49 protein-coding genes are annotated in these 50648 nt (G+C 70.4%); 29 read left to right on the top strand and 20 right to left on the bottom strand.

Annotated elements, in window-relative coordinates:
• A partial coding sequence (locus tag BW996_RS18545) for a calcium-binding protein (protein ID WP_310732932.1) occupies positions 1–542 on the bottom strand: 542 nt, incomplete at its 3' end.
• A gap of 61 nt (positions 543–603) precedes the next feature.
• Between BW996_RS18545 and BW996_RS18540 the strand changes: the two genes are divergently transcribed.
• From BW996_RS18540 to BW996_RS18530, 3 genes are read left to right on the top strand one after another with little or no spacing between them, the layout of a single operon-like run.
• A complete protein-coding gene (locus BW996_RS18540; protein WP_037478515.1) occupies positions 604–1707 on the top strand; it encodes a patatin-like phospholipase family protein in 1104 nt (367 codons plus the stop codon).
• Positions 1708–1725: 18 nt separating this feature from the next.
• The gene (locus BW996_RS18535) at positions 1726–2673 is read left to right on the top strand and encodes an alpha/beta hydrolase (protein ID WP_037478518.1); all 948 of its coding nucleotides are present in this window, start codon (positions 1726–1728) and stop codon (positions 2671–2673) included.
• A gap of 15 nt (positions 2674–2688) precedes the next feature.
• Entirely contained in the window at positions 2689–3417 is a 729-nt protein-coding gene (locus tag BW996_RS18530) for an acetyltransferase domain-containing protein (protein ID WP_037478526.1), read from the top strand.
• Here BW996_RS18530 and BW996_RS18525 read toward each other — a convergent pair.
• Positions 3389–4258: an AraC family transcriptional regulator gene (locus BW996_RS18525; RefSeq protein WP_051631577.1), complete on the bottom strand. Its 870-nt coding sequence runs from the start codon at positions 4256–4258 to the stop codon at positions 3389–3391. The genes BW996_RS18530 and BW996_RS18525 overlap by 29 nt on opposite strands.
• Positions 4259–4362: 104 nt before the next feature.
• Here BW996_RS18525 and BW996_RS18520 point away from each other — a divergent pair, with 104 nt between their 5' ends.
• Positions 4363–5628, top strand: a complete 1266-nt coding sequence (locus BW996_RS18520; RefSeq protein WP_076459046.1) for an MFS transporter — start codon at positions 4363–4365, stop codon at positions 5626–5628.
• A gap of 104 nt (positions 5629–5732) precedes the next feature.
• On the opposite strand, the gene phaP is transcribed toward BW996_RS18520, so the two are convergent.
• Both phaP and BW996_RS18510 read right to left on the bottom strand, forming a co-directional pair.
• Positions 5733–6251, bottom strand: coding sequence for a TIGR01841 family phasin (gene phaP, locus BW996_RS18515; RefSeq protein ID WP_037478531.1), 519 nt, complete (start codon positions 6249–6251; stop codon positions 5733–5735).
• A 209-nt stretch (positions 6252–6460) separates the two neighbouring features.
• The gene (locus BW996_RS18510; RefSeq protein ID WP_037478534.1) at positions 6461–7033 is read right to left on the bottom strand and encodes a GbsR/MarR family transcriptional regulator; all 573 of its coding nucleotides are present in this window, start codon (positions 7031–7033) and stop codon (positions 6461–6463) included.
• Positions 7034–7186: 153 nt separating this feature from the next.
• Between BW996_RS18510 and BW996_RS18505 the strand changes: the two genes are divergently transcribed.
• Positions 7187–7897, top strand: coding sequence for a Crp/Fnr family transcriptional regulator (locus tag BW996_RS18505; RefSeq protein WP_037478535.1), 711 nt, complete (start codon positions 7187–7189; stop codon positions 7895–7897).
• A gap of 200 nt (positions 7898–8097) precedes the next feature.
• Here BW996_RS18505 and BW996_RS18500 read toward each other — a convergent pair whose 3' ends face one another.
• The gene (locus BW996_RS18500) at positions 8098–8622 is read right to left on the bottom strand and encodes a phasin family protein (protein WP_037478537.1); all 525 of its coding nucleotides are present in this window, start codon (positions 8620–8622) and stop codon (positions 8098–8100) included.
• Positions 8623–8813: 191 nt separating this feature from the next.
• Here BW996_RS18500 and BW996_RS18495 point away from each other — a divergent pair, with 191 nt between their 5' ends.
• From BW996_RS18495 to BW996_RS18480, 4 genes are all read left to right on the top strand, one after another.
• On the top strand, positions 8814–9755 hold the full coding sequence (locus BW996_RS18495; protein ID WP_037478538.1) for a histone deacetylase family protein: 942 nt from the start codon (positions 8814–8816) through the stop codon (positions 9753–9755).
• A 107-nt stretch (positions 9756–9862) separates the two neighbouring features.
• Complete coding sequence (locus BW996_RS18490; RefSeq protein WP_037478540.1) at positions 9863–10561, top strand: nitroreductase; 699 nt, start codon at positions 9863–9865, stop codon at positions 10559–10561.
• Between the two features lie 120 nt (positions 10562–10681).
• Positions 10682–12112, top strand: coding sequence for a sodium:proton antiporter (locus BW996_RS18485; protein WP_051631578.1), 1431 nt, complete (start codon positions 10682–10684; stop codon positions 12110–12112).
• A gap of 41 nt (positions 12113–12153) precedes the next feature.
• Positions 12154–13140, top strand: a complete 987-nt coding sequence (locus tag BW996_RS18480) for a 2-hydroxyacid dehydrogenase (RefSeq protein ID WP_076459045.1) — start codon at positions 12154–12156, stop codon at positions 13138–13140.
• Positions 13141–13153: 13 nt separating this feature from the next.
• Here the strand turns inward: BW996_RS18480 and mdoH are convergent, their stop codons facing one another.
• Together mdoH and BW996_RS18470 are read right to left on the bottom strand one after the other, a co-directional pair.
• Positions 13154–15316 carry a glucans biosynthesis glucosyltransferase MdoH gene (gene mdoH / locus BW996_RS18475; protein ID WP_206539491.1) on the bottom strand — a complete coding sequence of 721 codons (2163 nt, stop codon included), beginning with the start codon at positions 15314–15316 and terminating at the stop codon, positions 13154–13156.
• A 32-nt stretch (positions 15317–15348) separates the two neighbouring features.
• Positions 15349–16905 (bottom strand): glucan biosynthesis protein G, encoded by a 1557-nt coding sequence (locus BW996_RS18470; RefSeq protein WP_241461831.1) that lies wholly within the window; start codon positions 16903–16905, stop codon positions 15349–15351.
• Positions 16906–17129: 224 nt separating this feature from the next.
• On the opposite strand from BW996_RS18470, the gene BW996_RS18465 reads away from it, so the two are divergent.
• Positions 17130–18014: a YbgC/FadM family acyl-CoA thioesterase gene (locus tag BW996_RS18465; protein ID WP_037478545.1), complete on the top strand. Its 885-nt coding sequence runs from the start codon at positions 17130–17132 to the stop codon at positions 18012–18014.
• Here BW996_RS18465 and BW996_RS18460 read toward each other — a convergent pair.
• The 3 genes from BW996_RS18460 to ygfZ are packed head-to-tail and all read right to left on the bottom strand — an operon-like array spanning position 17995 to position 20327.
• The gene (locus BW996_RS18460; RefSeq protein WP_241461832.1) at positions 17995–18987 is read right to left on the bottom strand and encodes an NRDE family protein; all 993 of its coding nucleotides are present in this window, start codon (positions 18985–18987) and stop codon (positions 17995–17997) included. The two genes, BW996_RS18465 and BW996_RS18460, sit on opposite strands and share 20 nt — an antisense overlap.
• 22 nt (positions 18988–19009) lie before the next feature.
• On the bottom strand, positions 19010–19333 hold the full coding sequence (locus BW996_RS18455; RefSeq protein WP_051631581.1) for a DUF4936 family protein: 324 nt from the start codon (positions 19331–19333) through the stop codon (positions 19010–19012).
• Positions 19334–19340: 7 nt separating this feature from the next.
• Positions 19341–20327, bottom strand: coding sequence for a CAF17-like 4Fe-4S cluster assembly/insertion protein YgfZ (gene ygfZ / locus BW996_RS18450; RefSeq protein WP_051631589.1), 987 nt, complete (start codon positions 20325–20327; stop codon positions 19341–19343).
• Between the two features lie 46 nt (positions 20328–20373).
• Between ygfZ and mltG the strand changes: the two genes are divergently transcribed.
• The 6 genes from mltG to BW996_RS18420 all read left to right on the top strand — a co-directional run bounded on the left by mltG (position 20374) and on the right by BW996_RS18420 (position 25342).
• The gene (mltG, locus tag BW996_RS18445) at positions 20374–21405 is read left to right on the top strand and encodes an endolytic transglycosylase MltG (RefSeq protein ID WP_037478549.1); all 1032 of its coding nucleotides are present in this window, start codon (positions 20374–20376) and stop codon (positions 21403–21405) included.
• Positions 21406–21515: 110 nt separating this feature from the next.
• Entirely contained in the window at positions 21516–22130 is a 615-nt protein-coding gene (gene tmk / locus BW996_RS18440; RefSeq protein WP_037478550.1) for a dTMP kinase, read from the top strand.
• Positions 22127–23155, top strand: coding sequence for a DNA polymerase III delta subunit-related protein (locus BW996_RS18435; protein WP_037478605.1), 1029 nt, complete (start codon positions 22127–22129; stop codon positions 23153–23155). The genes tmk and BW996_RS18435 overlap by 4 nt, the downstream gene beginning before the upstream one ends.
• Positions 23156–23226: 71 nt before the next feature.
• Positions 23227–23640 carry a PilZ domain-containing protein gene (locus BW996_RS18430; RefSeq protein WP_375136227.1) on the top strand — a complete coding sequence of 138 codons (414 nt, stop codon included), beginning with the start codon at positions 23227–23229 and terminating at the stop codon, positions 23638–23640.
• 34 nt (positions 23641–23674) lie between these two features.
• Positions 23675–24454 (top strand): TatD family hydrolase, encoded by a 780-nt coding sequence (locus BW996_RS18425; RefSeq protein WP_037478552.1) that lies wholly within the window; start codon positions 23675–23677, stop codon positions 24452–24454.
• 150 nt (positions 24455–24604) lie between these two features.
• A complete protein-coding gene (locus tag BW996_RS18420) occupies positions 24605–25342 on the top strand; it encodes a glycoside hydrolase family 19 protein (protein WP_076459044.1) in 738 nt (245 codons plus the stop codon).
• Here the strand turns inward: BW996_RS18420 and BW996_RS18415 are convergent.
• Positions 25320–25880 (bottom strand): LuxR C-terminal-related transcriptional regulator, encoded by a 561-nt coding sequence (locus BW996_RS18415; protein WP_037478554.1) that lies wholly within the window; start codon positions 25878–25880, stop codon positions 25320–25322. The two genes, BW996_RS18420 and BW996_RS18415, sit on opposite strands and share 23 nt — an antisense overlap.
• Before the next feature lie 78 nt (positions 25881–25958).
• Here BW996_RS18415 and BW996_RS18410 point away from each other — a divergent pair, with 78 nt between their 5' ends.
• Both BW996_RS18410 and BW996_RS18405 read left to right on the top strand, forming a co-directional pair.
• On the top strand, positions 25959–26660 hold the full coding sequence (locus BW996_RS18410) for a CoA transferase subunit A (RefSeq protein ID WP_037478556.1): 702 nt from the start codon (positions 25959–25961) through the stop codon (positions 26658–26660).
• A gap of 28 nt (positions 26661–26688) precedes the next feature.
• Entirely contained in the window at positions 26689–27327 is a 639-nt protein-coding gene (locus BW996_RS18405) for a CoA transferase subunit B (RefSeq protein ID WP_037478559.1), read from the top strand.
• A gap of 7 nt (positions 27328–27334) precedes the next feature.
• Here the strand turns inward: BW996_RS18405 and BW996_RS18400 are convergent, their stop codons facing one another.
• The 3 genes from BW996_RS18400 to BW996_RS18390 are packed head-to-tail and all read right to left on the bottom strand — an operon-like array spanning position 27335 to position 30037.
• Positions 27335–28078: an arginyltransferase gene (locus BW996_RS18400; protein ID WP_037478561.1), complete on the bottom strand. Its 744-nt coding sequence runs from the start codon at positions 28076–28078 to the stop codon at positions 27335–27337.
• Positions 28075–28872 carry a leucyl/phenylalanyl-tRNA--protein transferase gene (gene aat / locus BW996_RS18395; protein ID WP_037478564.1) on the bottom strand — a complete coding sequence of 266 codons (798 nt, stop codon included), beginning with the start codon at positions 28870–28872 and terminating at the stop codon, positions 28075–28077. Before aat ends, BW996_RS18400 begins: the two co-directional genes overlap by 4 nt.
• A 31-nt stretch (positions 28873–28903) precedes the next feature.
• Positions 28904–30037: an AIR synthase-related protein gene (locus BW996_RS18390; RefSeq protein WP_037478566.1), complete on the bottom strand. Its 1134-nt coding sequence runs from the start codon at positions 30035–30037 to the stop codon at positions 28904–28906.
• Between the two features lie 44 nt (positions 30038–30081).
• On the opposite strand from BW996_RS18390, the gene dnaX reads away from it, so the two are divergent.
• From dnaX to recR, 3 genes are read left to right on the top strand one after another with little or no spacing between them, the layout of a single operon-like run.
• On the top strand, positions 30082–31980 hold the full coding sequence (dnaX, locus tag BW996_RS18385) for a DNA polymerase III subunit gamma/tau (RefSeq protein ID WP_037478569.1): 1899 nt from the start codon (positions 30082–30084) through the stop codon (positions 31978–31980).
• 39 nt (positions 31981–32019) lie between these two features.
• Entirely contained in the window at positions 32020–32346 is a 327-nt protein-coding gene (locus BW996_RS18380) for a YbaB/EbfC family nucleoid-associated protein (protein WP_037478571.1), read from the top strand.
• A 25-nt stretch (positions 32347–32371) separates the two neighbouring features.
• Entirely contained in the window at positions 32372–32977 is a 606-nt protein-coding gene (gene recR, locus BW996_RS18375) for a recombination mediator RecR (protein WP_037478573.1), read from the top strand.
• A gap of 19 nt (positions 32978–32996) precedes the next feature.
• Here the strand turns inward: recR and BW996_RS18370 are convergent, their stop codons facing one another.
• A complete protein-coding gene (locus tag BW996_RS18370; RefSeq protein ID WP_037478576.1) occupies positions 32997–34634 on the bottom strand; it encodes a transglycosylase SLT domain-containing protein in 1638 nt (545 codons plus the stop codon).
• Positions 34631–35422 (bottom strand): hydroxyacylglutathione hydrolase, encoded by a 792-nt coding sequence (gene gloB / locus BW996_RS18365; protein WP_037478578.1) that lies wholly within the window; start codon positions 35420–35422, stop codon positions 34631–34633. Before gloB ends, BW996_RS18370 begins: the two co-directional genes overlap by 4 nt.
• A 25-nt stretch (positions 35423–35447) precedes the next feature.
• Here gloB and BW996_RS18360 point away from each other — a divergent pair, with 25 nt between their 5' ends.
• Genes BW996_RS18360 through BW996_RS18350 form a run of 3 tightly spaced genes read left to right on the top strand, consistent with a single transcriptional unit; the run spans position 35448 to position 37500 of the window.
• Positions 35448–36281, top strand: a complete 834-nt coding sequence (locus BW996_RS18360) for a class I SAM-dependent methyltransferase (protein WP_037478580.1) — start codon at positions 35448–35450, stop codon at positions 36279–36281.
• Complete coding sequence (gene rnhA / locus BW996_RS18355) at positions 36278–36787, top strand: ribonuclease HI (RefSeq protein ID WP_051631584.1); 510 nt, start codon at positions 36278–36280, stop codon at positions 36785–36787. The genes BW996_RS18360 and rnhA overlap by 4 nt, the downstream gene beginning before the upstream one ends.
• On the top strand, positions 36784–37500 hold the full coding sequence (locus tag BW996_RS18350; RefSeq protein ID WP_037478582.1) for an alpha/beta fold hydrolase: 717 nt from the start codon (positions 36784–36786) through the stop codon (positions 37498–37500). The genes rnhA and BW996_RS18350 overlap by 4 nt, the downstream gene beginning before the upstream one ends.
• Before the next feature lie 206 nt (positions 37501–37706).
• Here BW996_RS18350 and BW996_RS18345 read toward each other — a convergent pair whose 3' ends face one another.
• Positions 37707–39713, bottom strand: a complete 2007-nt coding sequence (locus BW996_RS18345) for a peptidase U32 family protein (protein ID WP_037478585.1) — start codon at positions 39711–39713, stop codon at positions 37707–37709.
• Positions 39714–39849: 136 nt separating this feature from the next.
• On the opposite strand from BW996_RS18345, the gene BW996_RS18340 reads away from it, so the two are divergent.
• Positions 39850–40851, top strand: coding sequence for an ABC transporter substrate-binding protein (locus BW996_RS18340; RefSeq protein WP_051631585.1), 1002 nt, complete (start codon positions 39850–39852; stop codon positions 40849–40851).
• Entirely contained in the window at positions 40848–43208 is a 2361-nt protein-coding gene (locus BW996_RS18335; protein WP_051631586.1) for a PAS domain-containing protein, read from the top strand. Before BW996_RS18340 ends, BW996_RS18335 begins: the two co-directional genes overlap by 4 nt.
• Here the strand turns inward: BW996_RS18335 and BW996_RS18330 are convergent.
• On the bottom strand, positions 43180–44496 hold the full coding sequence (locus BW996_RS18330) for a sensor histidine kinase family protein (protein WP_175619146.1): 1317 nt from the start codon (positions 44494–44496) through the stop codon (positions 43180–43182). The genes BW996_RS18335 and BW996_RS18330 overlap by 29 nt on opposite strands.
• 235 nt (positions 44497–44731) lie before the next feature.
• Positions 44732–45466 (bottom strand): osmolarity response regulator transcription factor OmpR, encoded by a 735-nt coding sequence (gene ompR / locus BW996_RS18325; RefSeq protein WP_037478588.1) that lies wholly within the window; start codon positions 45464–45466, stop codon positions 44732–44734.
• 218 nt (positions 45467–45684) lie between these two features.
• Between ompR and BW996_RS18320 the strand changes: the two genes are divergently transcribed.
• Positions 45685–46458 (top strand): SIMPL domain-containing protein, encoded by a 774-nt coding sequence (locus tag BW996_RS18320; RefSeq protein ID WP_076459043.1) that lies wholly within the window; start codon positions 45685–45687, stop codon positions 46456–46458.
• A gap of 12 nt (positions 46459–46470) precedes the next feature.
• Here the strand turns inward: BW996_RS18320 and BW996_RS18315 are convergent, their stop codons facing one another.
• A complete protein-coding gene (locus tag BW996_RS18315; protein ID WP_037478591.1) occupies positions 46471–47241 on the bottom strand; it encodes a 3-hydroxybutyrate dehydrogenase in 771 nt (256 codons plus the stop codon).
• Between the two features lie 101 nt (positions 47242–47342).
• Here BW996_RS18315 and BW996_RS18310 point away from each other — a divergent pair, with 101 nt between their 5' ends.
• Both BW996_RS18310 and BW996_RS18305 read left to right on the top strand, forming a co-directional pair.
• Positions 47343–48224: an alpha/beta fold hydrolase gene (locus tag BW996_RS18310; protein ID WP_037478593.1), complete on the top strand. Its 882-nt coding sequence runs from the start codon at positions 47343–47345 to the stop codon at positions 48222–48224.
• A 50-nt stretch (positions 48225–48274) separates the two neighbouring features.
• Positions 48275–50542: a RelA/SpoT family protein gene (locus tag BW996_RS18305; protein WP_076459042.1), complete on the top strand. Its 2268-nt coding sequence runs from the start codon at positions 48275–48277 to the stop codon at positions 50540–50542.
• Positions 50543–50648: the final 106 nt, after the last annotated feature.

Below are 50648 nucleotides of genomic sequence, written 5' to 3'. Positions count from 1 at the left end.
AAGCTGTCCGCACCGGCCGTGCCGCGCAGCGCCTCGGTGACCATCTGGGTGGTGTTCCACACCGTGGTGCTGCCGGTGAAGCTCACCTGCTGGATGGGGTTCCGGTTATTGGCCGGCGTATCAAGGTACTTGAAGTCCTGGATCGTGATCGAGTCGCTGGTGCCCTTGATGGCCAGCACCAAGTTGTTGCCCACGAACGAGGCCTGGATGTCCGTCGGCAGCACGCCGGCCTTGAAGATCAGTTTTTCCGACCGGGTTGCGCGCGTGTCGGTGCTCTGGGCAATGATGTCCTTGCCCTCATCGCGGCCGAAGTAGTACGTGTCGTCGCCCGCGCCGCCCACCAGCGTGTCGTTGCCGCCCAAGCCGTCGAAAATGTCCGCGCCCGTCGTGCCGACCAGCGAATCGTTGCCCGCAGTGCCTGTCTTCGTTGCCATCATCCACCCCTTGCTTCCGGACGTCTCATGAAATCCGGGAAAATTGCCGATGCCGAAATTGACATCTCTGAAATTCTTGAGGTGGCTCCCGCCGAATACATCCGACATGTAAATAGATCACATTTTTCACTTCAAGATTCGTGAACAAGTTGGCATCTGATCCTGTTCCATGCGTGCGCTGAGACTGCTGGCCGGCCCGAGAGCCCGGGCGCATGTCGCGCGTCACGGCCTGCGCGCGGCCGACATCCGCGCCATTCCTGCCGCGGCGGGCGGTCCGAAAGGGCTGATCCTCAGTCCGCTGGACCGTTTCCTGTTCGGCCACTGGCTGAGCGGTCCGGGGCCGAGCGTGCATCTGGCCGGGGCGAGCATCGGTGCATGGCGGCTGGCCTGCGCCTGTCTGCCCGATGCGGATGCGGCGCTGGCGCGGCTGGCCGAGGACTACATCGGCGAGAGCTACGCGCCGCCGACCGGCGAGCGCCAGTCGGCGCGCAACATCAGTGCGCGCTTCGCGGCGCTGCTCGAGGCGCAGCTCCGCGGCCGCCAGGCCGAGCTGCTGGCGCATCCGCGACTGCGGCTGCATGTGCTGACCAGCCGCGGCCGCCATCTGCTGCGGCGCGAGCGCCCCGGGATCACGCATGCGGGCTATCTGGCGGCCTTCGGCTGCAATCTGCTGCACCGGCGCGCGCTCGGGCTGTGGCTGGAGCGGGTGGTGTTCTCGGATCCGCGCGAGGCGCTGCCGCTGACGCTGGCCGACCTGCCCACGCGCCGGGTGGCGCTGACGCCGACCAATCTGCAGCCGAGCATCATCGGTTCGGGCTCGATCCCGTTCTGGCTCGAGGCGGTGCACGACATCGAGGGCGCGCCGCGCGGCGCCTACTGGGACGGCGGCATCACCGACTACCACCTGCACTGGCCCTGGCAGCAGATCGCCGCGCAGCCGGACTCGGCCGGGCTGGTGCTCTATCCGCATTTCCAGTCGCAGCTGGTGCCGGGCTGGCTGGACAAGGCGCTGCGCTGGCGCCACCGGCCGACAGCGGCGCTGGACAATGTCATCGTGCTGGCACCGAACCCCGCCTGGATCGCGACGCTGCCCGGCGCGAAGCTGCCCGACCGGCAGGACTTCAAGGCCTGGGGCCCGGATGTCGCCGGCCGCATGCGTGCCTGGCGCACCGCGGTGGCCGAGAGCCAGCGCCTGGCCGACGAGTTCGCGCAATGGCTCGACGATGGCTGTGCGGCCGATCGGGTCGAGGCGCTGGAATCCGACTCTCCCTGACACGACAAACAACAAGACATGCCCTTTCACCGCCTGACCCCGGCGATGCGCGACCTGCTGCAGCGCATCCGCCGCGCCAACCGCACGCCGATGCATCTGATGGACGCCGCCGACGCGCGTCGTCACTACGACGCCTCGGCCGAGATCCTGGACCTGCCGCGCGCGCCGCTGGCGCGGGTCGAGAACCTGCATGTTCCCGTGGCGCCGGGCGTGGAGCGGCCGGCGCGGCTCTATGCCGCATCGACCGACAACGGCCTGCCGGCGCTGCTCTACCTGCACGGCGGCGGCTTCACGGTGGGCAGCCTGGAGACGCACGACAGCCTGTGCCGCCAGATCGCGCGGCACAGCGGCGCGGCGGTGGTGGCGCTGGACTACCGGCTCGCGCCCGAGCACCGCTTCCCGACCGCGGTCGAGGATGCCTGGGCGGCGCTGCAATGGCTGGCTGGGCCGGGGGCGAGCGCGCTGGGCCTGGACGGCTCGCGGCTGGCGGTCGGCGGCGACAGCGCCGGCGGCACGCTGGCGGCGGTGGCGGCGATCCTGGCGCGCGACGCCGGCCTGAAGCTCGCGCTGCAGGCGCTGATCACGCCGGGCACCACCGCCCACGCCGATACCGACTCGCACGCGGTCTACGCCGAGGGCTTTCTGCTGGAGAAGGCCGGCATCGACTGGTTCTTCGACCACTACATCGACCGCGCGCAGCGCAGCGACTGGCGCTTCGCGCCGCTGCTGGCCGACGATCTGGATGGCGTGGCCCCGGCCTGGATCGGCCTGGCCGAGTGCGATCCGCTGGTCGACGAGGGCGTGGCCTACGGCGACCGGCTGCGGCTGGCGGGCGTGCCGGTCGACCTGGAGATCTGGCGTGGCGTCACGCACGACTTCATCAAGATGGGCCGGGCGATTCCCGAGGCCAAGCAGGCGCAGCAGGCCCTGGGCGCGGCGCTGCGGGCCGCGCTGGCACCCGGCTGAGCACGCACCACGCCGATGAGCACATCGCCCCGATTCCTCCGGCTCGACGCGCTGCGCGGGCTGGCGATGGTCTGGATGACCGTCTTTCATTTCTGCTTCGACCTGAACCAGGCCGGCTGGCTGCAGCCGCGCCAGAGCTTCACCGACGATCCCTTCTGGACCGGGCAGCGGCTGGTGATCGTCAGCACCTTTGTGCTGTGCGTCGGGCTGTCGCAGGCGGTGGCGCGTCAGGCGCAGGTGCCGACGCGGCGCTTCCTGCGCCGCTGGCTGCAGATCGCCGGCTGCGCGGTGCTGGTCAGCCTGGGCTCGATGTGGATGTTCCCGAACAGCTGGATCAGCTTCGGCGTGCTGCATGCGGTGGCGGTGATGCTGCCGCTGCTGCGCTGGCTGCCGCTGGGCGCGGTCGGCTGGGCGCTGCTGGGCACGGTGGCGCTGCTGCTGCCGGCCTTTGTCGCGCATCCCGGGTTCGATGGTCGCTGGACAAACTGGATCGGACTGGTGACGCGGCTGCCGGTGACGCAGGACTATGTGCCGCTGCTGCCCTGGCTGGGCGTGGCGGCCTGGGGGCAGGCGATCGGGTTGGGGCTGCTGGCGCGCTGGCCTGCGCTGCTGCAGGGGCCGCTGCCGGCCGGGCGCCCGGCCGGTGCGCTGGCCTGGATGGGCCAGCACGCGCTGTCCTGGTACATGCTGCACCAGCCGGTCATGATCGGCGCGATCACGGCCGTGGGCTGGCTGCTGCGCTGAGCGCGGCCTCGGCGAGGGCACCGCCCGGCGCGAAGAAGCGGCCCGGCGCCATGCCGACGGTGCGGGTGACCATCGCGCTGAAGGCGCTCGGGCTGGCATAGCCCAGCTCGGCGGCGATCACGCCCATCGGCCGGCCTTCGGTGGCCAGCACCAGCGCGCGCGCCAGCAGCACCTGCTGGCGCCACTGCTGGAAGCTGGTGCCCAGCTCGTCGCGGAACAGCCGCGCCACCGTGCGCGCGCTGGCGCCCGAGCCGGCAGCCCAGTCCGCCAGCCGGGCATGGCGGGTCGGCTCCTCGATCAGCGCCTCGCACAGCGTGCGCAGCCGCTTGTCCTGCGGCAGCGCGATGCCCAGCGGCAGCGAGCGCGCACGCAGCAGCTCGTCGCCGATCAGCTCGGCCATCGCGCGGGCGCGTGCCGGCATCGCGGCCGGCAGCGCAGCCGGTCCCGCCTGGGCCGGATCATCCCGGGCGAGCTGGCGCACCAGCTCGGCCAGCAGCGGCGAGACCTCGACCACCCGGCAGCGCTGCCAGTGCGGCGCCGCATCCGGCGGCTGATGCAGATAGAGCGTGAGCATGTCGGCATCGCGCAGCACCGCCACCGCGTGCTCGACCTGCGGCGGAATCCAGACCGCGCGGGTCGGCGGCACGATGCAGGTCATCTGGCTGGTCAGGATGCGCGACACCCCGGTCAGCGAGAAGGACATCTGCGCCCAGCCATGGCGGTGCGGCTCGACCCGCGAGCTCGCGCGCAGCGGGCGCAGCTTGGCGCGCACCGGCCAGTGCGCACGCGGCGCGAAACGCTGCGGGTCGAGCGGGGGAATGGTCGGAAAGATCGGGCTCATCGGAAGATTCGGGGCCAGCACGCCGGCTGCGGTTTGGCGTGATCTCGACAGAAATTGGCTGGCTGGCGAAAGTATGCCGCGCACAGCCTCCGTACAGTGTGGCGATGAACTCGACGACCACGATTCCCACGCCAGCGGCCACCCGGCCCGACCCGGAGCGCGAGCGGCTGCGCCGCGACGCGACCACGATCGGCCTGATCGGCCTGGCCCACGGCACCTCGCATTTCCACCATCTGCTGCTGCCGCCGCTGTTCCCGGCCTTCATCCGCGACTTCGGGCTGAGCTATTCGGAGCTGGGCCTGCTGGTGACGGTCTTCTTCGTGATCTCCGGCGTGGGTCAGGCGCTGTCAGGCTTCCTGGTCGACCGGATTGGAGCGCGCCCGGTGCTGTTCGGTGCGCTGGTCAGCTTCCTGCTGGCTTCGCTGGCGGGCTCGCTGGCGCAAGGCTATGGCGGCCTGATGCTGGCCGCCGCGCTGGCCGGCCTGGGCAACGCGCCTTTTCATCCGGCCGACTTCACCATCCTGAACCGGCGGGTCTCGCCGCAGCGGCTTGGCCATGCCTTCTCGGTGCACGGCATCAGCGGCAATCTGGGCTGGGCGCTGGCGCCGGTCTTCCTGATCGGCCTGAGCGGCGCCTTCGACAGCTGGCGCGCGGCCTACCTGGGCTCGGCGCTGGTGGCCGTCGCCGTGCTGGCGGTGCTGTGGCTGCGGCGCGCCGATCTGGATGATCGCGCCAGCGCGGCGCCAACCCCGGCCGCGCCCCGTCCGGCCGGTGCGCCCGCCGACGAGCATCCGATGGCCTTCCTGAAGCTGCCCTCGGTCTGGCTGTGCTTCTCGTTCTTCTTCTGGACGACGGCGGCGCTGAGCGCGGTGCAGAGCTTCGCCAGCCCGGCGCTGAACCGGATGTACGGCCTGCCCGAATCGCTGACCGCCTTCGTGGTGACCGGCTACATGCTGTGCGGCGCGGTCGGCATGGTGATCGGCGGCTTCCTGGTGGCGCGCGTCGAGCGGCTCGAGCGCACCATCGCCGCGGCGATGGCGCTGGCCGGACTGCTGCTGATGCTGGCCGGCACCGGCTGGCTGCCCGGGCTGGCGGCGGCAGCCGCCGTCGCGCTGGCGGGCTTCGGCACCGGCCTGGCCGGGCCGTCGCGCGACATGCTGATCAAGCGCGCCGCGCCCCCGGGCGCCACCGGCCGTGTCTATGGCACCGTCTACTCGGGTCTGGACACAGGCTTCGCGCTGGCCGCACCGGTCTTCGGCCTGCTGCTCGACCACCATCTGGACGGCGCGATCTTCTTTGGCGCGGCCGCGGCGATGGTGCTGGGCATCGTGTCGGCTTCGGTTGTCGGTCGCGGCCTGGCGCGACGCTGAAGCGCCAGGATCCTGTCGCCAGAAAGAAAAGACCCGGCTTCTCTGGCGAGAGCCGGGTCAATGGAAAGGTACCCCGCAAGGTACCGAGGAGACAATCCGTGGACTCAGGCGGCCTTGGCAGCCTTGGTGATCGACTGGATGTTGGCTTCGGCGCTGCTGACGGCCTGCTTGGCGGCCTTCTGGGCGCTTTCGACGGCGGCGCTGGTGGCGCTCATTGCCTGCTTCATCATCGCGACGGCGTTCTCGCTGCCAGCCGGCGCGTTCTTCAGAGCGGCTTCGACGAAGCCCTGGAACTTCTCCTGGGCGCCAGCGGCCTGGGCTTCCAGCAGCTTGCTGATGTCAGCCTGGGTGCTGGAGGCGATTTCATAGACCTGACGGCCGTAGGCGGTGGCCTTCTCGGCAGCCGGCTGCAGCGCGCCCGATTGCAGGGCCAGCAGTTCCTGCGGATCCTTGACGGCCAGCAGGGCCTTGGCGTGGGCGGCCGACTCGTCGAGCGCGGCGCGGGTGACTTGCAGGTTCAGCTCGACCAGCTTCTCGATGCCACCGAAGGCCTTCTGGCCGATCTCGACAGCAGCGTCCAGGTTGGCCTTGCCAGCAGCGGTGAATTGTTCGGTGTTGAACATGATGAGCGTTTCCTTGGTCGTGATGGTGAAGCGAGCGGTGACCGGGCGGAATGCACGATCAGGTCGGAACTGGAGTCAGGTCGCCTCTGATCGAGATCCCAGATTTTTGCTGCAGTGCAGCATGGATCACAGTATAGGAGCCACCTCACCGAATTCAAGACCATATGCTGCATTGCAGCATGATTAGGTTGCAAACCCTAATTGAAATTTCATGCACCCGGTCCGGTTTCCGGACTCCGGTTCTGTCCCTGGCCGCGCAGTGCCGAGGTGAGCTCCAGCAGCCGCCCGACCCGCGAGCCCATGCGCATCAGCTGCGACAGCGTGCGTGGATCCAGATGCTGCACATCGTCGAACCAGGTGCTGAGCATGTCGATCAGCTCATGCATGCCGCGCATGCGTTCCTGGGCATGGCGGTCGGCCTCGCAGGTCGGCACTTCCAGCAGGGCGTTGCGCAGCATGGTCAGCGTGGGCTCGACCTCGCGACGGCGGCGCTCCTCGGCCAGGCGCCGGAAGATCTCCCAGGTGTCGGCCGGGGCCTCGAAGTAGTCGCGTCGGTCGCCGGGCTGATGGCGCATCTGCACCAGGCGCCAGGACTGCAGCTCCTTCAGGCTCATGCTGACATTGGAGCGACTGATCTGCAGCGCGTCGGTGATCTCGTCGGCGTTGAGCGGCCGCTGCGAGACATAGATCAGCGCGTAGATCTGGCCGACCGTGCGGTTGATGCCCCAGCGGCTGCCCATCTCGCCGAAGTGGGCGACGAAGCTGCGCACCAGCGGGCTCATCAGTTCGGAAGGCTCAGAGGGTGCGGAAGGGGCGGGCATGACACGAACTGCCTTTGAAGGAGGTGATGTTCGTCAATTGTGTACTTGAATTTCAGAAAATTCTGAATACCAAGAAGATAGAATGCGCCACCTAGGGTATTCCGCTAGTCTACGATGAACCTGATCGACGCTCTGGATCTGGCCCCCGCCTCGTCGGCGGTCGAGGGTGTGCTGCGCGAGACAAACTCGCCCGCGCATGAGCGCCATGCCCGTGGCACGCTGATCTTTCGGCCGGGCCGCTTTGTCACCCCGTTCCTGATCGTCGATGGCGCGATCCGGCTCGACCATCCCACGGCCGACGACAGCACCGTGCTGCTTGCGCTGCCTGGCGATCTGCTCGGTCTTGAGCAGCTGCATGGCCGGCCGCAGTCGACCTTCGGCCGTGCGATCGTCGACACCATCATCGCGCCGCTGGGGCCGATGCCGGACGCGGCCTGGCGCGAGCTGCTGGTCAACCGGCTGATCGTGCGCCAGGAGCATGCGGCCCAGCTGGGTCGGCTGCGCTTCGGCCCGGCGCCGGAGCGCATTCGTGCGCTGCTGCTGCTGCTGGCCGGACGGGCGACCTACGGCCCGCTGCGCTCGACCCAGCAGCCCCCCAGTGCCGAGGATGATCGCATGAGCTGCGAGCTGCCGCGCCTGTCCGACATGGCCGCGCTCACCGACATCGCGCCCGAGACCGTCTCCCGGGTGATCTCGAGCATGCGCCGCACGGGTCTGATCGCCCGCGAGGCCGGCCGACGCGTGCGCCTGAGCACGCAGCTGGTCTATGTGGCCGGCGAGATGCCGCGCGGCATGACCCGCAGCCGCACCCGCGACGAGGTCTGACAAGACCCGCGCCTGCAGAAACCGGCAGCCGGGAGCCGGGAAACGAGCAAAAAAAACCGGTGGAAGCGAACCTCCACCGGGGGAACAAGGTACCGGTCAGCCGACCTGAAAACAGGAAGCCGGGGTACCGAGGAGACAACCAGTCACATGCTCCCGGCTCAGGAGCATGCCCAGGACAGATGCGCCCGGTTGGAAAAAGTTCAAGACCCGACCGACGTGATCGATGCATCGGCCGCTTCGGACCGGTGGGCGGTCTTCAGCGGGGCCGGGGGCTGGACAATCGCGTCGACCTGGGCGCCGGTGCGGTCGACCGCCTGACGCGCGGCCTGCTGCACCCGCTCCATCGCCGCGTTGGCCGCGCTGACGGCGGTGCGGACCATCTCGGTCGAGCCGCCGGCCTCGGGCGCGTTCTTCACCGTGGTGTCGACCATGACCAGAATGGTCTGCTGCGCCGCGGCCAGCTGGGCGTGGACCAGGCGCTGCACTTCCTTCTGGGTGCCGAGCGCGATCTCGCAGAGCTCGCGGCTGTAGGCGCCAGCCGTCTCGGCCATCGCCGGCATGCGACCGGCTGCATTCGGGGCTAGGCTGTTGCCGATCGTGCCGCGCATGGTGCGCAGATTGAGCTCGACCAGCTTCTCGATGCCTTCGAAGCTCTTGCGGGTCAGCTCGACCAGGGCGTCGAGACCGGCCTTGTTGGCGGCGGCCAGCTGTTCGGGGGTCAACATGGCGAGGCACTCCGGCTGAGGATGTTCATGCAGGGCACGACGGGGCGGCGCCATGCTGCCATGCAGCAAATCGCCGGAATGCGGCGCACTGTAGGCCCGGAGTGGCCGGCTGGCAAGTCGGGCCACCGCTCTGGCTGACCTGCATCAGCCTTCATGGGGTGATCATTCGTGACAGAGCTGACAATTCCTGCATGCAAGCCTTCTATGCCGATCATTTCGTGCTGCCCCTGCCGACTGGGCACCGCTTCCCGATGGAGAAGTACCGCATGCTGCGCGACCGCATCGCCGCCGAGCTGCCGCAGGTGCGGCTGGCCGAGGCGCTGCCGGCCAGCCGCGGCGAGCTGGCCCTGGCGCATGCGCCGGCTTACATCGACGGCGTCTTCCACGGCACGCTGCCGGCAGCTGCGCAGCGCGAGATCGGATTTCCCTGGACGCCGATGATGGCCGAGCGCGCCCGGCGCTCGGTCGGCGCGACCATTCAGGCCGCCCGCGCGGCCTTCGCCGAGGGCGTCGCCGCCAACCTCGCCGGCGGCACGCACCACGCCAGCGCGGACGCCGGTGGCGGCTACTGCGTCTTCAACGACCTGGCGGTGAGCGCGCGGCTGATGCAGGCCGAGTGGCTGCGCACGCATCCGCGCCAGCCGCTGCGGGTGGCGATCGTCGATCTGGACGTGCACCAGGGCAACGGCACCGCGGCGATCTTCCGCGGCGATGCCAGCGTCTGGACGCTGTCGATGCACGGCGAGAAGAACTACCCCTTCCGCAAGGTGCCGTCCTGCCTCGATGTCGACCTGCCTGACGGCTGCACCGACGCACCCTATCTGGAGGCGCTCGACCGTGCGCTGGAGGCGATGTGGCTGGCGCATGGCGACACGCCGCCCGGCCTGGTGCTCTATCAGGCCGGCGCCGATCCGTTCGAGGGCGACCGCCTCGGGCGCCTGAAGATCAGCGCCGCCGGTCTGGCCGAGCGCGACCGCCGCGTCTTCCAGGCCTGCCGCGAGCGCGGCATTCCGGTGGTGCTGACGATGGGCGGCGGCTACGGCCATGTGATCGCCGAGACGGTCGAGGTGCAGATGGGCACCTTCCGCGCGGCGATCTCGGCCTGGCAGGCCGGGCCGGTCCGGCGGGATTGAGCGTGCCTCAAACGCATCAAGTGAAACCCCAGTTGCCGAGGATGCTGCAGCGCGGCAATGATCGGCGCCGAAATTTCTGAGTCTTGCTCAAAGAAAGGGGCGCCCTGATGCTCAACGACGACGAACGCCGCACCGCGGTCGACCAGGCCATCACCTCGCGCCGCTCGATCCGCGCCTTCCTGCCCGAGCCGGTGCCGCGCGAGACGATCGAGGCCATCCTGCAGGTGGCCGCCCGCGCCCCGTCGGGCACCAACACCCAGCCGTGGAAGGTGCATGTGCTGACCGGCGCGGCGCGCCAGCGCCTGTGCGACCGGCTGCTGGCTGCGCACGACGACCCCCAGGCCAGCGGGCCGCACACCGAGGAATACGCCTATTACCCCTCGCAGTGGGTCTCGCCCTACATCGACCGCCGCCGCAAGGTTGGCTGGGATCTCTACGGCCTGCTGGACATCGCCAAGACCGACAAGGCGCGCATGCACGCGCAGCACGGCCGCAACTACGCCTTCTTCGACGCACCGGTCGGTCTGATCTTCACCATCGACCGGGTGATGGCGCAGGGCTCGTGGCTGGACTACGGCATGTTCCTCGAGAACATCATGATCGCCGCGCGCGGACGCGGCCTCGACACCTGCGCGCAGGCCGCCTTCACGCCCTATCACCGCCTGATCGCCGAGGAACTCGGCCTGGACGCGGGCGAGATGGTGGTCTGCGGCATGGCGCTGGGCCGCGCCGATCCGGCCGCGATCGAGAACACCCTGGTGACCGAACGCGCGCCGGTGGCCGAATTCACGCGCTTCCACGACTGAACGTGGCCGCTGAGCCTCGGCGGCCACGTCAACAACACGTACGGGACGGAGCCGATCGGCACCAAGGGATCCAGCCGCTACCATCGCGCGCCATTGCCGATCGGAACCGGAATCCCTGCCATGCGTCTCCTGTCCTTCCTGCGCGGTGTGCTGCCGCGCGCACTGCTCCTGCTGGCCGCGCTGTCGCTGCCGACCCTCTCCCATGCGGCCGAGATCGACGGCGCCGCGCTCTCGGCCGCATGGGCGGTGCCCTTCGCCGGGCTGCTGCTGTCGATTGCGCTGTGTCCGCTGATCGTGCCCTCGGTCTGGCATCACCATTACGGCAAGATCGCCGCGGGCTGGGCGCTGGCCTTCCTGCTGCCGTTCGCGGCGGTCTTCGGCGCCGGCATGGCGGGCGTCACGCTGGTGCATGCGCTGGTGGCCGAGTACATCCCCTTCATCATCCTGCTGACCACGCTCTACACCGTGGCCGGCGGCATCCACATCCGGGGCAACTTCCATGGCAGCCCCGGCTTCAATGCGCTGCTGATGGTGATCGGCGCGGTGCTGGCGAGCTTCATGGGCACCACCGGCGCCTCGATGCTGATGATCCGCCCGCTGATCCGCGCCAACGACAACCGCCGTCATAACGCGCATGTCTTCGTCTTCTTCATCTTCATCGTCAGCAATGCCGGCGGCTCGCTGACGCCGCTGGGCGATCCGCCGCTCTTCCTGGGCTTCCTGAAGGGCGTGGACTTCTTCTGGACCGCGCAGCACATCTTCCCGGAAACGCTGTTCCTGGTCGGCGCGCTGCTGGCGATCTTCCTGGCCATCGACACGGTGATCTACCGCCGCGAAGGGGTGACCCGCGCCGATCCGACGCCGGATGATCCGCGCTTCGGCCTGGAGGGCGGCATCAACCTGGCGCTGCTGGGCGGAGTGGTCGCGCTGGTGCTGATGAGCGGCCTGTGGAAGCCGGGTACCGGACTGGAGGTGGCGGGCGCCCGGCTGGGCCTGGAGCAGATCGTTCGCGACCTCGGTCTGGTGGTTCTGACGGTGCTGTCGCTGAAGCTCACCACCCAGGCGGTGCGCGAGGCCAACCAGTTCAACTGGGCGCCGATGGAGGAGGTCGCCAAGCTCTTTGCCGGCATCTTCCTGACGATCGCGCCGGTGCTGGCGATGCTCAAGGCCGGCGAGCAAGGCGCGTTCGCGGCCGTCGTGCGCGCGGTCACCGGGCCGGACGGCCAGCCGCTGCCGCTGATGTACTTCTGGGCCTCGGGCCTGCTGTCGTCCTTCTTGGACAACGCGCCGACCTATCTGGTGTTCTTCAACCTGGCCGGCGGCGACCCGCAGGTGATGATGACCACGCTGGCGCCGGTGCTGGCGGCGATCTCGGCCGGCTCGGTCTTCATGGGCGCCAACAGCTACATCGGCAACGCGCCCAATCTGATGGTCAAGGCGATCGCGGAAGATCGCGGCGTGAAGATGCCCAGCTTCTTCGGCTACATGCTCTGGAGTGTGGGCATTCTGGTGCCTCTGTTCGTGCTGATGTCCTTCATCTGGTTCCGCTGAGCTGGCGGGCCGCCACCTCACCGCCACTTCATCGCCACACCATGAGCCAACGCCCCGCGATCCTGATCTCCCGTCGCATCTTTCCCGAGGTCGTCGCGCGTCTGCGCGCGCATTTCGAGGTGCAGACGAACGAGGCCGACGCCGTCTGGAGCCGCGACGAGCTGATCGCGCGGCTGCAGGGCAAGGCGGGCGTCTTCGTCACCACCGCCGAGCCGATCGACGCCGCGCTGCTGGCCGCCTGCCCGGATCTGCGCGCGGTCTGCTCGATGGCGGTGGGCTACAACAACATCGATGTCGCCGCCTGCCAGGCGCACGGCGTGATGGTGACCCACGCGCCCGACGTGCTGACCGAGACCACCGCCGACTTCGGCTTCGCGCTGCTGCTGGCGGCCGCGCGCCGCGTCGGCGAGGCCGAGCGGCTCTTGCGACGCGGCGAATGGACAAAATGGTCGGTCGACTTCATGGCCGGCGCCGACGTGCATGGCGCGACGCTGGGCATCCTCGGCATGGGCCGCATCGGCCAGGCGATCGCCCGCCGCGGCGCGCTGGGCTTCGGCATGAAGGTGATCTATCACAACCGATCGCGTCTGCCCGAGGCCACCGAGGCCGCGCTGGGCGGCGCCGAGCGGGTCGAGCTGGACGCGCTGCTCCAGCGCAGCGACCACCTGATGATCGTCGTGCCCTACAGCGCGGCGACCCACCATGTGATCGGCGCGGCCGAGCTTGCGCGCATGAAGCGCGGCGCGGTGCTGGTCAACATCGCGCGCGGCGGCGTGGTGGACGACGCGGCGCTGGCGATGGCGCTGCGCTCGGGCCACGTCGGCGCGGCGGGGCTGGATGTGTTCGAGGGCGAGCCTGCGGTGCATCCGGCGCTGCTGGACCTGCCCAACACCGTGCTCACGCCGCACATCGCCAGCGCCAGCGAGCCCACCCGTCGCGCGATGGCCGATCTGGCCGCCGACAACCTGATCGGCCTGCTGGCGACCGGGCAGGGCGCCAAGACGCCGGTGCCTGAAATGCGCGGCTGAAGCGCGGCGGCGCTCAGGCCCTGCTGCGGCTCGAGCGGTTCTTGCGCGTCTTGCCACTCGCCGTCGCCGTCGCAGCCTGTCGCGCCAGAAGGCCATCGAGCTGCCGCACCGCGGTGGCCGCACCGACCGCGGTCGGCAGCAGTTCGACCGGCACGGCGGCTGGCGCCAGGACCGGAGCCGAGGACAGGTCGCTGGTGGCCGGCGTGCCCAGCGCCAGCGCCAGCATCGGCAGACCCAGCGCCAAGGCGGGCAGCCGGTTCAGGCGACGGTGCAGACGGTGGCGGGTGCGCTGCTGCGGTGGCGCGGCCAGACGGAGCGGCTCTGGCGAGACCGGCGCCAGCCGCAGCCCTTGCAGCACGGCCGAGCGGCGCAGCACCTGGGGAGGACGCCGCTCCTGCGGCACCCGCCACAGGCCGAGGCGACCGAGCCAGCGCCCCGGCGCCGCGTGGCTGGTGGCCACCACCAGCGGCACCGCCAGCATCAGCGGCACCGTCAGCAGCGCCAGCCGCAGCGCCATCGCCGGCTCGATCAGCACCAGCGCGGCGGTCAGCGCGGTGGCGCCCAGGGTCCACGGGCCCAGGCGCTGCCAGGCTTCGTGCCAGCCGATGGGGTGGCTGCGGCGCAGCGGCGACTTCCACTCCAGCTTCCAGCCCGCCAGCGCCACCAGCACGAACAGCGAGTGCGCCACCATGCGCACCGGCGCCTGCAAGGTGGCCAGCAGCGCCTCGAGCAGCGCGCCGCCCAGCAGCGCGCGCCGACCGCCAAAGGCGGCCGTCTCGCCGCGCTGCCAGACCGCCAGCACGCCCAGCAGGCGCGGCAGCAGCAGCATGACGCCCGTCATCAGCCACAGGCCGAGCATCGCGGGTTCCTCGCCGGGGCCGGGCAGCGGCTGCGCGTTGCCACCGATCAGGCCGAGCCCTACATAGGCCAGCCACAGCGGCGCGCTCAGGTAGGACATCGCGCCGGTGGCGAAGAGCGCGCGGTGCACCGGGCGCAGGCCTGGCTCGGCGATCAGGCGGGCGTTCTGCAGATTGCCCTGGCACCAGCGGCGGTCGCGCTGCAATTCGTCGAGCAGATCGCCGGGGAGCTGCTCGTAGCTGCCGTCGAGCTCGGGCACCAGCCAGACCTCGAAGCCGGCGCGGCGCATCAGCGCGGCCTCGACGAAGTCGTGTGACAGGATCTCGCCCGAGAGGCCGCCGCGCCCGGGCAGGCGGGCCAGCGCGCAGTGCTTCATGAAGGGCTCGACGCGCAGGATGGCGTTGTGGCCCCAGTAGTGCGAGTCGCCGAGCTGCCAGAACTGCAGGCCGTGCACATAGAGCCGGCCAAGCACCCGGCTGGCGTATTGCTGCGCACGGGCATGCAGGCTCTGCTGGCCGCAGCCCACCGGCGCGGTCTGGGCGATGCCGACCTGCGGGTTCGCCTCCATCAGGTCGACCAGCTGCGTCAGGCAGCGGCCGGTCATGACGCTGTCGGCGTCGAGCACCACCATGTAGCGGAAGGCGCGGCCCCAACGGCGGCAGAAGTCGGCGACGTTGCCCGCCTTGCGGCCGCTGCGGCGCCGGCGCCAGCGGTAGTGCACCGGCGGCAGGCCGTGCTCGCGCGCCAGCGCGGCCAGGCGCTGCCAGGCCTGCTGCTCGTCGGCCAGCAGTCTCGCGTCACGGGTGTCCGACAGCACGAAGAACTCGAAGCCTGCGCCGCGGCCGGTCCGCGCCAGCGACTCGGCGGTGGCGCGCAGGCCGGCGAAGACGGCCTCCACGTCCTCGTTGCAGATCGGCATGATGATGGCGGTGCGAGCGGCCGGGTCCGGCACGCCGTCGGTGCGGACCGACAGCGCCTGTGCATCGCCCGCCAGCAGCCGACGCCAGCCCATCAGCGCGGTCACGAAGCCGGCCGAGACCCAGGCGAACAGCAGCGCCAGCAGCGCCGAGCGCGCCAGCTCGGCCAGACCCATCTCGGCAGGCGAGCGCTGCGACCACTGCAGGCCCAGCGCCAGCAGCGTGACCGCCAGCATGGCCAGGCCGAGCGCACCGCGCCGGCGCCGCGCCGCGGCCTGCCAGGCCGGCGGCGGGCCAGTGTCGCGCGCCGCGCTGGCCAGAGCCTTGCGTCCGCGGCGCCAGCCCTGCCACGGCTGCGGCGTCATGTGGCCGCGCACCAGCGCCGGCATGGGCGACGGCATGGTGGATGTCCTGAAGTTCCTGAAGTGCTTGTTCATCGTTTCTGTTCTCCCTCCGGTGGCAGCGCCAGGCTCCAGGTCTCGGTCAGCACGTCGCGGCCCTGCATCAGGTAGCCGCGCAGCTCGACCGGGCGATCCGCCTGCAGCCGCTCGACCCGCAGCGTCATGCGCCAGCCCGGCGTCTGTCCGCCGGCCTGTGCACCTGCCTGCGGGTGGGGCTGGACCCGGACCTCCCGGATGCGCGCGTTGGCCACGGCCTCGACCTGCGGGCGCACCGGCTCGGCGCCGGCACCGGTGCGCACCGCGTCCAGCGCCGGGCCGGCGAAGTCGACATGGAACTGCAGCTCGTCGCCCTCGGCCCGGTCGTAACCGTGGCCGCGGCGGGTCTGCACCGTCCAGCCGCCCGGGCGCACCGGCGGCTGATCGCCGAACCAGTGCAGCGTGTAGGCCAGGTCGATCGGCTGCAGCGGCGCGCCAGGTGCCGGCAGCGTCTCGGGCACCCAGTAGGCGGCGATGTTGTCGTGCGTCTCGTCAGGCGTCTGGAACTGCAGCAGCTCGACGCGGCCCGGTCCCCAGTCGCCGCGGGGCTCGACCCAGGCGCTCGGGCGGCGCTCGTAGTGCGCCTCCAGGTCCTCGTAGCTGGCGAACTGGCGGTCGCGCTGCAGCAGGCCGAAGCCGCGCAGCGCCTGCGGCCCGTCGAGCCGGAAGGAGGTGACGAAGGCGCCGGCGCGCGGGTTGTTCAGCGGCCGCCAGATCCACTCGCCGCGGCCGGTCAGGATCTGCAGGCCGTCGGAGTCATGCACCTCGGGGCGGAAGTCGCCGGGGCGCGGCTGGTTCTCGCCGGACAGGAACATGCTGGTCAGCGGCGCCAGCCCCAGCGTGGCGACCCGGCCGCGCAGGAAGAGCCGCGCCTGCACCTCCACCCGGGTCGTGCCTTCGGGCCGGCGGCCCGGCGTGATGTCGAAGCGGTAGGCGCCGGTCACCCGCGGCCCGACCAGGCGAGCGTAGAGCGTCATGCGCGTCGCGTCGGGTGCCGGCTTCTCGAGCCAGAAGCGGTCGAAGCGCGGAAATTCCTCGCCCTGGCCGCCGGTGGTGTCGACCGACAGGCCGCGCGCCGACAGGCCGTACTGCTGGCCGGCGCCGAGCGCGCGGAAATAGCTCGCGCCGAGGAAGACGATCAGCTCGTCGCGATAGTCCGGGCGGTTCAGCGCGGTATGCAGCCGAAAGCCGGCGACCTCGGCCGCCGCGCCCGGGCGGGCCAGCGCCGGCAGCTTCGCGGCGTTTCGGCCGTAGTCGAAGGCCGCGGCCGGCACCTGCAGCGGCTGCACCCGGCCCTGCGCGTCGATCTCCTCGATCTGCAGCGGCTGCGAGAAGCCCCGTCCGGCATGGAAGAACATCAGCTCGAAGGGCCGGTCCTGCCACAGCGCCCGATCCGGGCGGAAGCGGATGTCGCGGTAGTCGTCGTAGCTCAGGTCGAGCAGCGCGCGGTGGCGGCTGGGCGGCGCGTCGCGCCAGGGCTGCAGCGCCAGCGCGCGGGCCTCGGCCGCAACCTCGTCGAAGCCGAAGGCCTGGGCGGTGCCGGCCGCGCCCAAGGCCTGGGCGATGACGAACAGGCCGCTCAGGAAGGGCCGGGCCGGCGCCGCTCGGCGATACTCCGGGGTGTTTGGCGAATCTTTCAGAGCCAGCCTCCGTGCATGTCGGTTTCATGGCAGTCTGGAGACCAAAAATTAAGGTTTTCCCGGATCGCCGGCGATCGCCATTCATGCTCAGCATCGGCTTAAGCGCGAACAAATCTGATACAAATGGAAGGCCCGCGATGACCTTGCGACGACACCACCGCTTTACCCACCGCCTGCGCGTGCGCTGGGCCGAGGTCGATGCCCAGCGCATCGTCTTCAACGGCCACTACCTGATGTATTTCGACACCGCGATGGGCGAGTACTGGCGCGCGATGGGTCTGCCCTACGAATCGGCGATGGCGCGGCTCGGTGGCGATCTCTATGTACGCAAGACCACGCTCGACTACCACGCCAGCGCACGCTACGACGAGCTGCTCGACATCCATGTGCGCTGCGAGCACATCGGCAACACCTCGATGCGCATGCACTGCGAGGCCTACCGGGCCGACACGCTGCTGGTCAGCGGCGAGCTGGTCTATGTCTTCGCCGATCCGCAGACCCAGCAGAGCCGGCCGATCCCGATCAGCCTGCGCGATCTGGTGCTCGACTTCGAGGCCGGCGCCGAAATGCTCGACATCCAGGTCGGCCCCTGGCCGCAGCTCGGGCTGTCAGCCCGCGAGGTCCGCGAGGAAGTCTTCGTGCGCGAGCAGGGCATTCCGAAGGATCTGGAGCTCGACGAGGCCGACCAGACCGCCGTGCACGCGCTGGTCATCAACCACCTGGGCATGCCGCTGGCCACCGGCCGGCTGACCCGGCTGGAGCCGGGCGTCTCGCGCATGGGGCGCATGGCGGTGGTGGCGTCGATGCGGGGCAGCTCGGTCGGCAGCCGGGTGGTGCGCGCGCTGCTGCAGGCCGCGCACGATCAGGGCGACCACACCGTGCTACTGCATGCCCAGGCGTCGGCGGTGCCGTTCTACCGCCGCTTCGGCTTCGCCGAGACCGGGCCGCATCACGAGGAGGCGGGCATCGTGCATGTGACGATGGTGCGCCGCCTGGACGATCTCAGCGCCGGGAAGGGTTGACAGGCGCTCTCGGGCGGGCCGGCTTGAGCAGACCGCGCACCCGGGGCATGACCACCCGGGCGGCCGGTGCGGCGGCGGCCTCGGCGCTGTCGCGCTCGTCGAGCGCCTCGTCGCGCACCGGCGAATCGAGGCTGCCGCGATGCGCGCGCATGCGCGTCTCGACCAGCACCGGTTCGGTCTGGTAGCGCGGCGGCCAGTCCTTCAGCGTGGCCCGGCGCATCAGCGCCAGGCCGGGGCCGGCCGGATGGCTGCGCTCGTAGACCTGGGTCAGCAGATGGCGGCCGACCCGCTCGGTGATCAGCACCGTCGAGCAGCGGGTGCCGTAGCGGCCGTCGGCGGTGCGCACGAAGATCGAGGACAGCTCGCGCTCGAGTGCCAGCGGCACGCCGGTCGAGGGCAGCTGCGCATCGGGCGCGATCTGGCGATCGGCCAGGAGCGTCAGCAGCTGCTGGGCCAGCAGGTCGGCGGCCGGCGCGGTCGGGGCGCTGTCGGCCGCCTCGGCGGTGGCGGTGGCCATCGCGGCATCGACCTGGGCACGCAGCCGCGAGACCTTGGGCCACGGTTCGTCGAGTCCGCCATTGGACAGGCCGAACAGGCCGCGCTCCAGACGCACCGGCGAGCGGGCATGGTTGCTCATCCACCAGCAGTCGCCACGCGCGAAGTCGGCGGCGATCAGGTTGAAGCCGTTGTGGCCGCGCAGCGCGCTGCGCACCCAGAAGCGGTCGGGCGGGCTGTCGGTCGTCAGCCATTCCGGCACCAGGCGGCCGCGCGAGGGCGCCGTGTCCTCATGGCGCGACGGGTCGCGCACATTGGTCAGCAGCGCCAGCCGGCCGGCCGAGCTCAGGCCCAGCCAGGTGCCGCCCGAGGACTGGTCGCGCCCCGACAGCACCTCGGTCTCGCTGGCCGGCGGCATCCACCAGCCCATGCGCGTCGCCGGCCGGTCGAAGAACTCGTCGCGGTTCGAGACAAGCACCAGCGGAAAGCGTCGGCTGTGGTCAATCGCAAGAACGGCGATGCACATCGGGGTGGGTGGAGTGGGGCAGTTCGGTGAAGGCTTCGACATGCCGCGGACCGACCCGCGAGGCGGGCCACGACGACAGCAGATCTTCAATATCCCTCACCATCGCCGCTGGGAGGCCGTCCGGATGGTGGTGGATCTCCATGATGGTGAGCATTCCATCACGGGATTCCGGCCTTCTCAACCACCGGCTGCGCAGGCCCGGACAGCGGGCCGTCAGCCGAGGTACCAGCGCGTCCAGCTCGGCGGCAAAGGCCTGGGCATCGCTCTCGGCGATGCGGTAGTAGATGTAGAGCTCCACGCGGGCGTCAAGCCGATGTCGCCGCCGCGCTCTCGTGCGGCAGCGCGTAGGGCAGCGGCAGCAGCGCCAGCGGCGGGCCGTCGGCCGCGCCCAGGTGCAGCGTGCCCGACTGCGTGACCGCGATCTTCATCTCGGCCAGCGCCGCATGGCCGCTGCCGGACAGCTCCGGCGCCGCCGCGGCGATCACGCCGGCGGGCTGGCCGGCATCCTCGCTCCAGAAGATCTCCTGGCCGGGCTGCATCGGCACCGCGGCACCGAGCAGGAAGCCGCGCCGCTTGAGCTTGCCCAGGTACTGGCTGCGCGCCACCACTTCCTGGCCGGGATAGCAGCCCTTGCGGAAGTCGACGCCGCCGACCAGCTCGTAGTTCAGCATCTGCGGCACGAACTGGCCGGAGGTCGCGGCCGTCACCTGTGCCACGCCGGTGGCCAGCTCCAGGCGCGCCCACTGCGCGGGCTGCAGTGCCGGCAGTGCGGCCAGCAGCGCCTCGGCCTGCGCGACCGGGCCGATCCACAGCCAGGCCGGCACTTCGGCCCCGTCCAGCCGGGCTGGCTGCAGCCGGATGACCATCGCGCCGTCGCGATCGGCCTTGTCCCAGGGCGTGGCCGGTGCGCCTTCGCCCAGCCAGGCTGCGGCGCTGGTGCCCGCCAGGCCGACCACTGCCAGCTCGGCGCTGGCGTCCGACAGCCTAGCCTTGGCGCGCAGCACGAACATCGACAGACGCTTGAGCGTGGGCGCCAGCACATCGGCGCTCAGGCTCAGCCACAGCTCCTCGGGGCCGCTGCGGGCAAAGACCAGGCTGGCGAGCATGCGGCCCTGCGGGCTGCAGTAGGCGCCCAGACGCGCCTGGGCGCTGCCGAGCCGGCTGACATCGTTGCTGAGCTGGCCGTGCAGGAAGCTGGCGGCATCGGCGCCGACGGCGCGAATGACGCCACGGTCGCTCAGGCGGCAGGCACCGCCGGACGGCAGGGGAGAGTTCGGGGTCGAGGTGTCCATGCGCGTCATTATGATGAGCGGCTATGCATCGTGCTGTCACTCTGTCATGAAACGGTTTCGTCGCTGGGTGATCGGCGGGGCCACGCTCGCCATCGCCCTGGTTCTGGCGCTGGCCGCCGCCGCCAGCTGGGTGCTGTCGCCAATGCCCCAGGCGTCGCCGCCGGGCCAGTCGGGCGGTGCGGTCGAGCTGGATGTGCAGCCCGGGCGCTCGCCGCGCCAGATCGCCGCCGACGCGGTCGAGGCCGGCCTGCAGGTCTCGCCCTGGCTGCTGTACCAGTGGTTCCGCTGGTCGGGCGATGCCCGGCTGATCCGCGCCGGCAGCTACGAGATCGAGCCCGGCACCAGCCCGCGCGAGCTGCTGCGCAAGCTGGTCGACGGCGACCAGACGCTGGCGCGGGTGCGGCTGATCGAGGGCTGGACGCTGCGCCAGCTGCGCGCCGAGCTGGCACGCGCGCCGGCGCTGCGGCCCGACAGCAGCGCGATGAGCGACGAGCAGCTGATGCGCGCGATCGGCGCTGCGGCCGGCACCGCCGCCGAGGGCCGCTTCTTTCCCGACACCTACGCCTATGCGCCGGGCAGCAGCGATCTGGCGGTGCTGCGCCGCGCGCATGCGGCGATGGAGCGCCGGCTGCAGGCCGTCTGGGCCCAGCGCCCGGCCGACTCGCCGCTGCGCGATCCGGCCGAGCTGCTGACGCTGGCCTCGATCATCGAGAAGGAGACCGGCCGCCACGAGGACCGGCCGCTGGTCGCGTCCGTCTTCATCAACCGGCTGAGAATCGGCATGCCGCTGCAGACCGATCCGACGGTGATCTACAGTCTGGGGCCGTCCTTCGACGGCAATCTGCGCAAGCGCGACCTGCAGGCCGACACCCCGTTCAACACCTACACCCGCAAGGGGCTGCCACCGACGCCGATCGCGATGCCGGGCCAGCAGTCGCTGGAGGCGGCGATCTGGCCCGCAGCCAGCCGCGCGCTCTACTTCGTCGCGCGTGGCGACGGCAGCAGCCAGTTCAGCGAGACGCTGGCCGACCATAATCGCGCCGTCGACCGCTACCAGCGCGGCGCGACCGCCCGCTGAGCCCCGCGCCGAGCCTGGCCGCCTCTCTCTTCTTCCGTCGTTTCCAGTCGACTTCACCGCTCCGACTTCACCGCTTCATGTCCCAGTCCTGTGCCGCTCCTGATCCTGCCTTGCTGGCCGGACGCTTCATCACCATCGAGGGCATCGACGGTGCCGGCAAGTCCACCCAGGTCGAGCGGGTGGCCGCGCGCTGGCGTGCGGCCGGCCTGGAGGTGGTGCGCACCCGCGAGCCCGGCGGCACGCCGCTGGCCGAATCGCTGCGCGAGCTGGTGCTGCACCGCACGATGGACACGCTGACCGAGACGCTGCTGGTCTTCGCCGCGCGGCGCGATCATCTGCGCGAGGTGGTGGAGCCGGCGCTGGCGCGCGGCGCGGTGGTGCTGTGCGACCGCTTCACCGATGCGACCTTCGCCTACCAGGGCGGTGGGCGCGGCTTCGACCTGACGGTGCTGGCGCAGCTCGAGCACTGGGTCCAGCAGGGCCGCCAGCCGGATCTGACCTTCTGGTTCGATCTGGCGCCCGAGATTGCCGCGCGCCGCCGCGCCGCCGCCCGCGCGCCCGACCGCTTCGAGAGCGAGGACATCGCCTTCTTCACCGCGGTGCGCCAGGGCTATGCGCTGCGCTTCGGCGCTGCGCCTCGGCGTGTCGCCCGCATCGACGCGGAATGCACGCCCGAGGCGGTCGCCGCGCAGATCGACGCCGCGCTGGAGGCGCGCGGGTGGTGAGTGCGGCGCTGCATCCCTGGCTGGACGCACCGCTGCGCGAGGCCCTGGCGCGCCAGCAGGCCCATGCGCTGCTGGTGCAGGGCGCGCAGGACCGCGGGCCGCTGGACTTCTCGATCGCGCTGGCCCGGGCCTGGCTGTGCGAGACCCCGGCGAGCCAGCGGCCGGGCGGCCTGGCCTGCGGCCGTTGCGGCGGCTGCCATCTGGTGGACGAGCGCTCGCACCCGGACCTGCGCCTGCTGGTGCCGGAGTCGCTGCGGGCCGCCGCCGGCCTGCCCGCCGACGAGGCCGGCGAGAGCGGCAGCGCCAAGACCCGCAAGCCCAGCCGCGAGATCAAGGTCGACGCGGTGCGCGCGGCGCTCGAGTTCATCGGTCTGACCCCGTCGCGGGCGGGCCTGAAGGTGCTGCTCATCCATCCGGCCGAGGAGCTCAATCTGGTCGCGGCCAATGCGCTGCTGAAGACGCTGGAAGAGCCACCCGGCCCGATGCGCTTCGTGCTGGGCTGCGGCGCGCCCCAGGCGCTGCTGCCGACCCTGCGCAGCCGCTGCCAGAGCGTGGTGCTGCCGCGCCCGGACCGCGAGGCCGCGCTGGCCTGGCTGCAGGCGCAAGGGCTGCAGGATGCGGCCATCGTGCTCGATGCCTGTGGCGGCGAGCCGCTGCGTGCGCTCGAGCAGGCCCGCGAGGGCCGCGATGCCGAGGCCTGGCGGCGCTTCCCCTCGCAGGTGCTGCAGGGCGACGGCGCCGGCCTGGCCGGCTGGCCGCTGCCGGTGCTGGTCGAGGCGCTGCAGCGCCTGTGCGAGGACCGGCTGCGTCAGGCGCTCGGCTTGCCGGCGCGCGCCTTCCCGCAGCTCGAGCCGCCGAAGGGGCCGGTGGCGACCGAGCGCATGATCGCCGCTCTGACCGAGACCGCCGCCTGGCTGCGCACCCGCGCGGCTCAGGCCGATCACCCGTGGAGCGCGCCGCTGGCGATCGAGGCGCTGCTGCAGCGCACCCGCAGCGCGCTGGACGCACGGTCGCGGCCGCTCTGAGCTTCAGGCGGCCCGCCGTTGCGCCGAACGATGCATTACCCTTCTGTGCACTCCCCCGATCAAGCATCCCCATGAGCAGCGAATTCAATTCCCGGTCCGGCTCGATGCCGCTTCAGCCCGCCGCTGGCGCCACTTCGCCACCCGCACCGCGGCCCAGCGTCATCCAGCTGGCCTTCAAGGAAAAGGGCGCGCTCTACGCAGCCTACATCCCGCTGTTTGCCGAGGGCGGCCTCTTCGTGCCGACCCAGCGCGACTACCGGCTGGGCGACGATGTCTACCTGCTGCTGACGCTGCCCGAGGATCCCCAGCGCTATCCGGTGGCCGGCAAGGTCGCCTGGGTCACGCCGCCGAATGCCTCGGGCGGGCGCGTCCAGGGCGTGGGCGTGCGCTTTCCGGTCGACGAGAAGACCCGGGTGCTGCGGGTGCGCATCGAGGAAATTCTCGGCACCGCGATCCACTCGCCCAAGCCGACGCAGACCATCTGACCCCTGATCCGACTTCGCTTCCATTCCTGCCCCCATGTTCATCGATACCCACTGCCACCTGACTTTTCCCGAGCTGCGCGAGCGCTGGGACGACATCCGCGCGGCGATGCGCGCGGCGCAGGTGGAGCGCGCGATCGTCATCTGCACGACGATCGAGGAGTTCGACACCGTGCACGCGCTGGCCGCGCAGCATGACTTTCTCTGGTGCACCGTCGGCGTCCATCCGGACAACGAGGACGTGCACGAGCCCGACGTGGCCGAGCTGGTGCGCCTGGGCCGGCGCGACCGGGTGGTGGCGGTGGGCGAGTGCGGCCTGGACTACTACCGCCTGGGCGAGCGCACGCTGGCCGACATGGAATGGCAGCGCGAGCGTCTGCGCATCCATGTGCGCGCCGCGCGCGAGCTCGGCCGCCCGCTGGTCATCCACACCCGCAGCGCCGCCGAGGACACGCTGCGCATCCTGCGCGAGGAGAACGCGGCCGAGGTCGGCGGCGTCTTCCACTGCTTCACCGAGACGGCCGAGGTCGCCCGCGCCGCGCTGGACCTGAACTTCTCGATCTCCTTCTCGGGCATCCTGACCTTCAAGAATGCGGCCTACCTGCGCGACATCGCCGCGCTGGTGCCGCTGGAGCGCTGCCTGATCGAGACCGACAGCCCCTACCTGGCGCCAGCGCCGCACCGCGGCAAGCTCAACACCCCGGCGCTGGTGCCCTTCGTGGCCCGGCAGCTCGCCGAGATCAAGGGGCTGGATCTGGAGACGGTCGCGCGCGCGACCTGGGACAACGCCTCGCGGATGTTCGCGCTGCCGGGCTGAGACACACTTCTTCAGGAAGTTACCCGCCCGTACACCCGTGCCGCGGCAGGCGTGAATATTGACGCTTGAGGTGTCACCCCCTCCGGGACAGAGTCGCCGTCGTTTCCATGACACGGCCCCAGGCCCGACGACCCAAGGAGGACCACACCCATGCTGACCGATGCCCACCTGAAGGCGATCATGCCGCAGATGCCGGCCGAGCGACGCAGCCGCTTCCTGCCGGCGATCAACCGCACGCTGCAGATCTACAGCATTCACACCCCGCGCCGCGCGGCGGCCTTCCTGGGCCAGCTGGCGCATGAATCAGGCCAGTTCCGCCACATGGAGGAGATCTGGGGGCCGACGGCCCAGCAGAAGCGCTATGAGCCGGTCACCGATCTGTCGGTGCGGCTGGGCAATCTGCGCCCGGGCGACGGCCATCTCTACCGCGGCCGCGGCCCGATCCAGATCACCGGTCGGGCCAACTACAAGCGCTACGGCCAGTTGCTGGGCCTGGACCTGATCGCGCAGCCCGATCGCGCCGCCACCCCCGAGGTCGGCCTGTCGGTGGCGGGCCTGTACTGGCACAGCCAGGGCCTGAACGCGCTGGCCGAGCTGCTCGACGACCGCGAGATCACCCGGCGCATCAACGGTGGCTTCAACGGGCTGGCCGAGCGCATCGCCTTCAGCGAGCGTGCCCGTCTGGTGCTCAAGGATTTCCGCATGGCGACGCTGCCGCGCGCGATGGCGCGCTCGGCGGCAGCGTGCGAGGCCCGGCCAGACCGCGATGCCTACGCGGTGCCGCTGCGCATTCCTCGCCGGCCGCTGCCGCGCGGCCATCTGGCGGATCTGGCAGGTCTGGCGGAGACGAAGGGGGCGCCGGCCGCTACCGGCTCAGCAGCCGATTGACCAGCTCCGGGGTGGTGGCCGCCTCGTACTTGCGCATCAGCCGGGCGCGGTAGACATCGACGGTGCGCGGGCTGATGCCCAGATGCCGGCCGATCAGCTTGCTGGTCAGGCCCTCGACCAGCAGCGCGGCGATCTCGCGCTCGCGCGGGGTCAGGTCGGACTGGATGCGGCGCTTCTGCGACAGGTCCTCGAAGGTCCAGATGCCGGCGGCATGCGGATCCTCCGGGTCGAGCGCGCGGCCGCTGACATGGCACCAGAACAGCTCCTGCTGGCCGGGCGCGGCATGCAGGCGCTTCATCACCCGGTCGTCGGCATAGCGGCCCTCGGCATCGAGGCTGGCGACGATGCGCTGGCCGGTGCGCTCGAACTCGGCGCTGCTCGGGTAGAGCACCTCGAAGCTCTGATGGATCAGCTCGTCGCGGCGCGCGCCGAACATGTCCAGCACCAGGCGGTTGCAGTCCACCATCAGCCGGTGGCGCGACAGCACCAGACCGACGGGGGCGAGATCGAAGGCAATCCGGTAATCCAGCTCAACCATTACTCAATTCTACGTAGCCCCTACGTAAGGCATTACGCATTACAGTCTGCCCGTCCGAATTTTCCGGAGACAGAGCGCATGAACAAGGTTTACCCGAGCGCCGCAGCGGCGCTGGAAGGCATCGTCCGCGATGGCCAGCTGATCGCCGTCGGCGGCTTCGGCCTGTGCGGCATTCCCGAGGCCCTGATCGACGCGCTGCGCGACAGCGGCGTCAAGGACCTGTCGGTCATCTCGAACAACGCCGGTGTCGACGGCTTCGGCCTGGGCAAGCTGCTCGAGACGCGCCAGATCAGGAAGATGATCTCGAGCTATGTCGGCGAGAACAAGGAGTTCGAGCGTCAGTACCTGGCCGGCGAGCTGGAGCTGGAGTTCACGCCGCAGGGCACGCTGGCCGAGAAGCTGCGCGCCGGCGGCGCCGGCATCCCGGCCTTCTTCACGAAGACCGGCGTGGGCACGCTGGTGGCCGAGGGCAAGGAGCTGCGCCAGTTCGACGGCGAGACCTACGTGATGGAGCGTGCGCTCAACCCCGAGGTCGCGCTGGTCAAGGCCGATGTCGCCGACATGTCGGGCAATCTGCGCTTCAACAAGACCGCCCGCAATTTCAATCCGGCCGCGGCGATGGCCGGCAGGATCTGCGTCGTCGAGGTCGAGCGCATCGTGCCGACCGGCGCGATCGAGCCGGACGACGTGCACCTGCCGGGCATCTACGTGCACCGCATCGTGCACAACCCGACGCCCGAGAAGCGCATCGAGAAGCGCACCATCCGCGATCGCAAGTAATTCGAAGCCCCCTAGGAGAGCATTCATCATGGCCTGGACCCAAGACCAGATGGCCGCCCGCGCGGCGCAGGAACTGCAGGACGGCTTCTACGTCAACCTCGGCATCGGCATCCCGACGCTGGTGGCCAACCACGTGCCCGACCACATCGAGGTGTGGCTGCAGAGCGAGAACGGCATGCTGGGCATCGGCCCCTTCCCGTACGACGACGAGGTCGACCCCGACCTGATCAACGCCGGCAAGCAGACGGTCACCACGCTCAAGGGCTCGTCGATCTTCGGCAGCCACGAGAGCTTCGCGATGATCCGCGGCGGCAAGATCAACCTGTCCATCCTGGGCGCGATGCAGGTCACCGCCCAGGGTGACCTCGCCAACTGGATGATTCCCGGCAAGATGGTCAAGGGCATGGGCGGCGCGATGGACCTGGTCGCCGGCGTCAAGCGCGTGATCGTGCTGATGGAGCATGTCGCCCGCAAGAAGGACGGCAGCACCGACCTGAAGATCCTGCCCCAGTGCACGCTGCCGCTGACCGGCCAGGGCGTGGTCGACCGCATCATCACCGACCTGGGCGTGATGGACGTGACGCCCGAAGGCCTGAAGCTGGTCGAGCTGGCCCCGGGCGTGACCCGCGAGGAGATCCAGTCGAAGACCGGCGTGCCGCTGATCTGATCCCGCCTCAGCCGCGCCGGATCCAGTGTCCGGCGCTGAGCAGCTCATGCGGCCGGAAGCGCTCCTTGTAGGCCATCTTGGCGCTGCTCTCGATCCAGTAGCCGAGATAGACATGGGGCAGATTCAGGCCGCGCGCCTGCTCGATCTGCCACATGACGTTGAAGGTGCCGTAGCTGGCGCCTGCGTCGTCCGGATCGTAGAAGGTGTAGACGGCGGACAGGCCGTCGTTGAGCACATCCAGGATGGAGACCATCTTCAGCGCGCCCGGCCGGCCATCGGCCTGGGGCGGCGCGCGGAACTCCACCAGCCGCGAGTTGACCCGGCTCTGCAGCAGGAACTGGGTGTACTGGTCGACCGAATCCTGGTCCATGCCGCCGCCACTGTGGCGCGCGGTCTGGTATTTCAGGTAGAGCGCGTAATGCTCCGGCACGAAGCGCAGCCGGGTGACCGCCACCTGCAGGTCGGCATGGTCGCGCCAGGCACGGCGCTGGCTGCGGCTGGCGCGAAAATCGTTCACCGGGATGCGCAGCGGCAGGCAGGCACGGCAGCCGTCGCAGTGCGGCCGGTAGGTGAACAGGCCGCTGCGGCGGAAACCCGCGGCCACCAGGCCGGAGTAGGTGTCGGCGTTGATCAGGTGCGACGGTGTCGCCACCTGCGACCGCGCCATGCGGTCAGCCAGATAGCTGCAGGCATACGGCGCGGTGGCGTAGAACTGCAGTTCGGCGAGGGGAAGATCCTGAGGGTGCGTCACGCGGCGGGGTCGGGCAGACGGTTCATCGGTGGATCGGCCTCGGGGCCGGCCTCGAGCGGCAGCTGCCGCCACAGTTCGCGATGATAGGTCCACTGACCGGGTGATGGCAGCTCCACCACCTGATCCAGATGCCGGAGAAAGTCATCGCGCGCGACCGGCACGGCTCCCATCGTGGCCAGATGGCGGGTCTGCTGCTGGCAGTCGATCCAGTCGATGCCCGCCTGCCGGCAGAAGGCCACCAGCGCGGCCAGCGCGATCTTCGACGCGTCGGTGCGGCGCGCGAACATCGACTCGCCGTAGAACATGCGCCCCTGGCAGACGCCGTAGAGTCCGCCGACCAGCTCGCCGTCGATCCAGGTCTCGAAGGAGTGCACCTCGCCGGCGGCATGCCACTGGCGGTAGGCGCGCATCAGCTCCGGCACGATCCAGGTGCCGACCTGACCGTCCCGGGGCGTGCCCGCGCAGTGCGCGATCACCCGGTCGAAGGCCGAGTCGATGCGGATCTCGCAGCCGGGCGTGGCGATGAAGCGCCGCAGCGTCTTCTTCAGCGAACGATGCAGCCGGAAGTCGTCCGTCTTCAGCACCATGCGCGGCGTGGTGCACCACCACAGCACCGGCTCGCCGCGGCTGTACCACGGGAAGATGCCGCGCCGGTAGGCCTGGCGCAGCCGCGCGATCGTCAGGCGCCCGCCCGCGCACAGCAGGCCCGGCGCCTCGCTGCCCGCGCCGAGCGCGCGCTCCAGCGGCGGGAACGGCAGGCTACCGTCGTCGTCGTCGGGCAGCCAGTCGATCATCGTGCGGCGTGTCGGCGCATCCGGCGGCTGATCAGCGCAGCTGCAGGTCGTCGTTGCCGAACTCGATGCCCAGCGGCTCGATCAGCAGGCGCTTCGGGCCGGCCTCGACGGTGCCGGCGTGCCAGGCGGCGATGCCCTGGGCGCGCGCGATCTCGACGGTGCGCTCGGCGTCCTCGGCCTTGACGAAGATCGCGAAGCCGGCACCCATGTTCAGCGTCGAGTAGGCCTCGCGGTCGTCCTGCTTGGCCTGCTCCTGGATGAACTTCAGCACCGGCGTGACCGGCGGCACGGTGTGGATGCGGTAGGTCAGCTCGCTGGGGTGGCGCAGCAGCTTGCGCCAGCCGTGGCCGGTGATGTTGGCGCAGTAGCGCGGCGCCACGCCGGCCTTCCAGAGGGCCTCGGTGACGGGCGAGTACAGCACGGTCGGCGCCAGCAGCGCCTCGCCGTAGGTGAGGCCCGGGGCGATCTCGGTGAGGTAGCCCTGGGGCAGGCGCTCGACCAGCTTGCGCGCCAGCGACAGGCCGTTGGCGTGGATGCCGCTCGACTCCAGCAGGATGATCGCGTCGCCGGCGCCGAGCTGGTCGCCGACCGACAGGCGCTCCTTCGGGTTGATCAGGCCGGTGCAGGACGCGGCCAGGTCGATGCGCCCCTCCTCGACGATGCCGGCCAGCGCCGGGGTCTCGCCGCCGCCCCAGGCGACGCTGCAGACCTCGCAGGCGCGCTTCCAGCCGGCCACCAGGGCCTGGGCGCGCTGGTTGTCGCCGAACCAGTCCGAGCCGCCGGCGGCCCAGTAGGCCTGCACCACCAGCGGCGTGGCGCCGACGGTGATCAGGTCGTTGATCGCCATCGCGATGGTGTCCTGCGCGATGCCATCGTAGAAGCTGCGGCCGGTGAGCCGGGCCATTTCGTCGGCGACCAGGGTCTTGGTGCCCAGGCACTCGACGATCGAGGCCAGATAAAAGGGACCGACATCGACCACATAGGCCGACTCGCCGCGCGAGGCCGCGACTTCGGTGAAGCCGTGCGCCGCCAGATGGCCGGCGGTGGCGGCAGCGGCGCGCTGCGCGGTGACCTTCAGCGGGTCGATCAGGTCGTAGTTGACGCCGGCCTGCTCGTAGCTGAGCGTGCCGTTCGGGTCGTGGGAGGGAGCGGCGTTTTGATTCATGGGGCGGGATTATCGGTCAGCCGGGCCGCCTACAATCCGCCCCCATGTCCTATATCGTCCTTGCCCGCAAGTACCGGCCGCGCCGCTTCACCGAGATGGTGGGGCAGGAGCATGTCGTGCAGGCCCTGGGCAATGCGCTGACCCGCCAGCGCCTGCACCATGCCTACCTGTTCACCGGCACCCGCGGCGTCGGCAAGACGACCGTCTCGCGCATCCTCGCCAAGAGCCTGAACTGCACCGGCCCGGACGGGCAGGGCGGCATCACCGCCGAGCCCTGCGGCGTCTGCGACGCCTGCCGCGACATCGACGCCGGTCGCCATGTCGACTATGTCGAGCTCGACGCCGCCTCCAACCGGGGCGTCGACGAGATCAGCCAGCTGCTCGACCAGGCGGTCTACAAGCCGGTGGCCGGACGCTTCAAGGTCTACATGATCGACGAGGTGCACATGCTCTCGACGACCGCCTTCAACGCGATGCTGAAGACGCTCGAGGAGCCGCCCGAGTACCTGAAGTTCGTGCTGGCCACCACCGACCCGCAGAAGGTGCCGGTCACGGTGCTGAGCCGCTGCCTGCAGTTCAACCTGCGCCCGATGGCGCCCGAGACGGTGCAGCGCCACCTCGGCACCGTGCTGCACGCCGAAGGCATCGAGGCCGAGGCCGGCGCGCTGCGCCAGCTCTCGCGGGCCGCGCGCGGCTCGATGCGCGACGCGCTGTCGCTGACCGACCAGGCCATCGCCTTCGGCGGCGGCGCGCTGCAGGAGGCGGCGGTGCGGCAGATGCTGGGCTCGGTCGACCGCAGCCATGTGGTGCGCATCGTGCAGGCGCTGGGCGCCGCTGACGGCGCCGGCCTGGTGCGTGCGGTCGACGAGCTGCGCGGCCTGGGCCTGTCGGCCGCCGGCACGCTGGAGGATCTGGCCGCGCTGGCGCAGCAGATGGCGCTGGCGCAGGCGGTGCCGGCCGCGCTCGACCCGACCGACCCCGAGACCGCCACCGTGCGCGCGCTGGCACCGCTGCTCGACCCGGACGAGACGCAGCTGCTCTACAGCATCGCGCTGCACGGCCGCGCCGAGCTTGCGCTGGCGCCGGACGAATACGGCGGCCTGATGATGGTGCTGCTGCGCCTGCTGGCCTTCCGACCGCAGGGCGCCGCGCCGCGCCGGGTCGAGCTGCCGGCGGCCGAGGTGACGCCAGCGCCCGCCGTGCCTGTTGCCGTGCCTGTCGCAGCGCCTGCACCTGAACCCGTGGTGCCAGTGCAGGACGTGCCGCGCGTCTCGCGCGAGCTGCGCCGGCCGCTGGAGGCACGCGCCCGCATGCCGGTCGAGCCGCAGGCCATGCCGCCCGCCGCGCCGGCTCCGGCCGCTCGCGCCGCGGTGCCGCCGTGGGAAGACGAGCCGCCCGGCTGGGACGAGATTCCACCCGCCGACGAGAACGCACCGGCTGCAGGGCTGCCGCAGGATGAACCCGTGCGCCCGGTGGCCGTACCGGTGGCCACGCCGGCGCCGCTGCGCCCGCGTCCGGTGCAGATGGACGAGGTGCTCGACGATCCGCTGGTGACGCGCTGGTGCGACCTGTTCCAGCGCCTGAGCGAGCGTGCCCTGGTCAACGGCCTGGTGCGCGAGCTGGCCTGGCAGGCGCAGTGCATCGCCATCGAGCCCGGCGCGGGCAGCCTGCGCTGCGTGCTGCGCGTCGAGCGCGAATCGCTGCGCCAGAGCGGCCACCGCGACCGGCTGCAGGCGGCGATCACCGAGCTGGTCGGTCAGCCGGTCACGCTGGAGATCACGCCCGGCGCGGTCACCGACAGCCCCTCGCGGCGCGAGACCCAGCGCCGCGAGCGCGCCCAGCACGAGGCCGAAGGCGCGATCACCGACGACCCCATGGTGCAGGAGCTGCTTGCGCGCTATCCCGGCGCACGCATCGTTCCCGGCTCGATCCGGCCCAACTGACCCGACTTTTTTCTCGCTCCCTCCAAGAAAGGAACATCCATGTTCAAAGGACAGATCGCCGGCCTGATGAAGCAGGCCCAGGCCATGCAGGACAACCTGAAGAAGGCCCAGGAGGAACTCGCGCTGATCGAGGTCGAGGGCCAGTCCGGCGCCGGCCTGGTCAAGGTCGTCATGACCTGCAAGCACGATGTCAAGCGCGTCACCATCGACCCGAGCCTGCTGGCCGACGACAAGGACATGCTCGAGGACCTGGTGGCTGCAGCCTTCAACGACGCGGTGCGCCGCGCCGAGGAACTCAGCCAGGAAAAGATGGGCAAGCTGACAGCCGGCATGCCGCTGCCCCCGGGCATGAAGCTGCCGTTCTGAGCCCGAGCGACCGGCGCGCTTCGCGATGACAGGCTCCGCCGCACCGCCCGACGCGATGCTCGCGCTGGTCGAGGCGCTGCGCCGATTGCCCGGCGTGGGCGTCAAGTCGGCGCAGCGCATGGCCTATCACCTGCTGCAGCATGACCGCGACGGCGCGCTGCGGCTGTCGCAGGCGCTCGATCACGCGGTGCACGGCATTCGCCACTGCGAGCGCTGTCACACCTTCACCGAGCAGCCGGTCTGCGCGACCTGCCTCGATCCGGCGCGTGACCCGCGGCTGCTGTGCGTGGTCGAGACGCCGGCCGACCAGGCGGCGGTCGAGCGCACCGGCACCTACCGCGGGCTCTATTTTGTGCTGATGGGGCGGCTCAGCCCGCTCGACGGCGTGGGCGTGCAGGACATCGGCATGCCGGAGCTGCTGGCGCGGGTGCGCGAGGGCGAGGTGCGCGAGGTGATCGTCGCGACCAACTTCACCGCCGAGGGTGAGGTCACCGCCCACGCGGTGGCCGAAGCGCTGCGCCCGCTGGAGGGCGTGCGCGTGACGCGCCTGGCCCGCGGCGTGCCGATCGGCAGCGAGCTCGAGTACGTCGATCTCGGCACCATCGCGCACGCGTTCTCGGAGCGGCGCTGAGCCGCTCCGGGGCCGCGCCTTACTTGCGCGCCAGACGGGTCGGGCGGATCTTCATGCCCTTGGCGGCGCCGCCCCGGTTCGGGCTGGCCGCCGCCATGCGCACCGACTTGCCCGCCTTGGCCTTGGCCAGCGCGCGGCCCTCGGCCACCGGCGCGATCTTGCTGCCGGTCGGCACCCAGATGACCAGCGCCTGCGCCTTGCGGAAGCGGGTGCCGTCGTCGATGCGGTTCCAGGCGGCGATCTGGTTCGCGCTCACCCGGTAGCGCTTGGCCAGCGCGGCCACGGTATCGCCCTTGCGAGCCTGGATGGCGACCTTGCGCAGCGGCGGCACATCCGGCGCCAGCGCCATGTGGGCATTGTCGGCGACATGCTCGGGCACATCGGCCGCACGGGTCTCGGCGCGCTGCACCAGCAGCGTGGAGCCGGCCTTGACCAGCATCTTCGGCGGGATGCGGTTGATCTCGCGCAGCTCCGCCTCGCCCATGCCGACCAGCTCGGCAGCCTGGGCAGTCTTCATCGTCTTCGGTGCGACCCAGGCCGTCCAGCTCGCCAGCGGTCCCTGGTGCGAGGCCAGGCGCTTCACGAAAGTGTCGGCGCTGTTGTAGGGCAGCAGGATCTGCGGCGTACCGGCGGCCAGGATCACCGGCTTGTTCATCTGCGGATTGAGCGCCTTGAACTCCTCGAGCGGCATCCCGGCCAGCCGTGCCGCCACCGCCACGTCGATGTCGCGCCGGATCGGCACGCTCAGGAAGTAGGGGTGATTCTCGAGCTTGGGCAGCGCCAGACCGAAGCTCTGCGGCGCCAGCACGATGTTCTTGACAGCCTGGAACTTCGGCACGTAGTGGCGCGTCTCCGCCGGCATCGACAGGCTCTCGTAGTCGGTGGGCAGGCCGGCGCGCTCGTTGCGGGCGATGGCGCGCTTGACGTTGCCTTCGCCCCAGTTGTAGGCGGCCAGCGCCAGCTGCCAGTCGCCGTTGAACATCTTGTTGAGCCGGCCCAGGTAGTCGAGCGCGGCGCGGGTCGAGGCCAGCACGTCGCGGCGGTCGTCGCGGAAGAGGTTCTGCTTGAGGTCGTAGTCCTTGCCGGTCAGCGGCATGAACTGCCACATGCCCGAGGCGCGGGCCGTGGACAGGGCCTGCGGATTGAAGGCGCTCTCGATGAAGGGCAGCAGCGCCAGCTCGGTGGGCATGCCACGGCGCTGGACTTCCTCGACGATGTGATAGAGGTAGCGCGAGCCGCGGTCGGTCATGCGCTGCACATAGTCCGGGCGGCTGGCATACCAGCGCTCGTGCTGGCGGACCAGTTCGTTGTCCAGATCCGGCATGCCGAAGCCGGTGCGAACGCGCACCCAGAGGTCCTTGCGCGCCTTCTCGGCGTCGACCACGCCCTGGCCGTCCGGCGACAGCGGATCGACCGGCATGCCGGCAGCATCGCGAGGATCCTCGAGCACCGGTGCAGCGGCCGGCACGGCCGCGACCTGCGCGGGCAGCGGAGCCAAAGGGCCTTCCGCGCCACGGGTCGAGGCCGGCAGATCGCGCGAGCCGACGGTGGTGATCTGGGGCGGCGGCTGCACGCCGTCGTCCACGGTGGCGCAGCCAGCAAGCGCCATCATCAGCGCCGACAGGGCAAAGGTGGCACGGCGGGGAGAGCGGTTCATCGGTAGGTGTCTTTCCACTGTCGGATCGCAGCGAAGACCGAGACCGGATCCAGCGTGGCCGCACCTTGCACGGCGGCACGCTCGATCACCCCGGGCTGCTCGCAGCGCAGGAAGGGATTGATCTCCCGCTCGAGGCCGAGCGTGCTCGGCAGCGTCGGGAGACCGCGTTCGCGCAGGCTCTTGCACTGCGTCTCGTGGCGGACCACGGCCAGATTGTCCGGCTCGACCGCGCGTGCGAAGCGCAGGTTGGCCAGCGTGTATTCGTGCGCACAGCATACCTGCGTGTCGTCCGGCAGCGCCGAAAGCCGCGCAAGCGAGCGGTGCATCTGCGCCGCCGTGCCCTCGAACAGCCGGCCACAGCCGGCCGAGAAGAGGGTGTCGCCACAGAACAGCACAGGACTCATGCCATGATTTTCGCAGATCGGGCGAATCACGAAGGCTCGATGACCGCGGGTATGGCCAGGCACCTCGATCACGGCGAGGGTCCAGGGGCCGATCTCGTGCCGATCGCCGTCATGCACCGGCTCGACCGGCACCGGCATCGGCTCGTCGGCGGGGCCCAGGATGCGCGCTGCGCGCCCGTGCACCGAGCCGGCCAGGGCCTGCAGACCGCCGACATGATCGCCATGATGGTGAGTCACTAGAATGCCGCTCAGATGCAGCCCCAGCCGCTCGAGCGTCTCGAGCACCGGCGTGGCATCCCCCGGATCCACCACCAGGGCCTGCCGGCCGTCGTGGAGCATCCAGATGTAGTTGTCGGCAAAGGCGGGCAGCGCGATCAGATTCATGGCACAGGATTCTTTGATTATAGAGATGGCCCCCTGGCTGGAATCTCCAGCCGGACGCTATCTGCTGGCCTGGGAGCAGCGCCAGCTCGACCATGTGGTGGCGGACATCTTCGGCTATCACGCGGTGCAGCTAGGGTGGCCGATGGTGCAGGCGCTGCGGGCCAGCCGCATCAGCCACCGCTGGCTGCTCAACGACGGCACGCTGGAGGCCGGGACGGACCTGGCGCTGCTGCCGCCGGGCGGTCTGGGCGCAGGCGGCAGCCCGCCCGAGGGCGGCGGTGCGCTGGCGGTGAGCGTGCTCAGCGCTTTCGAGACGCTGCCGTTCCCGTCCGGCAGCCTGGACCTGGTGGTGCTGCCGCATACGCTGGAGATGAGCGGCGACGCGCACCAGACGCTGCGCGAGGTCGAGCGGGTGCTGATGCCCGAAGGCCGGGTGGTCATCGTCGGCTTCAATCCGCTCAGCCTGTGGGGCGCCGCGCATGGCCTGGAGCGGCTCGGCGTGCCGGGCTGGCGCGGCCGCACCGGACTGCCCGCGCATGGCACCGGCGAGCTCATCGGCTGGCGCCGGCTGCGCGACTGGCTGCGGCTGTTGGGGCTGGAGGTGGAGTCGGGGCGCTTCGGCTGCTACCGGCCACCGTTCAGCACGCAGCGCTGGCTCGAGCGCAGCGCCTGGTGCGATGTGGCGGGCGAGCGCTGGTGGCCGGTGCTGGGCTCGGTGCACCTGATGGTGGCGGTCAAGCGGGTGAGGGCAGTGCGCCTGCTCGGCGGGCCGCAGTGGAAGATCAACCGACGACGCCGGGCGGCCGCCCCGGCCGTCGTCACCCGCGGCCGCCCCGTGCCGCGTTGCGAGGACCGATGAACGACAGCAAAGACAGCGCGCCCCCGGCGCGGACGCCGATCCGCCGGCCCCAGGTCACGATCTACACGGACGGCGCCTGCAAGGGCAATCCCGGCCCGGGCGGCTGGGGCGCCTGGCTGCGCAGCGACGGCCACGAGAAGGAGCTGTGCGGAGGCGAGCTGGGCACGACGAACAACCGCATGGAGATGACGGCGGTGATCGAGGCGCTGGCGAGCTTGAAGCGGACCTGCGACGTGGTGCTCTACACCGACAGCGAGTACGTCAAGAACGGCATCACCACCTGGATTCACGGCTGGAAGGCGCGCGGCTGGAAGACGGCCGCCAAGCAGCCAGTGAAGAACGTCGAACTCTGGCAGCGCATGGACGCGCTGTCGCAGCTGCACAAGATCGAGTGGCGCTGGGTCAAGGGCCATGCGGGTGATCCGGGCAACGAGCGGGCGGATGAACTGGCGAACCGGGGCGTGGAAATGGCCCGCACCGGCACCGGCACCGGAGCATCGCGATGAGCGCGCTGGTGCTGATCCACGGGGCCTGGCACGGCGCCTGGTGCTGGCGGCGGGTGCTGCCGGGGCTGCGCGACGCGGGCCACTCGGCCCATGCGGTCACGCTCACCGGCGTGGGCGAACGGGCGCATCTGCTTCGCCCCGACCTGCGCCTGCGCGACCACATCGCCGACGTGCTCGGCCTGATCGAGGCCGAGGAGCTGGACGATCTGGTGCTGGTCGGCCACAGCTACGGCGGCCTGGTGATGACCGGCGTGGCGGACGCGCTGCTGGCGCGCGGGCTGAAGCCGCGCCATCTGGTCTACGTCGACGCGGTGACGCCGCATCCAGGCGAATCCTGGTCCAGCCAGCACGCGCCCGACACGGTCCGGGCGCGCCTGCAGGCCGCCGCGCAGCGACCCGATGGCGCGATGCCGCCGCCGGATGCGGCCGTCTTCGGCCTGGACGGCGCCGACCGCGACTGGGTCAACCGCCGCCAGACGCCGCAGCCCGCAGGCGTCTACCAGGACCGGCTGGACTTCGACGCCGCACGCATCGCCGCGCTGCCGCGCACCTTCATCGACTGCACCGCACCGGCCCTGCCGACGATCGCGGTGATGCGCGAGCGGGTGCGCCGCGAGCCCGGCTGGCAGGTGGTCGAGCTGGCCACCGGTCACGACCCGATGATCAGCGCGCCCGAGGCGCTGGTGGCGCTGCTGCTGGACTGCGCACGCTGAGCCGCGCGGGGCGAAGCGCCGCACCCGCCTGATCCATCACTCGCCTGATCCATCACCCACACCAAGACCCGTCACCCTCGCGAAGACCCGTCACCCTCGCGAAGGCGAGGGCCCACGACCCACATCAACCCGCCGTTCCCGGCGTGGGTCCCCGCCTGCACGGGGATGACGGAGCGCCTCACGCAGGGATGACGAGGCGCTTCATCTCAGCGCCCTGCAGCCGCCGGCCGCGTCCGGTAGAACTGCATCGGCACGCCGGTCGCCAGGCTGGCCTTTTCCTCGCGCGCGGCGCGGTTCAGCACGTTCTTCTTCATCCGCCCGACGACGTGCATCTCGCAGGGCTTGCAGTCGAAGCGCAGCTGCAGCACCTCGTCGCCGTTCTGGATCGTCAGCGGCTCGGCGCGGATCGTGCCCTGCACGCCGGTGACGCCCTTGGCCTGCTTCGGGCACAGGCTGAGCGAGAAGCGCACGCAGTGCTTGGTGATCATCAGGCTGGCGTCGCCCAGCGCCTCGTGGCTCTCGTAGGCCGACTCGATGACCTTGACGCCATGGCGGGCGTAGAAGTCGCGTGCCTTCGCGTTGTAGACGTTGGCCAGATAGCTGAGCGTGTCGTCGGGATAGGGCACGGGCGGCGTGACCTCGGGCCAGCGCGGCTGGCGCACATGGGCCTCCAGGCGCGCGGCGTCGAGCTGCTCGAACGCGTCGCGGCGCAGCGCGTTGAGCACGCCCGGCGGCACGAACCACGGCCGGCGCGTCGCCAGCACGATGTCGGAGGGCTCGGCGTGGAAGATCGTTGCGCCCAGCCGGCCCAGGTGCTCGCGCAGCGCCGCCTCGCCCCGGGCGGCGTCGCGCGCGGGCTCCTTCTTCGCCAGCGCGACCTCGGCGCAGACCGTCACGCCGGTCTCGTCGCTCACCGTCAGCGCCAGGCCGTCGGGCGTGTCGTCCAGGCGCATCGTCACGCCGATGCGCCGCTCGGCCGACTTCTTCTCCAGCAGCCGCACCCAGTTCATGTCGCGGTTGCGGCTGAGCGGGGTGTCGCGGCGCAGGTCGGGGTAGGTCGCCAGCGGCTCCTTCGGGACCACGCGCCAGAGGCGCTGCTTCGCGTCGAGCAGCTGGGCCGTGTCGATCGGCAGGCCGGTCAGCTCCTTCTGCAGCGTGTAGTAGGTCAGGGCGTCGTTGTTGTTGAGCGGATCGACCCCGGCGTCGAGCTGCACGTCCAGATGGTCCGCGCCCACGCGCACCACCCAGCCCAGCGGCAGGCCGGCGTGCTTCGGGGTGTCGAAGGCGCCGATGTCGTCCTGGCGGCCGTTGACGAAGTAGTCGGTGCTGCCGCGGTTGAAGTTGCGGTCCGGGTCGGGCGTGAAGGTGAAGCGGGCGCGGCCGGCCGACGCCGCGTGCAGCTCCGGGCGGCGCTCGAACAGGCTGTCGAGCAGCTGGCGGTAATGGGCGGTGATGTTCTTCACGTAGCCCATGTCCTTGTAGCGGCCCTCGATCTTGAAGCTGCGGATGCCGGCGTCGACCAGCGCCTCGAGGTTGGCGCTCTGGTTGTTGTCCTTCATCGACAGCACATGCTTGTCGTGCGCGACGATGCGGCCCTGCGTGTCGGTCACGGTGTAGGGCAGGCGGCAGGCCTGCGAGCAGTCGCCGCGGTTGGCGCTGCGGCCGGTCTGGGCGTGGCTGACGTAGCACTGGCCGGAATAGGCAACGCACAGCGCGCCGTGCACGAAGAATTCCAGCGTCGAGCGGTCCACCTGCGCGGCGACGGCGCGGATCTGCGCCAGTGTGAGTTCACGCGCCAGCACGATCTGCGAGAAGCCCGCGTCCTGCAGGAAGCGCGCCTTCTCGGGCGTGCGGATGTCGGTCTGCGTCGAGGCGTGCAGGTCGATCGGCGGCAGATCCAGCTCCAGCAGGCCCATGTCCTGCACGATCAGCGCGTCCGCTCCTGCTTCATGCACCTGCCGGATCATCTGCCGTGCCGGCTCCAGCTCGTCGTCGCGCAGGATGGTGTTGAGGGTGACGAAGATGCGGCTGCCGTAGCGGTGCGCATGTCGGACCAGCCGCTCGATGTCGGCCACCGAGTTGCCGGCCGAGGCCCGCGCGCCGAAGGCCGGGCCGCCGATGTAGACCGCGTCCGCACCGTGATTGATCGCCTCGATGCCGATGTCGGCGTCGCGCGCGGGGGAAAGCAGTTCGATGTCGGGACGCAGGGGCATGGCGGCGGCTCGCGGTGACTGATCACGGATGACGGAAAGAAGGGCCCGGATTCTACGGAGAAGCCCGCAGCTGCGGGCCTGCCCGGACAAGAACGTCGATTCGGCGCTGCTAAGATGAATTTCAGCCCTCATCGCCATGCCCCTGAACCGACGCAGTTTCCTGTTCCGAGTCCCTGCCGTGCCGCTGGCCGCGGTGCTGCTGGGGGGATGCGTCGAGATGCCGCAGGCGCCGCTGCGCATCGGCATCAATGCCTGGGTTGGCTACGACCCGCTGGTGCTGGCCCGTGACCAGGGCGGTGTCGATGGCCAGGTGCTGCGCATCATCGACATGTTCTCCAACACCGACAGCCTGCGCGCGCTGCGCAACGGCCTGCTCGATGGCGCGGCGCTGACGCTCGACGAGGCGCTGCGCCTGGCCGACGGCGGCCTGCCGGTGGTGATCATCGCGATGATCAATCAGTCGGAAGGCGCGGACGCGGTGCTGGCCCGCCCGGATGTGCTGCACGCCAGCGACCTGCGCGGGCGCATCATCGGCCTGGAGAAGACCGCGCTGGGGGCGGTGGTGCTGGAACAGCTGCTCCAGGAGGGATCGCTGCGCCCGAGCGAGGTGAGCACGCTGCATGTCGAGGCCGCCCAGCATGCGGACATGATGCGCGCGGGCCGCATCGACGCGGTCATCACCTTCGAGCCGATGGCCAGCCAGATCGAGCAGGCCGGCATGCGCCGCATCTTCGACAGCCGGCAGATGCCGGGCGAGATCATCGACGTGCTGGTGGTGCGCCGCGGCATCGCGCCGCAGCGGCTGCTGCCGCTGCTGCAGGCCTGGGAGCGCGGACGCCAGGCGCTCGAGCATGATCCTGCAGCCGCGGCCGCGCTGCTGGCCGTCGGCACCGACTTGTCGGAGAAGGACTATCTGCAGACGCTGAAGGGGCTGAAGCTGCTGCCGCTGGACACCAGCCTGCGCGAGCTGCGGCAGGACGAGCGCGGCCACAGCCTGCTGGCCGCGCATGGCCGGCTGATGGAGCGCACGCTGCAGCGCCTGCAGCTGCTGAGCCGGCCGGTCGACTGGAAGACGCTGATCGACGACCGGGCGCTGCGCCTGTGGCAGACCGGTGCGGCCACGAAGGATCAGCCATGAACGGCGAGAAGAAGTCCGTCGAATCCCTGGGACGCGGCCGCTGGCTGCTGCGCTGGCCGGCCCGGCTGCTGCTGCCGGTGCTGATGCTGCTCTTTGCGCTGGCGGTCAGCCTGCTGGGCCATCGCCTGCGTGTCAGCGAGCTCGATGCCAGCGTGCTGCAGACCGAGCAGCAGCGACTGCGTGAGCGTCTGGCCCTCGAGCAGGGCCGGCTGACCCAGGCGACCGGTCAGGGCGACATGGGGCAGGCACGCCGCCTGGTGGCCGGCCTGGCGCTGCACGAGGGGCTGATGCAGGCCTGGCTGCTCGAGGAGGATGGGCGCATCGCTGCCGCGCTCTCGCGTGCCGAGATCGGGCGGCGCCTCTCGACGGTGCTGATCGCGCTGCCTCCGGCCGAGCGCGATGCCCTGATGGCGCTGCAGCAGGGGGGGGCGTCCGAGCTGCGGCTGCGCACCACCCACGGGCCGGGGCAGGCGCGCCTGCTGCTCGGCGCGGTCGGCGTCGAGCCGGCGCGTCTGCTGCTGGTGCGCGTCGACATCAGCCATGCGCTGGCCGTGCGGCAGGCCCAGGCCCGCTCCGACCTGCTGCAGCAGCTGCTGCTGACGCTGCTGAGCGTCAGCCTGTTCGGCCTGCTGCTGCATCTGCTGTGGTTCCGGCGGGCGGACCAGCTGCGGCACACCGCGGTGCAGCTCGGCCGCGGCGACCTGTCAGCCCGGGCCGGACTGCGAGGTGCCGACGAGCTGGCCCTGATCGGTCAGGCGGTCGACCTGATGGCCTCCGACCTGCAGCAGCGCCAGACCGAGCTGCAGCAGCTGGCCGACCGCATCTCGCATTCGCCGGTGGTGGTGATGACCTGGCGCAACGCCGAGGGCTGGCCGGCACGCTACGTCAGCGACAGCATCGCGCTCTGGGGCTATCGGCGCCAGGACCTGCTGTCGGGCCGCATCCGCTACGCCGACCTGATGCATCCGGAGGACCTGACTCGCATTGCCGGCGAGGTGGCACGGCATCTGGCGCAGGGGCCGGACGAGTACCGGCAGGAATACCGCATCCGCCACGGCGACGGTCGCTGGATGTGGGTCGAGGATCGCACCTGGCTGGCGCGGGATGCGGTCGGGCAGGTGGTCGACATCCACGGCGTGCTGCTCGACGTGAGCGAGCTGCATGCGGCCCGTGCCGAGCTGGCCATCCAGGTGCGCCGGCTGCACGAGGCCGAAGCCCACGCTCGGCTGGGCAGCTGGACCTATGACGTCGGCAACGGCCGGGGCTGGTGGTCGGCGCAGATGTATGCGCTGTTCAACGCCGACCCGTCTGCCGGCGTGCCGAGCTTCGAGGACTTCGTCGCCCGCGTCCACGAGGCCGATCGACCGGCGGTGCGAATGATGCTGCAGAGCTTCGCCCAGGGCGTGACGCCAGAGCGCAACGTCGAGTTCTTCCGCCGCCATCCGGATCTCGGCCCGACGCGCTGGTTCAGCGTGACCATTTATCCCGAGCTGGGTGCTGAAGGGCGCATCCAGCGCTTTGTCGGCACTACGCTCGATGTCACCGAGACCCGCCAGGCCGAGGCCACGCTGCGCCGGATCAACATCGAGCTGGAGCATCGGGTCGAGGCGCGCACTCGCGAGCTGACCGAGCTGAACCAGTCGCTCGAGAGCTTCGTCTACACCGTCTCGCATGACCTGAAGGCGCCGCTGCGCGGCATCGAGGGCTATGGCCGGCTGCTGCTCGAGGAGCATGCGCAGCAGCTCGGCGCGGAGGGGCGGCTGTTCGCCGAGCGCATCCAGGAAGGCACGCTGCGCATGAGCCAGCTGATCGACGATCTGCTTGCCTACGCGCGCATGGAGCGCCGCGCGATCTCGGTGCAGGACGTGGAGCTGGCGTCGGTGCTGGGCCAGGTGATCGAAGACGCGCGCACCGACCTCGAGCGCGGCGGCGTGGTGCTGGAGCTCGAGGTGCCGGACGCGCCGCTGGGCGTGCGGGTCGACCGGGAGGGCCTGATGCTGGCCCTGCGCAACCTGCTGGCCAACGCGATCAAGTTCAGCGCCGCCAGCCAGCCGCCGCGGGTGCATATCGCCGTTCGCCGGCTCGGCCCCGAGGCCTCGGACGCGATCGAGCTGCGGCTGTCGGACAACGGCGTGGGCTTCGACATGGCCTATCACGACCGCATCTTCGAGATCTTCCAGCGCCTGCACCGGATGGAAGACTATCCCGGCACCGGTATCGGCCTGGCGCTGGTGCGCAAGGCGATGCAGCGCATGGGCGGCACGGTGCGCGCCGAGAGTCGGCCCGGCGAGGGCGCGACCTTCGTGCTGACGCTGCCGGCAGCCGTCTTCAGGCCGCAGGAGCCCGGCGCAGCTTGACGTAGGCGACGAAGCCGCCGCCGGGCGCGTTGCCCAGCTCGAGCTGGCCGCCCATGCGCGTCACCGTCTTGTCGACGATGGCCAGGCCCAGGCCGGCACCGGTCGAGTGGGTGTGGGTGCGGGCCTTGTCGCCACGGTAGAAGGGCGTGGTCAGCCGGGCGAGCTGCTCCGGGCTGACGCCAGGGCCCTCGTCGCGCACGCTCACCAGCACCCATTCGCCGGCACGCGCGAAGGTGACCGAGACCCGCGCCACCCCGTCCTCGCCCTGCGCATAGCGACGTGCGTTCTCGAACAGGTTGGCGAAGACGCGGTCCAGGTCGGTCTCGTCGGCCATGACCCGCACATCGGTCGTCACCCGGGCCACCACCTTCAGGTGCTCGCCGTTGACGCGCCGGATCACCGTGTCGAGCAGCACCGCCAGCACGATCGGCGCGAGCTTGACCTCGGTCGGACGCGCGTAGTCCATGAACTTGTCGATGATCGCGTCGAGCTGGTCGATGTCGGCGGCCATGTTGCGCTTGGCCTCCTCGTCGTAGACGCTCATCTCGGTCTCGAGGCGGATGCGCGCCAGCGGCGTGCGCAGGTCATGGCTGATGCCGGCAAGCATCACCGCGCGGTCGTCCTCGATCTTGGCCAGCTCGCGCGCCATGCGGTTGAAGCCGCGGTTGACCTCGCGGATCTCGCGGGTGGTGGTGTCCTCGTCGAGCCGCTCGGCATATTCGCCGTCGCGGATGCGGCTGGCGGCGAAGCTGAGCTGGCGCAGCGGCCGGTTGATCAGCCCGGCGATCAGTGCCGAGCCTCCCAGCGTCAGCAGGAAGGTCAGGCTCATCACCACGAAGGTGGTCTTGCCAGTGACCGCCGGCTGCACCCGGTTGCGGTCGGCCTGCAGCCAGTAGTTGTCGGTCTCGATCAGGAAGCCGACCCACAGCCCGGGCTGGCCGTTGACGCTGCTGGCCACGATGGTCTGCGGTCCGAGCTGGCTGCGCAGCTCCGAGCCGATGGCCCGGGTGAAGCGATCGACCTCGAAGGGCTGCCAGCGGTCGTTGGGCTCGCGCGGCTGCAGCTTGACCGCCTCCTGCTCGGCGATGTTCTTGACCAGCGCGACCCGGTTGACCTGATCGGTGTAGCGCAGCGCCGAGCGCGACAGGTTCACCAGGCTGGCGATCTGCTGCGCCGCCTGCACGCCCCGCGGCTCGAGCTCGAGAAAGCGCAGCGTGTAGACCCAGCCCAGGATGCCGGCGCCCAGCATCAGCGACAGCAGCAGGAAGGTGCGCCAGAACAGGCTCATCGGCATGTAGCGCCGGACCAGCATGCCCAAGCCCCGCAGCAGGACCCGAGGCAGGGGTTCGCGCTCGGGCACGGGATAGGTGGACGGTGGGGTGGTGGAGGCCATGGAATCAGGTCGGCAGCGTCTGTCGGTCACCACGGCCCGAGGCTGCGGCTCGATGAACTCCCCTGATGCATCTCATCTCCTCATGATGTTGATCATGATTTATGAAACGAAATGTATCAGGATTGTGAATTCATGCCGCGCCGTCCGGCACGAAGACATAGCCGACGCCCCAGACCGTCTGGATGTAGCGCGGCTGCGAAGGGTCGGGCTCGATCATCTTGCGCAGGCGCGAGACCTGCACGTCGAGGCTGCGATCGAAGGGCTCGAACTCGCGACCGCGTGCCAGCTGGGCGAGCTTGTCGCGGCTCAGCGGCTGGCGCGGATGGCGCACCAGGGCCTTGAGCATCGAGAACTCGCCAGTGGTCAGCGAGATCACCTCGCCGTCGCGGGTCAGGCGGCGCAGCGCCAGATCGAACTCGAAGGGGCCGAAGACGACGGTCTGGGCCTCGCGCGAGGGCGCACCGGGGGCCTCCATGACCGGCCGACGGCGCAGCACGGCGTGGATGCGCGCCAGAAGCTCGCGCGGGTTGAAGGGCTTGGGCAGGTAGTCGTCGGCGCCGACCTCCAGGCCAACGATGCGGTCCACATCCTCGACCTTGGCGGTCAGCATGATGATCGGGGTCAGGTCGTTGGCCGCGCGCAGGCGGCGGCAGATCGACAGGCCGTCCTCGCCGGGCAGCATCAGGTCGAGCACGATCAGGTCGATGGTCTCGCGGGTCAGGATGCGGTTGAGGGCCTTGGCATCCTCGGCCAGCAGCACCTCGAAGCCTTCCTGGGTCAGATAGCGGCGCAGCAGGTCACGGATGCGCGCGTCATCGTCGACGACGACGATCCGGTCGGTGCGCTGGGCGTTGGCGGTGTTCATCAGGGGCTCCGGATTTGTAACAGTGGCGATTCTGCGCAGGTCGGACCGGCTTTTTCATCCAGTCTGACCCCCTGTTACATCTATTGCGCTCTGGTGTAGTGCGGCTGTGAATGCGGCTTTCCAGGGGGTTGCCGTTGAATTATTCACGATGTCTGTCGGCGGCTCGGTGGTTTGTGCCGTTGACAGGGCTTCACCGTCTTCATCGAACGGAAAGCTGCATGTCCTCTGTTCTTCGTGCTTCGTCGTCCGTGTCGCGCCTGTCGCGCTCGTCGTCGCTGCGGGTCCTGCTGCCCGCGCTGCTGCTGGGCGCGGTCACGGCCGTCCAGGCACAGACGCCGCCGCTGGTGGGCACGCCGGCGCATCAGCTGAGCCTGTCGGCCAGCGCGCAGACCGAGGTGGCGCGCGACCAGCTCGCCGTCATGCTGCAGGTCACCCGGGAGGGCAGCGATGCCGCCCAGGTTCAGACCGCGCTCAAGCAGGTGCTCGACACCGCCCTGAACGAGGCGCGCCGCGCGACTGACGGCCAGCAGATGACGGTGCGCACCAGCGGCTTCTCGATCCAGCCGCGCCATGGCCGTGACGGCCGCATCTCCGGCTGGAGCGGCAATGCCGGGCTGACGCTGGAAGGGCGTGATGCCGCACGCATCGCCGCGCTGTCCGGGCGGCTGCCGGGCATGACGATCGTCTCGACCGGCTACAGCCTGTCGCGGGAGGCCCGCGAGCGCCATGAATCAGCGCTGACCGAGCAGGCGATCCGGCGCTTTCGCGAGCGGGCGGCCGAGATGTCGCGCCATTTCGGCTACAGCGGCTACACGGTGCGCGAGGTCACGGTGCAGGATGCCGAGGTCGACGGCGGCATGCGCCCGCCGATGGTGATGGCGCGCATGTCCCCGGCGATGGCTGCGGCCGAGGCGGCGGCGCCGCTGCCGACCGAAGGCGGCCAGGCCACGCTCGGGGTGACGGTGCAGGGCACCGTCACGATGACGCGCTGAGCGGCTGCGCGCTTACTGCGCGGTCCAGCCGCCGTCGACGTTCCAGGCCACGCCGCGCACATTGCTGGCCGCGGAAGAGCACAGGAAGACCGCCAGCTCGCCGAGCTGCTCGGGCGTGGTGAACTGCAGCGAGGGCTGCTTCTCGCCCAGCAGCCGGCGCACCGCCTCGTCGTTGTCGACGCCGTCCCGGGCGGCGCGCGCGTCGACCTGCTTCTGCACCAGCGGCGTCAGCACCCAGCCCGGACAGATCGCGTTGCAGGTCACGCCGGTGGTAGCGTTCTCCAGCGCGGTCACCTTGGTCAGGCCGATGACGCCGTGCTTGGCCGCGACATAGGCGGCCTTCTGCGTCGAGGCCACCAGGCCGTGCACCGAGGCGATGTTGATGATGCGGCCCCAGTTCTTCGCCTTCATCGACGGCAGCGCCAGCCGCGTCGTGTGGAAGGTCGAGCTGAGGTTGATCGCGATGACCGCATCCCAGCGATCGACGGGAAAGTCCTCGACCGGCGCGACATGCTGGATGCCGGCGTTGTTGACCAGGATGTCGACGCCGCCGAACTCGGCCTCGGCGTAGGCCATCATCGCCTCGATCTCGGCCGGCCGGCTCATGTCGGCGCCGTGGTAGCCGGCCTTCACGCCCAGCGCGGCGACCTCGGCCTTCGGGCCCTCGGCATCGCCGAAGCCGTTGAGAATCACGTTGGCGCCCTGACGTGCCAGGCACAGGGCCACGCCCAGGCCGATGCCGCTGGTCGATCCGGTGACCAGCGCGGTCTTGCCTTTGAGCATCTGTCTTTCTCCTAAGGGTGGGGGATGAGTGAGCGGGTTGGTTAACATGCATTATTGAATGCGAAGTTCCTCCTTCGCCTGACAGCCTCATCGTCAATGCCATGCAAGAACCTCGACTGCACCATGTGACCTGTGCCCATGCCGGCGGCCTGCACCGCATGGCCTATGCCGAATGGGGCGATCCCGCCAATCCGGACGTCGTCGTCTGCGTGCACGGCCTGGCGCGGCAGGGCCGCGACTTCGACACGCTGGCGCGCGCGCTGGCGGCCGACCGGCGGGTGATCTGCCCGGACGTGGTCGGGCGCGGGCGCTCCGACTGGCTGGCTGATCCGTCGCTCTACCAGATCCCGACCTACGTGGTCGACATGGTCACGCTGATCGCGCGGCTGGGCGTCGAGCGGGTGGACTGGGTCGGCACCTCGATGGGCGGCCTGATCGGCATGGGCCTGGCCGGGCTGCGCGCGGCCGGCCAGCCGCCGCTGATCCGCCGCATGGTGGTCAACGATGTCGGCCCGGCGCTGGAGCCGACCGCCATCGCGCGCATCGGCCAGTACCTGGGTCAGCCGCTGCGCTTCGAGTCGGTCGAGCAGGGCGTCGCCTATCTGCAGACCATTTCGGCCAGCTTCGGTCCGCACACGCCCGCGCAGTGGGCCGAGCTCGGCCGGCCGATGCTGCATCCGGCGCCCGAGGGCGGCTGGCGGCTGCACTACGACCCGGCCATCGCCGTGCCCTTCCGCAGCTGGACGCCCGAGATCGGCCGCATCGGCGAGGCGCTGCTGTGGCAGGCCTGGGCCTCGATCGAGGATCCGCTGCTGCTGCTGCGTGGCGCCGAATCCGATCTGCTGTCGGCGCAGACCGCGCAGGCGATGGTGCAGCACGGCCGCCAGGCGCGCTGCGTCGAGTTCGCCGGCGTCGGCCACGCACCGATGCTGATGCAGCCCGACCAGGTCGACTGCGTGCGCGACTTCCTGCTCGGCGGCTGAGGCCGCTCCGGTGTGTTCCCTTTCCCTTTCTTCGTGATTCCCTTGCCTTGATGAAGACCTTCAGCCTCGATCCGACCGAGGCGCCCGCCGCGATCGTCCAGCTCGCGGACTCCACCACCGCCGGGCCCAGCATCGACAGCGTCACCGAGGAGCATGAGCGGCTCGATCGCGCGCGCCGCTTCGCCGAGCCGCTGCTGGCCAGCAGCCGCTTCGACACCGGCGAGAACGCGCTCGAGCATGCCGACGGCGTGGCGGCGATCCTGCGCGGCATCGGTGCGGCGCCGTCGATGCAGGCGGCCGTCTACCTGGTCTACGCCGGGGACTTTCTCGCCGAGCCGGAAGTGGTGGTCGAGCAGGCCTTCGGCGCGTCCTACGCCAGCCTGGTCGCGCACACCCGGCAGCTGGTGCGCATCCAGCGCAACGCGCGTGCGGCCTGGACCGACGAGACCGACCGCGAGCTGCAGGCCGAGCAGATCGAGCGGGTGCGCAAGATGCTGCTGGCCTTCTCGCGCGACCTGCGCGTGGTGCTGCTGCGGCTGGCGTCCCGGCTGCAGACGCTGCGCTTCTACGCCGCGACCAAGCTGCCGTGCCCGGTGGCGCTGGCGCGCGAGGCGCAGCAGGTCTTCGCGCCGCTGGCCAGCCGGCTGGGCATCTGGCAGATCAAGTGGGAGCTGGAGGACCTGGCCTTTCGCTTCCTCAAGCCCGAGGACTACAAGCGCATCGCCCGGCTGCTCGACGAGAAGCGCATCGAGCGCGAGCAGGGCATCGAGGCGGCACGCCGCCGGCTCGAGGCCGAGCTGGCCGGCGCCGGCATCGCCGCCGAGGTGCACGGCCGCCCCAAGCACATCTATTCCATCTGGAAGAAGATGCAGGGCAAGAAGCTGCCCTTCGAGCGGGTCTTCGACGTGCGTGCGATGCGGGTCATCGTCGATTCGGTGCCGGACTGCTATGCGGCGCTGAGCCGGGTGCACGAGGTCTGGCGCGCGCTGCCCGACGAGTTCGACGACTACATCGCCCGGCCCAAGCCCAACGGCTACCAGTCGCTGCACACCGTCGTGGTCGACGGGCCCGAGAACGGCGCACGCCCGATCGAGATCCAGATCCGCACCCGCGAGATGCACGACCGCGCCGAGAGTGGCGTGGCCGCGCACTGGGCCTACAAGGAGGCGGGCACCAAGGGCTATGCAGGGGTCAGCGCCGCCGGCGACTTCGAGGACCGGGTCGCGCAGGCGCGCCGGGCGGTGCTGCAGCAGCTGCTGGCCTGGGAGCGCGACTTCGTCGGCCACAACATGCCGGCACAGGGCTTCTTCGAGGACCGCATCTATGTCTTCACGCCGGCCGCGCGCCTGATCGAGCTGCCAGCCGGCGCCACCGCGGTCGACTTCGCCTACAACCTGCACACCGACCTGGGCCACCGCTGTCGCGGCGCGCGCGTCGACGGCCAGATGGTGCCGCTCAACACCCCGCTGCAAAGCGGCCAGACCATCGAGGTCATCGCCGCGAAGGAGGGCGGTCCGTCGCTGGACTGGCTCAACCCGCAGCAGGGCTATCTGAAGAGCCAGCGCTCGCGGGCCAAGGCGCGCGCCTGGTTCAACGCCCGCGCGCTGCAGGACACGATCGCGCGCGGCCGCGAGGCGGTCGACCGGCTGCTGCAGCGCGAGGGCCGCACCGCGATCCGGCTCGACGATCTGGCCGCGCAGCTGGGCTTCCGCAATGCCGAGGCGCTGTTCGAGCTCGTCGGCAAGGACGAGTATTCGCTGCGCAACATCGAGAGCGTGCTGCGTCCGCCCCCTGCGCCAGTGCCGCTGACGCCGCAGGAGGAGGTCCAGGTCTCGCGCCCGGCCACCGGCGCGCTGTCGGGCAAGAGCGCGGTGCTGGTGGTGGGGGTGGAATCTCTGCTGACCCAGCTGGCGCATTGCTGCCGCCCGGCGCCGCCCGACACGATCGGCGGCTTCGTGACCCGCGGCAAGGGTGTGGCGGTGCACCGCTCGGACTGCGCCAACTTCCGTCAGCTCGCCGCGCGCCATCCCGAACGCATCATCGAGGTCCAGTGGGGCGAGGCGCCGCCCGTCATGGGCCGAGCGCCGGTCTATCCGGTCAATGTCTCGGTGATGGCGCACGACCGTCAGGGGCTGCTGCGCGACATCTCCGAGGTCTTCGCACGCGAGAAGACCAATGTCATCGGCGTGCATACCCAGTCGATGCGCGGCACGGCCTGGATGACCTTCACCATCGAGGTCAGCAGCTCCGCGGCGCTGGCCCATGTGCTGGCGCAGGTCGCGCAGATCGGCGGTGTGCTCAGTGCGCGAAGAAAATGATTGACGCAAATTAGAACCGTGCTATAGTCGAGGGCTCGACAGGCACATAGCTCAGTTGGTTAGAGCACCACCTTGACATGGTGGGGGTCGTTGGTTCGAATCCAAT

The organism is Sphaerotilus natans (assembly GCF_900156335.1).
GTDB lineage: Bacteria > Pseudomonadota > Gammaproteobacteria > Burkholderiales > Burkholderiaceae_C > Sphaerotilus > Sphaerotilus natans.
Note: the sequence above shows the minus strand (reverse complement) of the source record. Positions and strands in the feature narration are given on the sequence as shown.

Excerpts from the sequence above, each read along its gene's own strand:
- BW996_RS18540 (WP_037478515.1), top strand. The coding sequence starts at position 604 with ATGCGTGCGCTGAGACTGCTGGCCGGCCCGAGAGCCCGGGCGCATGTC.
- BW996_RS18535 (WP_037478518.1), top strand. The coding sequence starts at position 1,726 with ATGCCCTTTCACCGCCTGACCCCGGCGATGCGCGACCTGCTGCAGCGC.
- BW996_RS18530 (WP_037478526.1), top strand. The coding sequence starts at position 2,689 with ATGAGCACATCGCCCCGATTCCTCCGGCTCGACGCGCTGCGCGGGCTG.
- BW996_RS18525 (WP_051631577.1), bottom strand. The coding sequence starts at position 4,258 with ATGAGCCCGATCTTTCCGACCATTCCCCCGCTCGACCCGCAGCGTTTC.
- BW996_RS18520 (WP_076459046.1), top strand. The coding sequence starts at position 4,363 with ATGAACTCGACGACCACGATTCCCACGCCAGCGGCCACCCGGCCCGAC.
- phaP (WP_037478531.1), bottom strand. The coding sequence starts at position 6,251 with ATGTTCAACACCGAACAATTCACCGCTGCTGGCAAGGCCAACCTGGAC.
- BW996_RS18510 (WP_037478534.1), bottom strand. The coding sequence starts at position 7,033 with ATGAGCCCGCTGGTGCGCAGCTTCGTCGCCCACTTCGGCGAGATGGGC.
- BW996_RS18505 (WP_037478535.1), top strand. The coding sequence starts at position 7,187 with ATGAACCTGATCGACGCTCTGGATCTGGCCCCCGCCTCGTCGGCGGTC.
- BW996_RS18500 (WP_037478537.1), bottom strand. The coding sequence starts at position 8,622 with ATGTTGACCCCCGAACAGCTGGCCGCCGCCAACAAGGCCGGTCTCGAC.
- BW996_RS18495 (WP_037478538.1), top strand. The coding sequence starts at position 8,814 with ATGCAAGCCTTCTATGCCGATCATTTCGTGCTGCCCCTGCCGACTGGG.
- BW996_RS18490 (WP_037478540.1), top strand. The coding sequence starts at position 9,863 with ATGCTCAACGACGACGAACGCCGCACCGCGGTCGACCAGGCCATCACC.
- BW996_RS18485 (WP_051631578.1), top strand. The coding sequence starts at position 10,682 with ATGCGTCTCCTGTCCTTCCTGCGCGGTGTGCTGCCGCGCGCACTGCTC.
- BW996_RS18480 (WP_076459045.1), top strand. The coding sequence starts at position 12,154 with ATGAGCCAACGCCCCGCGATCCTGATCTCCCGTCGCATCTTTCCCGAG.
- mdoH (WP_206539491.1), bottom strand. The coding sequence starts at position 15,316 with ATGCCGTCGCCCATGCCGGCGCTGGTGCGCGGCCACATGACGCCGCAG.
- BW996_RS18465 (WP_037478545.1), top strand. The coding sequence starts at position 17,130 with ATGACCTTGCGACGACACCACCGCTTTACCCACCGCCTGCGCGTGCGC.
- ygfZ (WP_051631589.1), bottom strand. The coding sequence starts at position 20,327 with ATGGACACCTCGACCCCGAACTCTCCCCTGCCGTCCGGCGGTGCCTGC.
- mltG (WP_037478549.1), top strand. The coding sequence starts at position 20,374 with ATGAAACGGTTTCGTCGCTGGGTGATCGGCGGGGCCACGCTCGCCATC.
- BW996_RS18430 (WP_375136227.1), top strand. The coding sequence starts at position 23,227 with ATGAGCAGCGAATTCAATTCCCGGTCCGGCTCGATGCCGCTTCAGCCC.
- BW996_RS18425 (WP_037478552.1), top strand. The coding sequence starts at position 23,675 with ATGTTCATCGATACCCACTGCCACCTGACTTTTCCCGAGCTGCGCGAG.
- BW996_RS18420 (WP_076459044.1), top strand. The coding sequence starts at position 24,605 with ATGCTGACCGATGCCCACCTGAAGGCGATCATGCCGCAGATGCCGGCC.
- BW996_RS18415 (WP_037478554.1), bottom strand. The coding sequence starts at position 25,880 with ATGGTTGAGCTGGATTACCGGATTGCCTTCGATCTCGCCCCCGTCGGT.
- BW996_RS18410 (WP_037478556.1), top strand. The coding sequence starts at position 25,959 with ATGAACAAGGTTTACCCGAGCGCCGCAGCGGCGCTGGAAGGCATCGTC.
- BW996_RS18405 (WP_037478559.1), top strand. The coding sequence starts at position 26,689 with ATGGCCTGGACCCAAGACCAGATGGCCGCCCGCGCGGCGCAGGAACTG.
- aat (WP_037478564.1), bottom strand. The coding sequence starts at position 28,872 with ATGATCGACTGGCTGCCCGACGACGACGACGGTAGCCTGCCGTTCCCG.
- BW996_RS18390 (WP_037478566.1), bottom strand. The coding sequence starts at position 30,037 with ATGAATCAAAACGCCGCTCCCTCCCACGACCCGAACGGCACGCTCAGC.
- dnaX (WP_037478569.1), top strand. The coding sequence starts at position 30,082 with ATGTCCTATATCGTCCTTGCCCGCAAGTACCGGCCGCGCCGCTTCACC.
- BW996_RS18380 (WP_037478571.1), top strand. The coding sequence starts at position 32,020 with ATGTTCAAAGGACAGATCGCCGGCCTGATGAAGCAGGCCCAGGCCATG.
- recR (WP_037478573.1), top strand. The coding sequence starts at position 32,372 with ATGACAGGCTCCGCCGCACCGCCCGACGCGATGCTCGCGCTGGTCGAG.
- BW996_RS18370 (WP_037478576.1), bottom strand. The coding sequence starts at position 34,634 with ATGAACCGCTCTCCCCGCCGTGCCACCTTTGCCCTGTCGGCGCTGATG.
- gloB (WP_037478578.1), bottom strand. The coding sequence starts at position 35,422 with ATGAATCTGATCGCGCTGCCCGCCTTTGCCGACAACTACATCTGGATG.
- BW996_RS18360 (WP_037478580.1), top strand. The coding sequence starts at position 35,448 with ATGGCCCCCTGGCTGGAATCTCCAGCCGGACGCTATCTGCTGGCCTGG.
- rnhA (WP_051631584.1), top strand. The coding sequence starts at position 36,278 with ATGAACGACAGCAAAGACAGCGCGCCCCCGGCGCGGACGCCGATCCGC.
- BW996_RS18350 (WP_037478582.1), top strand. The coding sequence starts at position 36,784 with ATGAGCGCGCTGGTGCTGATCCACGGGGCCTGGCACGGCGCCTGGTGC.
- BW996_RS18345 (WP_037478585.1), bottom strand. The coding sequence starts at position 39,713 with ATGCCCCTGCGTCCCGACATCGAACTGCTTTCCCCCGCGCGCGACGCC.
- BW996_RS18340 (WP_051631585.1), top strand. The coding sequence starts at position 39,850 with ATGCCCCTGAACCGACGCAGTTTCCTGTTCCGAGTCCCTGCCGTGCCG.
- BW996_RS18335 (WP_051631586.1), top strand. The coding sequence starts at position 40,848 with ATGAACGGCGAGAAGAAGTCCGTCGAATCCCTGGGACGCGGCCGCTGG.
- BW996_RS18330 (WP_175619146.1), bottom strand. The coding sequence starts at position 44,496 with ATGAGCCTGTTCTGGCGCACCTTCCTGCTGCTGTCGCTGATGCTGGGC.
- ompR (WP_037478588.1), bottom strand. The coding sequence starts at position 45,466 with ATGAACACCGCCAACGCCCAGCGCACCGACCGGATCGTCGTCGTCGAC.
- BW996_RS18320 (WP_076459043.1), top strand. The coding sequence starts at position 45,685 with ATGTCCTCTGTTCTTCGTGCTTCGTCGTCCGTGTCGCGCCTGTCGCGC.
- BW996_RS18315 (WP_037478591.1), bottom strand. The coding sequence starts at position 47,241 with ATGCTCAAAGGCAAGACCGCGCTGGTCACCGGATCGACCAGCGGCATC.
- BW996_RS18310 (WP_037478593.1), top strand. The coding sequence starts at position 47,343 with ATGCAAGAACCTCGACTGCACCATGTGACCTGTGCCCATGCCGGCGGC.
- BW996_RS18305 (WP_076459042.1), top strand. The coding sequence starts at position 48,275 with ATGAAGACCTTCAGCCTCGATCCGACCGAGGCGCCCGCCGCGATCGTC.